Source organism: Hymenobacter cyanobacteriorum (assembly GCF_022631375.1).
GTDB lineage: Bacteria > Bacteroidota > Bacteroidia > Cytophagales > Hymenobacteraceae > Hymenobacter > Hymenobacter cyanobacteriorum.
Genome location: NZ_JALBGC010000003.1, coordinates 56444 through 114114 on the forward strand (window position 1 = coordinate 56444; position 57671 = coordinate 114114).

Genomic DNA, 57671 nt, shown 5'->3' on the forward strand with positions numbered 1-57671 from the left:
GGGGGATTTTTCGCGTAAGGAGCCCAAACGAAGCTTTATATAGTCAGGTATGCGGCATCATGCTATTCTTTTCCGGCTGGGAATCACAGCACTAGGCCTCACGGGCCTGAGCGCCCCCGTGCGGGCCCAGGTGCAGGAGCGGGTGTATCCGGCAGCCGCGCCCACGGCCCGCGACACCGCCACCAACGACGCCAACCTGCGCGACCAGCAGCAATTTGCCAACCCCTCGGTGCTGGGCATGGGCCCGAGCAAGGGCCTGATAGTGCGCTACGAGCGCATGCCGAAGTTCGGGGTCACGTCGGCGGCGCAGGTGCAGGGGCTGAGTGATTTCAGCACCGATGTGAATAAAAATGCGCGCCTGTCCATCAAGGGCTACATTCCGGCCTGGAACCACCCGCACCTCAAGGTCATCGTGGGGCTGAGCTACGAGCGCGAGGAATTCCAGTTTGCCAAGCTGCCCACCAACTACGAGCTCTACGACAACATCGAAAACAAGGGCCTGAAAAGCACGGCCGCCCAGATTGCCATCATCCGGCCCGTGGATGCCGTGCACTGGTACCTGGCCCGCGTGAAGGGCGAGCTCAGCGGCGACTACACCTCCAGCCAGCTCACGAAATCGGACTACAGCCGCTTTTCGGCCGAGGCGATTTATGGCTGGAAGCGCAGCCCGAATTTCTCGTGGGGCCTGGGCTTTCAGTACGGCTACACGTTTGGGCGGCTCAGCATCTACCCGGCGGTGGTGTACAACCGCACATTCAACGCCCGCTGGGGCGTGGAGGCACTGGCCCCGGCCCGCGTGACGCTGCGCTACAACGCCAACCAGAACTCGATTTTCTACGCCGGCTACACGGTGGATGGCTACAACTACATCGTGAACCTGAGCCGCGCGCCGCTCACGCGCCGCAACCCCGACGGCTCGCCCGACCTCAGCAAAGCCACCCTCAGCACTCTGGAGCTGCGCGAAACCGAAGTAAAATTCCGCCTCCGCTGGGAGCGCGAGCTGCTGAGCTTCCTGTGGCTGGGGGCCGAGGCCGGCTACCGCTACAACTACGCCTTCGACGCCTTCGACCGCACCAACGCCGACCGCGAAAAAATCATCGACTCGCAGTTCAACGGCGCGCCCTACGCGAGCCTGGAGCTATTCATCACGCCGCCGCGCAAGCTGCTGGAGAAGGCCGGCGTGCGGCGGTAATGGCCGGGATTGGGTTGGTGTGATGCCGGTGAGTGAGCATGCTCAGCGCGAATACGTGCTTGCTCAACATTGTGGGGTATCAACGCGCTGAAAAGGCATAGCGCGCCACGCTTTGGCGGCAATGTGGCGTTACTTCACTGCGGCAGCGACTGCCTTTTTCCCAGCCTCACTCCCATCGGCCAACACCTTCCGCTTCAACCAGGCCCGCACCGGCTCGTCGTAGAATTTTAGGCTGGCGTAGGCGATGGCTACGGCCGCCACAAACACCAGCGCCGCCACGGGCCAGCCATTGCGCAGGGGCACTTTGTTGGTCGCGACCCAGGCCGTGTAGGTATAGATGAGCGGATAGTGCGTGATGTAAATCGGGTACGAAATGTCGCCCAGAAAGCGGCACAGGCGCTGAGACCAGGCTGAGTGCACCGCGCCGCTGGCTGCCAGAAAGATGATGCCGGGAAATACGATGATGATGCTGAGCGCATCGTAGAGGCCGTTTTGCCACAGGTGCGCGGGGCTGCCGATGCGCGGCATGGCCAGCACCACTACCACCAACAAGCTGCACCACCCGAAAGCATTGGAAACGCTACCCAGCCGGGCCAGCCGAAACAACAGCAGCCCCGCAAAAAACGGGTACAGCATGCGGGCAAAGCCGACGTGCAACTGCCGGGGCTCCAGCGACCAGCCGCCGATGACGTCGCCCTCGGGGCTGGTGACGCCTAGGTGCAGCAGCAACCCCGCCGACAGCACTACCAGAATACCCAGGGCCACGTTGGAGAAGCGGCGCACCACCGTCGCATACAGCACGTTGGCCACGTACTCGAAAAACAGCGACCAGCCCGGCCCGTTGAGGGGGAAGGTTTCGTGCCAGCCGCGCACGTCGAGCGACAGCGGCACGGGTATCGTGAGGCAGCCAATGAGCATGACGAGCAGCACCTTCCACGGCGGCGTCTGGGCGATGGCGGGCCACAGGGCCGATTCCTGGAAGTAGTAGAATATTGCCCCAATCACCATGCCCAGCACCACCAGGGGCTGCAGCCGCACCAGCCGCCGCCGGAAGAAACCGCCCACCGTCATGCGGCTCCACCGGTCGTCGTAGGCATAGCCAACCACAAACCCGGACAGCAGAAAGAAGAAATCGACCGCCAGGTAGCCGTGGTTGATAAGCTGGTCGAGGTGGCTGGTGGCGTGGGCCTCGCACAGGTGAAAGGCCACGACCATGAGGGCGGCCACGCCGCGCAAGCCGTCGAGGATGGGGTAGTGGGGCTTGGTGGGTAGCGCGGTGGGCTGCATGCGGGCGGGTTTTAGGCCGGGAGAAGCGCAAACCTAAGCCGTGTTTCTTATTCACGCTGAACAATGTAGGGGCGGGGCTTGCCCCCGCCCGGGCACCTACTCCGGTTCAACGACTCCGTCCAACGTCCGGGCGGGGGCAAGCCCCGCCCCTACATCGCTCTAACCAATCTTCTTAGCCAGGCGTCGCTTCAGGCCCTTCAGCCACGCATAGGTTGCTTCCTGGGCTTGCAGGGGCTTCTCCCCTGCCGCTGCCGGAATGAAGGTATTGTCGAAATCGCGGGCTTTCACGTTGTCGTGGCGCTGGAAATTGAGGAGCTGGCGGATTTCGGCGCGCAGGGCTTCATCCAGGATGGGGAAGGCGACTTCGACGCGGCGGTCGAGGTTGCGGGTCATCCAGTCGGCGGAGGAGACGTAGACTTTTTCCTGGCCGCCGTGGGCGAAGACGTAGACGCGGCTGTGCTCGAGGAAGCGGTCGACGAGGCCGCGCTGCTGGATGTTTTCGCTAAAGCCGGGCTGGCCGGGCACGAGGCGGCCGATGCCACGCACGATGAGCTCGACGCGCACGCCGGCGTGGCTGGCTTCGTATAGCTTGGCAATCATGCCGTCGTCTTCCACGGCGTTTACTTTGAGGATGATGTAGGCCTCGTGGCCTTTTTTGGCCTGCTTGATTTCGTAGTCGATGAGGGCGTTGAGGCCGGGGCGCAGGCCGAAGGGCGCTACCAGCAGCTGGTGCAGCTCGGGCGTGGTGGTTTGGTCGCGCAGGTAGTCGAATACCTGGGCGGCTTCGGTGGTGAGGGCGGGGTTGGCGGTGAAGAGGCCGTGGTCGGTGTAGAGGTCGGCGGTGCTTTCGTTGAAGTTGCCGGTACTGAAGTAGGCGTACTGGCGGGTGGTTTCGTCGGGCTCGCGGCGGGTGATGAGCAGCAGCTTGCTGTGTACTTTGAGCTCGGGCGGGGTGAGCACGACGTGGGCCCCGGCGCGCTTCAGCTTATCGGCCCAGAAGAGGTTGGACTCCTCATCGAACCGAGCTTTGAGCTCGACGACGGCCGTGACCTGCTTGCCGTTTTTGGCAGCTTTGAGCAGGGCTTTCACCACTTCACTTTTGCTGGCTACGCGGTAGAGCGTGATGCTGATGGCCGACACGCGTGGGTCGGTGGCGGCTTCGCGGAGCAGGCGCGTCACGTAGTCAAACGACTGGTAGGGCGGGTGCAGCAGGTGGTCGCGCTGGCCGATGGCAGCGAGCAGGCTGCCGGTGCGCGGCAGCGTGGGGTGCGGCAGGGCCGGCCGGGGCGGGTAGTGAAAACTGGCCTCGCCGAAATCGGGGAAGCCGAAGAAGTCGCGGAAGTTGTGGTAGCGGCTGCCTTCGACTAGCGCCTCGTCGGTGATGCCGGTTTTTTGTTTGAGGGCGCGCAGGGCCTCGGCGGGCATGGTGGGGTCGTAGAGCAGGCGGGCGGGGTAGCCGGTGGCGCGCTTGGCGAGGCTGCTGCGGATTTTCTCCATCAGGTCGCCGGATACTTCTTCTTCGATGTCGAGCTCGGCATCGCGGGAGAGCTTGATGGCGTGCACGTCGATTTGCTGGTAGGCCGGGAACAGCTCGGCGGCACCCACGCGAATGACATCATCGAGGAAGAGGACGTAGCGCTCCTCGCCTTCGTCGGGCAGGCGCACGAAGCGGCCGCCGTGGCGCTTGGTGGGCAGCTCCATGATGAGCACGCGCTCGGCTTCGGCTTTTTTGGTTTTGGCGACGGGCTGGCGCAAGTAGAAGGTGAGGTAGACGGTTTGGTCTTTGAGGAAGAGGTGGTGCAGGTCGTCGTCGAGCACGACGGGCGAGAGCAGGTCGCGCACGTGCTCGCGGAAGTATTTGGCGGTCCACTCCCGCTGTTTATCGGTGAGTTCTTTTTCGCTGAGCAGGTGAATGTGCTCGGCGTTGAGGGCGGGCAGGAGCTGCTCGCGGAAGGTGTGGCCGAACTCCTCCTGCTGGCGGGCCACTTCGGTAAGCACTTCTTTGAGGACGCGCTTGGGGCTTTCGGCGAGGCGGGCGCGGGTTTTCTTTTTGAGCTTAGCGAGGCGGCGCAGGGTGGCCACGCGCACTTTGAAAAACTCGTCGAGATTGCTGCTGAAAATGGCCAGGAACTTGAGCCGCTCGAGTAGCGGCACGGTGGGGCTCTGGGCTTCTTGCAGCACGCGGGCGTTGAAACGGAGCCAGCTCAGGTCGCGGGACAGGGTCTTCAAATCGGGGGTTGGGTTGGGGTTCCGGCGTTTTACGCTGAATGCGGGGAGGGGGCTGAGGGTGGAGGTTATTTTTTGGTTAGGCGGTGGGCATAATTACAAACGCCTGTCATCCTGAGCGCAGCGAAGGACCTTATCACGCCTGAGAATCTTGCAGTAGATAAATTGATTGCTGCTAATTGTTCTAACGTGATAAGGTCCTTCGCTGCGCTCAGGATGACAGGCGCATTCCACCTGCCCCGCTCCTACTTCGTGGTAAACTTCACCTCGTAGTCTTTCAGCGGGTGGCCGTCGAGGGCGCGGAAGCCGCCGCCGTGCAGGATGAAATTGTAGGTGTGGTCGGGCTTGAGGGCCACCTTGTAGGTGTAGGAGAGCTTATCGGCGGACCAGCCGACGCGGCCGACGATGGGAAACTGGTCTTTGCCGCCGGAGCCGTAGTCGGTGTTGATGGGCGTATCCATGGGCGTGGAGAAGGTGACGCGCAGCTCGGTGGTGGCGGGGTCGACCAGGGTTGTGGAGGTGGGCACGGTGCCGGTGACGTAGGGCTGGTGCGCTTCGTAGGCGCGCAGGAGCTGGGCTTTGTCGAGCGGCTCGGGGTAGTAGCGGGTTTTGCGGAGGAAGGCTTCGACGGCGGTTTCGTTGGTGAAGTCGAGCTCAATCAACTCCTTCAGGGCCTGGGGCTTGTTTTTGGCCTGGCGGTAGTAGTGCTTGCAGATGGCATAGCCCATGTAATAGCCCAGGTCGGGCACGTGGTTGGGGTCGAGCGACTGCTGGTTGTAGAACCAATTGGCGTAGTACGGATAGAACATATCGGCCTTGAACCTGGCTTTGAGCTCGGGCTCGTGCTGCGGGCCGTAGGTCATGTAGGGGAAGGACGGTACCTGGCCGGTGACGAGTTCGGCCACGAAGTCGCACACGCCTTCGTAGAGAGCTTGAGCCAGTAGGGTTTCGCCGGAGCCTTTTTCCTGGGTGTGCACGTATTCGTGCACGTTGACGAGCACCAGGTGCTCGGCGGGCCGGTGGCTGTATAGGCGGTTGAGAAAGGCTTTTTCGGGGGGCGAAAACTCGGAAATGTCGGTTTCGGGACTGCCGGTGGCCAGCTCGGCCCCGATGAGCACGAGGCTGTCCTGGGTGGTGCCGGCGGAGCGCAGCGCCCCGATGGTGAAGTAGATGGCGGCCGGCCGCAGGGCGGGGTACAACTGCCGGAATTTCCGGAGGTAGGGCTCGAGGCCCTGCGCGCCGGTTTTGGCGAGTTGGGTGCGGGGCCGGATGGACTGCCAGAACCGCGGGTGCCGCCGGATGCTGCTCACCCACTCCCCCGCCGTGTAGCCCTTGGCCTGCACGAAGGCGCGGAGGCCGGCCGTGCCCTTGCCGAGGTAGAGGCGCTGGAGGTAGCCGAGTTGTCGCAGGCTGTCGGGGGTGGTGCGGATGCTGTCGTAGGCCACCCAGAAGTTGTCGATATCGGAAAAGTAAACGCGGGGTTTGGCGCTTTGCGCCCGGGCGGGGCCGAGGCTGCACAAGGCCGGCAGGAGCAGCAGGGCGCTTTTGGGGAGGGACATGGCAGGGAAAGGAAGGGCCAGGGGCGGCCGGGAATAAAGGTAGCGGCGCGGCGTAGCTCGGCTGGGCTGCCGGCGCATTAATCAAGCAAAAAGGGAACTGTGCGAGCCGCCGGCCGTAAGACAGGGACGTTTTACAATCACCTGTTTTTTAGAATAATGAATTCCTCTAACATTACCTCCCCCGTTGCCGACGAGGCCAACGCCCTGCTCGACCAGACTGCTGCTACCGCTACCGAAGAGACGAACGGCCTGCTGGCCCAGGTGCCCGACTCGGTGAAAGAAGCCAGCGACAAGGCGCTGGGCGCGTTCAAGAACCTGACCACGACCCAGAAAGTGGTGGGCGGCGCGCTGCTGGCGGCCGGCCTGGCCTACCTGGTAGCGCCCAAGAAAAAGGGCAAAGCCAAGCGCAAAGCGGCGGCGCTCGACGAGCTGCTGCTGTTCGTGAACGACCGCATTGAGGGCTACAAGCGCGCCGTGGACGAAACCAAGGACGGCGACCTGCGCGCCTACTACCAGCAGCTGGTGAGCCAGAGCCGGCAGTTTGCCGACGAGCTGAACCGCTACCTGACCCGCGAGGGCGGCGAGCGCGAAACCGGCACCACCTTCAAAGGCAAGCTCTACCGCAAGCTGATGGACGCCCAGGCCGTGGTGACGGCCCGCGACGAAAAGGCCATTTTGGCCGCCAACCTCTACGGCGAGAAGTGGGCCATTAAAGCCTACAAGAAGACGCTGCGCCGCAAGGCCCTGAAAGGCGACATCCGCGAGGCGGTGCGCAAGCAGTTTGCGCAGTCGAAGAAGACGTATAAGAAGCTGAAGCAGCTGGCAGCGCAGCAATAGTTGCCGTTGCTGCCGAGCGAGCCCCGCCGGGCCGAACCCTTTGGGGGACGGGCCGGCGGGGCTTTTGCGTAGGGGCGGCGGTGACTGCTTACCTTACGCCATGACAAACCAACTGTTTATCCAGGAAAGCTGTTTAGATAATGCTTCCCTAAGCAACTAGTTAAGCTCTTTAACAGCCAGCGACAATGAATACGCCCTTTATAATTGAGCAGGTGTATGAGGCTCCCATTGAAAAAGTGTGGCACGCCCTGACCAATAAGGATGCAATGAAGGCTTGGTATTTCCCGCAATTGCAGAAGTTCGAACCAGTGGCGGAGTTCAAATTTGAGTTTGCTAATGATGGCTCCCCTTACGGAAAAGAGTGGGTGGTTACGGACGTGGTACCCGGCCGCAAGTTGGCCCATACCTGGGCGTACAAGAACTATCCCGGCAGTTCGGAAGTGACCTTCGGATTAACTGCGCAAGGCGCTAAAACGAGGCTTACCCTGACGCATATCGGCCTGGAGAGCTTCCCGGCTGACCCTCACTTTGCCCGGCGGCGATTTGAGGATGGCTGGGCCCAGATTCTGGGCCGCAACCTGAAAGAATACTTGGAAATAACTAGCTGATTAGCGCGTTGAAAACGACGCCCGCTCTGCGCCAGCTACCCGCAGGCCCGCAAGGCCCTCAACTCCGGTGACGGCAGCGGCAAAGAGAAACCGGCCGCGGCGCAAGTTTCGGCAGGATTGGAAATAAAGCCGCCCGCTTCCGGTTGGGGAGCGGGCGGCTTTTTTAAGCATGATATTAACGTATTGTAAGCAGCGTACAGCTATTCCAATAATTTGTCGAATTCCGCTTTGCTACCATGAAATGCATTCAAATCAACGTGGGTTTTGATTCCCGCTAAACGGCCTCTATTCCCATATTGCCAAAATTGCCATTCTCTTTTGTCTGCAATAGTAGGCTCCTTATAAATGTCTCTAAACCATATGGGATTTTCCTTAAACTTACCCAATAGACATTGTTCGTAAAATTCTTGGGTTACATAGAGAATTGGCCTTTTACCATAATTCTCAAATAGGCGCTGCTGTAAAGTGTCTATTCTGCTAAGAAGTTCTTGGGTATTATTTGATGTATTACAGTTACTATCAAATTCTAAATCAATAACAGGAGGCAGTTGATTGGCTCCATTTGGAACACTGTTGATAAAATTATCTGCTTGCTTATTTCCGCTCTTGCAGAAACTAAAAAAATGATAAGCGCCAACAGGAATGCCATATTTCTTTGCCTCGCTCCAATTGTACTGGAATAACTCATCTTTGAAGCTTACTCCTTCAGTTGCTTTCACAAACACGAAACCAACTTCTCTGCGATTCACTTTGCTCCATACTACCTCTCCTTGATAATGTGAGATATCGATTCCTTGAACTGGAAAATCAGAATAGGAAGGATAGTTGAAACGTAGATACCCAGTGTACAAAGCCAACACTACGACTGCTGTCAATAGGGCCAAAGCAATAAATGCTATTAGGGTTTTCTTCATTTGATTAGTGTCAAATACTGTCAAATAACCACCTGTTAGCGTACCTACTTCGCCGGCTGCGCCCCCATCACAAACACCAGCGTCCCCCCTTTCGCCACGTCCTGCTGCGCCAGAAACGGCTGCGTCAGCTTTTGCCCGTTGAGGGTGACTTGCTGCACGTAGACGTTTTTGGCGCTTTGGTTTTTGACCTGGATGGTGAAGGACTGGCCGTTTTCGAGGTGCAGCACGGCGCCGTGCACGAGGGGGCTGCCGAGGGCGTACTGGCCCGAACCGGGGGCGACGGGGTAGAAGCCGAGGGCCGAGAAGAGGTACCAGGCGCTCATCTGGCCGCAGTCGTCGTTGCCGCCGAGGCCGTCGGGGGTGGGGTGGTACTGGCGGGCGAGGATGTTGCGGACCTGGGCCTGCGTTTTCCAGGGCTGGTCGGTGTAGTTGTAGAGGTAGGCGGCGTGGTGGGCGGGCTCGTTGCCGTGCACGTAGCCCCCGATGATGCCCTCGCGGGTGATGTCCTCGGTTTCGGCGAAGAACGAGTCGGGCAGGTGCATGGTGAAGAGCGAATCGAGGTGGGGCACGAAGCGGCGGTTGCCGCCCATGCGGGCAATGAGGCCGGCGGGGTCGTGGGGCACGGCCAGGGTGTAGTTCCAGGCGTTGCCCTCGATGAAGCCCTGGCCGTTGGTGCTCAGCACGTCGAACTTGGGGCGGAAGCTGCCGTCGGCCAGGCGCGGGCGCATGGCGTTGGCGCGCGGGTCGAACACGTTTTGCCAGTTGGTGGCGCGTTTGCTGAACTCCTGGTAAATGTCCTCTTTGCCGAGATGCTTGGCGAGCTGGGCGATGCACCAGTCGTCGTAGGCAAACTCCAGGGTGTTCGATACCGAAGTGCCACTGCGCTCGTTGGGAACGTAGCCGCGGTTGATGTACTCGCTCAGGCCGTCGTACCAGCGGTGGCGGGCGGTGGCTACGCAGGCCTCGAGGGCGCGCTCGGACTGGGCGGGCGGCACGGCCCCATTGATGACGGCATCTGCAATGACGGACACGCTGTGGTAGCCGCTCATGCACCAGTTTTCATTGGCGTGGTGGCTCCACACGGGCAGCATGTGCTCGGCGCTCTGGTCGTAGTGGGCCAGCATGGACTGCACCATGTCGGCGTTGCGCTTCGGCTGAATGAGGTTGAAAAGCGGGTGCAGGGCTCGGAAGGTGTCCCAGAGCGAAAAGGTGGTGTAGTTGACGTAGCCGTCTCCGGAAGGAGAATCAGAATAACTATAGCGGGTTCTTTGGTCAAGCCCTCGATACTGCCCACGATTAATAGCATCCTCGTAAATCGTGGGGCTGAGGCAGGCGTGGTAGAGGGCCGTGTAGAAGTTCTCCTTATCGGCCCGGTTGGGCGTCTGGATGGTGATGCGGCTTAGCTCCTGCTGCCAGAGCTGCTGGCCGGCGCGGCGGGTTTGCTCAAAGTCCCAGCCGGATAGCTCGGAGCGCATGTTACCCAGCGCCCCAAAAATATTCACGGGCGAAAGGGCAAACTTGACCTTGATTTTCTCGCCGGGCACCGTATTAAAATCGAAGTAGAGGCGCAGCTGGCGGCCGGCCTGCTCGGGCCAGTTCTTGGTTTGGTCGAAGCGGCCCCAGAAGCCGCGGTAGATTTCCTTGGGGTCGTATTTGCGGGCACCGTAGCTTTTGAAGGGCTTCGAGAACTGCATGGCGAAGTACTCGGTGCGGGTGCGGCCCCAGCCGGTGGTTTGGCGGTAGCCGGTCACAAGCGAGTCGTTTTCGATGCGCACGTAGCTCCACACGTTCTTATCAGGGTAGTTGTAGATGCCGGCCATCATATCGAGGATGATGTGTGCCGGCTCGGTGCCCGGAAACGTGTATTGATGGAAGCCCACGCGGGTGGTAGCCGTGAGCTCGGCCAGAATGTTATGGTCGTCGAGCTTCACCCGGTAGTAGGCCGGCTCGGCCACCTCGTTCTGGTGCGAGAAGGCGGAACGGTAGCCGCTTTGGGGCCGGTCGGCGGTGCCGGGGTTGAGCTGGAGCGGGCCGGTGGTGGGCATGAGCAGGAAGTCGCCCAAATCGGAGTGCCCCGTGCCGCTGAAGTGCGTGTGGCTGAAGCCGACGATGGTTTTGTCGTCGTAGTTATACCCCGCGCAGTACTTGTAGATGTCGGGGTTGTACTTGCCATTCAGCTCGTAGCTGATGGTGTCGGTATCGGGCGAGAGCTGCACCATGCCGAAGGGGGCGGTGGCGCCGGGGTAGGTGTGGCCCATCTTCTGCGTGCCCACCAACGGGTGCGCGTACTGCACGAGGTTTTCGGGCTGGGCAGTGGGCTTTTGGGCGGAGGCGGCAGCGGCTACGAGCAGCAGCAAAGGCATCAGAAGTTGCTTCATGCAGCAAAGTAGGCAGGCGGGGCAGGAAGGTTGGCGGCGCTGCTTACTTTTAATGGCTAATTTTTTGTTGCCTCCCTTTGGCCCTTTCTCCTTTCCCTTCCCATTATGGCCGTTTTTACCCTTCCGGCCCGCTTCTCCGGCGGCAGCTCTATCCCCAAACAAGCCTACGTCTCTCGTGCAAACCGGCCCCCGCGCGGGCTGCTGGCGTTGCTGTTGTTGCTGTTCGTCGTGGTTGTCCCGGCCGCCCGGGCGCAGATGCCAGCCTTCGACTACGCTATTGGCAACGGGGTAGTGGATGAAGCCAATAACCGCATTGCCGTCGATGCGCAGGGCAACACCTACGTGACGGGCTATTTCCACGAAAGCACCCATTTCGGAACCTTCACGCTGACAACTCCCGGACCATCGGTTATTAACCTGTACGTGGCCAAGTTCGACCCCGCCGGCCGGTGCCTGTGGGCCCAGCAGGCCGGCACCACCACGGGCTCCTCCGGCAGCGACGTTGCCGTAGATGCCGCCGGCCACGTGTACCTCACCGGCTACGTGGGCGGCGGGCCAGCCGATTTCGGCAGCCTCACCGTCACCGTGCCCAGTCTGGGCGCGCCCTTCGTGGCCAAGCTGGATGGCAATGGGCGCTGGCGCTGGGTGCGCCTGGGCAGCGGCGCGCACGTAGGCCCCGCGGCCATTGCCCTCGATGCCCAAGCGCAGGGGGTATTCATTACCGGAACTTTCGATGCTGCCAGCGCCACGTTCGGCAGCACGGTGCTGGCCAACTCAGCTGGACCGGCACAGGCTGTTCGCAACGTATTCGTGGCCCGGCTGGATAGCGCGGGCACCTGGCAATGGGCCAGTTCGGGTGGCCCGTTGGTAGCGGCCGTCGACGAAGTGGCCGAGGGTCGGGACGTGGCGGTCGATAACCGGGGCCATGTGTTCGTCACCGGCCTGTTTGCCCACACGGTGGCGTTTGGCACCACCACCCTCACCAGCGCGGGCAACATCGATATTCTGGTCGCTCAGCTCAACGCTGCTACCGGGGCCTGGCAGTGGGCACGCCGGGCCGGCGGCACCGATGAGGACGCCGGCCTCAGTCTGGCTGCCGACGCCACGGGCCACGCCTGCGTCACGGGCACTTTTTACAGCACTTCGGCGCAGTTTGGCAGCCAAACCATCAGCCTCAGCGCCGGCATGTCCGACGTCTTTGTGGCCCGGCTCGATGCGCAGGGCACCTTTCAGTGGGTGGCCACGGGCGGCGGGGCCGAAGAAGATTTTGGGGCCGCCGTGGTCATGGATGCCCACGGCAGCACCTACGTGGCCGGCGAATTCCGCGAGGTGCCCGCGCAGTTCGGCCCGTTTCTGCTGCCGCATCAGCCCCTTGGCCTCGGCGTCGTCGATATGTTCGTAGCGAAACTTGATTCTACTGGCAATTACCAATGGGCCGTGGGCGGCGTCAGCCGCGGCAACGACCACGTGGACGGCCTGGCCCTGGCCGGCGCCACCGACGACGTGGTGCTCAGCGGCTGGTTCGAGTGCGACTCGGCCCGCTTCGGGCTGAACACCTTGGCCGGCGACTCCAACCGCTGGAACCACTACATCGCCCGGCTGTCGGCCGGCCCTCTCCTGCTCCGCACCGTGACGCCGGCGCAGGGCGTAGCCGGGCAGGTGGTCACGGTGAGCGGCACGCATTTGGGCAACGTTTCGGCCGTGCTGTTCAATGGCGTGCCAGCTCCGGCGTTCCGGCTGCGCTCCACCACCTCGCTGCTGGCTACCGTGCCGGTGGGCGCGGCGTCGGGCAGCATCGCGGTGCGCACGGCGGCCGGTCTCAGCAGCCCGGGACCGGCGTTTCAGGTGCAGGGCCTGGCCAGCGCGCTGACTGCCGAAGCGGCAGGCTTGCAGCTGTGGCCCAATCCGGTGGCTGCGGGCACCGCCATTCAGCTCCAGCTCCCGGAAACTTCGTCGCTCAGCGGCCCGACGCAGGCCGAGCTGCGCAATTCGCTGGGGCAGTTGGTGCGGCGGCAGCAGTTCGGCGGGCATGAGGGCCGGCTGTCGGTGCAGGGCCTGGCGCCGGGCCTGTATCAGCTGGTGCTGTTGCCGGCCGGGCGGGTGGCAGTGCAGTGCCGCGTGGTGGTGGAATAACGTGAGCGGCCAGAGCTATGAATAAATGTTTGCACTGCGGCGCGGCCACGGCCAACGTGAAGTACTGCTCGCGCTCCTGCGCCAACCGGGTAAACGGCCACCTCTTTCCCAGCCGCCAGCGCATTATCCGTAACTGCAAGTACTGCGGAACCGCGCTGCAAGCCCGCCGCACCACCTGCGACAGCTGCAATCCCAGCTTCGTGGACTGGCAAACAGTGCCGCTCCAACAACTCAAAGCGAAAGCGCTGCAACAGTATGCCGCCCAGATTCGCAGCCTGGCACGCATGGCTTACCGCAAATCAAGTCGGCCTAAAGCTTGCGCCGTGTGCGGCTACGCTACCCATTATGAAGTGTGTCATATCAGGCCCATCAATGATTTTCAACCCACCGACTTTGTGGCCGACGTAAACGTCCTGACCAACCTCGTGGCGCTGTGCCCCAATCATCACTGGGAGTTTGACCACGGCAAGCTGTCCACAGCATTCATTTTGGCGGCAGCTGCACAACAGCATTCCGAACAATAAAAAAGGCCGTTTTCAAACTGAAAACGGCCTTTTTTATTGCAATAATTACTATGTAGCCGCGACGAGAATCGAACTCATATCAAGCGTTTAGGAAACGCCTATTCTATCCGTTGAACTACGCAGCCATGCTGCAAAGATAAGAACGGACGCCACCGACCTACGACTTATACAGCAGCGCAATGCCGAACGACAGCGCCGTGAGAATGATGCCCACCAGGAAAATGGTGTAGCTGGTGCGCAGCAGCCGGTACTTGCGCGTCAGCACCTCGCCAAGGTAGTAGATGTCCGTCACCATATTGGTATAAAGCAGGTCTTTCTGGCGCATCAGTTCCCGCATACCACTCTGAAAGTTGTCGAGCTTAAGCTTGGTGAACTGGCCGAAAAACAGCAGGTTGACGCGGCGGTTAGTGGCGATTTCGGGGCTTTTCTTGAGCCAGGCGAAGCTCGTCACATCGGGCTGGGCCGAGAGAATGGCCGTCGTCACCGAGCCCAGGGCCGTCACCAGCAGAATGCTCACCGGAATGGCCAGCACGGGGTTGTTGCCCATCAGCGGGCTCAGGGCGCCGGCCTTGCCCATTTTGGCGCCCAGGTAGGTAATGATAACCGAAATGAGCACGGCGTTGAGCTGAATCATCATGCTGGCCTTTTTATCGGCCATGTCGCTCAGCTTCATGTGGTTCGAGTACATGGTGCGAAACATCGTTTCGATGCCGCGCTTGGGCTCGGCGAAGGTGTCGCTCTTTTCCTTCGTCTTTTTCTTGTCCTTTTTCTCCTTCTTTTTGAGGTAGTCGCGCTGGTCCTCGATGTTCTTTTTCAACGCCTTCTTGTAGCGCTCCTTGCCGGCTTCCGACAGGTACTTGTGCGCCAGCATGAAGTTGAGCTGCAGCTCGGCCCACTCCTGGGTGTCATAGGTTTTGTCGAGCACCAGCTCCCATTCGGTGCGCAGCAGCTCGGCGCGCGAGCGGTAGTCGTCGCGGGCCAGGTTGCTCATGTCGGCATCCACGAGCAGCTTTTCGAGCTCGGTTTCGGGCTTCGAGTCGCGGTGGGTGGCTTTGATGAGGGTTTCGATGAGCTGCATGCGGGCGGCAGGCACGTTTTGCTGCTTCAGCCAGTCGGCGGCGTGCTCGGCGCTGCGGAATTCGTGGCCGTCGTACACGTCGAGGTAACCGGTGTCGTGAAACCACGCTGCAATGAGGAGCGCCTCGGTGTCGTCGGCACTCAGGTTGGCGGCGGGCGCCAGGGCGCGGCACTCTTTCACCACGGCTTCGGTGTGTGCCAGGGCGTGGTAGGTGAGCTTGGGCGAGATGCCGGTAAACTGCTCGGTGACGTAGGCCTGGGCCGCCTTCACCAGGTTCGACGCTTTGGCTTTGGCGGGCTTGTCGTCTTCGGCCAGGTCTTTCTTTTCCTGTTTATCCTTGTTTTCGGCCTCTGCTTCGGCAGCGGGCGGGCTGTCGGCCGCACTCGGCTGGTGGCCCGGGTGCACCGACAGCACCGGAGCCGCCGCGATTTCAGCGGTGGGCGGAGCGGGGCGCTCCGGAGCGGCGGGCGCGGGGGTAGTGGTGGGCTGCACCGGCGCAGAAGCCGCCGCAGCAGCGTCCGTTTCGGCAGATTCGGGCGTAATTTCTTCCATAGATAAGCGAAGCTACGGCAGTACGGGCGGCGGGCTTGCCGGCTTTCAACGCGAACGTGGCAATGGAAGTTAGAAAACCCGCCCTAACCGCACCGCCGTGCTTTGCGTAACGGGCGTGCCGGCCATGGCTGCCCGGGGCACAAACGCCCCCCTGCGCCTTCCCAAATGCCCGCCAATACCCCGTCCCGTACCTTCGATTACATGACCCGACTTCGCCACCTCACTTTTCTGCTTGCCTGCTGCCTGCCTTTTGCTGCTTTGGCCCAGCCTGCCAAACCCGCCGCGCCGCCCAAGCCCCCCAAGGAAACCCAGAAGGAGCTGCCCGAGCCCGGCGAATCGGACCAGAACCCGCACAACGCCCGCCCCAACTACCGCAAAGCCGGCGTGAACTGGGAGCGCAACCTGCCGCCCGACTCGGCCAACATCCGCTACCGCGTGTTTCTGATTGGCGACGTGGGCAACCCCATTCCGCCCGAGAAAGGCGGCGAGCCCAGCCTCAATTTCCTGCGCCAGCAGATTATGAAGGCCGGCAAAAACAGCACAACCATCTACCTCGGCGACAACATTTATAACTACGGCATGCCCGAGGAGGGCGCCTACGACCGCAAAATTGCCGAGAAGCGCCTCATCACCCAGCTCGACGTTTTTCGGGGCTACCCCGGCGAGAAGTACATGACGCCCGGCAACCACGACTGGATTCAGGGCCTGCCCGGCGGCCTGGCCCAGGTGAACCGCGAGCAGGCGTTTGTGGAGAAATACATGATGAAGGATTCGGCGGCGTTTTCCTACACCGGCGACTTTTTCCTGCCCCGCGACGGCTGCCCCGGCCCGTTCGAGGTGCGCGTGCAGGACGACGTGGTGCTCATTGCCCTGAACTCGCAATGGTTTCTGACGCCGCCGGCCAACCGCCCCATCGGCCGCAGCTGCGGGGCCGAAAACGAGGACGACGTGTACGCCGCCATCGAGGAAATTATCGAGCGCAACAAGAACAAGAACATCATGGTGTTTGCGCACCATCCGCTGTTCTCCGACGGCATTCACGGCGGCTACTTCACGCTGGCCGACCACATTTTCCCGCTCAGCATCGTTTTCAAATACGCGTTTCTGCCGCTGCCCATCATCGGGTCGATTTACCCGTTTGCGCGCAAGTACGGCGGCATCAACCAGGACATCCCCCACCCCGCTTACCAGGCCTACCGCAAAAACCTGCTGGAGCTGTTCAGCAAGTACCCGAACGTGATTTACGCGGCCGGGCACGAGCACAACCTGCAGTACTATAAGGAAGGCAGCACGCACTTCATCGTGAGCGGCTCGGGCTGCAAAACCCAGCACGTGAAGCCCGGCCAACGCGGGGGGGCTATTTTCTCGGACAAGGAGAAGGGCTGGGCCGAAGTGAACTACTACACCGACGGCCAGGTGTGGGCCGAATACTTTATTCCGCAGGGCGACGGCCGCACGGCCCGCCGCGTGTTCCGCACGCCGCTCTACACCAAAACCGTGGGCGCCGTGGCCACCAACTCGGCCCAGCCGGTTTCTGAAACCGCGCTGACGACCACCAACGGCCAGGCCGACGGCAAGAAGCTGCCCGAAACCACCGAGGCCATCAAGCAGGACAAGGACGACAAGGAGAAGAAAAAGGAGAAGAACGCCGCCGCGCTGGCCAAGGACCCCATGCCCACCAAGCGGCCCGACTTCCGCGACAGCACCGTGACGCGGGCCATTAACCCGGACTACGACAAGCACGGCAAATTCCACAACTGGCTGCTGGGCGAGCACTACCGCAAGGAGTGGGCGACGCCAGTGAAATTTAAGGTGCTCGACCTTTCGCGCGACGAAGGCGGCCTGACGCCCTACAAAACCGGCGGCGGCAAGCAAACCGCTTCGCTGAAGGTGCGCAACGAAGCCGGCTACAACTTCTCGCTGCGCGGCATCGACAAGGACCCCGCCGCTGTGCTGCCCGAACAGCTGCGCACCGGCCTGGCCAAGGCCGTGCTGCAGGACCAGATTTCGGCCCAGCACCCTTACGCCTCGTTTGTGCTGCCGCCGCTGGGCACGGCGGCCGGCATTCTGCACACCAACCCGGTGCCGGTGTTCATTCCGCGCGACCCGCTGCTGGGCCAGTACTACGCGCAGTTCCACGACCTGCCGGCCGCCCTGGAGGAAGATGCCAAGGACAGCCAGGCCAACGTGGCCAGCCTGGGCTACGCCACCAAGCTGGTGAGCACCGACAAAATGCTGGAGCGCCTGCTCGAAGACAACGACAACAAGGTGGACCAGGTGGCTTTTGCCCGTTCGCGCCTGTTCGATATGTGGATTGGCGACTGGGACCGGCACGAGGACCAGTGGCGCTGGAGCGAGCGCAAAAGCAAGGACGGCGACCGAACCTTCGTGGCCGTGCCCGAAGACCGCGACATTGCCTTCTTCAAGGGCGACGGGGTGCTGCCCTACCTGATTTCGCGCAAGTTTGCGGTGCGCAACTTCCAGAACTTCGGCTACGACTACGCCGATTTCCGGGGCCTGAATCAGACCGGCATGAGCAACGACCGGGTATTTATGAGCGCCGTGACCCGCGAGCAGTGGATTGCCCAGGGCACCTACATGAAGGAGCACCTCACCGATGAAGTCATCGAAAAGGCTTTCCGCGAGAAGTGGCCCAAGGAGATTTACGACCTGCACGCCAAGGAAATCATGGCCAAGCTGCGCAGCCGGCGCGACCTGCTGCCCAAGCTGGCCGGCGACTACGCCGATGTGCTGGCTGAAATCGTGGAAGTGCGCGGCTCGCAGAAAAACGAGAAATTCACCGTGGAGCGCCTCGACGGCCGCAAAACCCATGTGGTGATGCGCAAAATCAATAAGGATGGCAAGCTGACCAAGGTGCTCTACGACCGCACCTTCGACGATGCCGTGACCGATGAGGTGCGCCTCTACGGCATCAGCGGCAAGGACGTGTACGATGTGCGCGGCGATGTGAAGCGCGGCGTGAAGCTGCGCATCATTGCCGGCACGGGCCGCGACACCATCACCACCCGCGACCACGTGGGCGGCCTGCTCCACAAAACCCAGGTGTACGACGCCGACACCGGCAACGTCATCAACACCAGCGGCGAGGCCCGCCTGCGCCTGGAGCCCGGCATGGACGTGAGCCGCTACGACTACCCGCACCGCTTCGACCTGAAGGACTACCGCCTCGACTACTTCGGCCCGGCCGTGTACTTTGGCTATAACATCGACGACGGCGTGCTCATTGGCGGCGGCGCCACCTATCGGCACTACGGTTTCCGCCGCGAGCCCTACTCGTGGGAGCAAACCATTACGGCCAACTTTGCGCCGGCCCGCGAAGCCTACAACATCCGCTACACCGGCCAGTTTACCCGCATTTTCAAGAAGACCGACCTGCACATTGCGGCCCAGTACTACGGCCCGCAGCTGCTCTACAACTTCTTTGGCATTGGCAACAACACAACCAACTCGGCCACCGAAGATGCCAACCGCGGCCGCGTGACCAACCGCACCGTGAACAGCGCCTACCGGGTGCGCTTCGACCGTTTCACCCTGGCTCCTACCTTCGAGCGCAAGCTGTTCACCTTCGCCCGCTTTGGCATTGGGCCGCAGTACGACCAGTTCCGGGTCGAGCAGGACCCCATCGGCACGGTTATCAAGGACAGCCTCACCCGCGGTGGCATCACGACCTACGAAAACCGCCGGTTCGGCATCCGCTCGTCCGACTTCCAGACCAACCAGTACCTCGGCGGCCTGATGTACCTGAACATCGACGCCGTTTCTTCGGATAAAAACCCGCGCATTGGCCTGCGCTGGCACAATGAGTACCAGTACAACTGGCAGCTGAATAAAGAAAGCCTCAGTTTTGGTCGCCTCAGCACGGAATTATCGGCCTACCTCACGCCTAACTTCCCCTTCAAGCTCACCTACGCCGGCCGCATCGGCTACCAGCGCAACTACGGCGACTACCGCTTCTACCAGGCCAACACGCTGGGCGGCACCACCAACCTGCGCGGCTACCGGCGCACCCGCTTTGCCGGCCGCACGGCGCTCTACGCCAACTTCGAGCCGCGCCTGGAGCTGTTCAAGTTCAACGCCTACCTCTTCCCCGGCACGTTCGGCATAATGGGCCTGGCCGACGCCGGCCGCGTGTACTCCGACAACGACACCCGCACCGGCCTCGCGGCCTTCCACACTGGTTTCGGCGGCGGCATCTACGCCGACATTCTCAAGGCGGCCGTCATCAACGTGACGTACTCGGTGGGCGAGGAAAAGCTGATTTTTGTCGGCTTCGACTTCCTGTTTTAAGAGCTTATGTGGTAAGGCTGAAAGCACGGTCATGCTGAGCACAGCCGAAGCATCGCTGCCGCAATAGTAAGTGATTACTTCGGCGGTAGATATGCTTCGACGAGCTTAGCATAAGGTTTTGATGCACTGCCGATACATAACAAAAAAAGCACTACCTGCCGAAGCAAGTAGTGCTTTTTTTGTTGGCCTGACCAACAGAATATTGGCAATTCCATAATACTGAGTTGTTGTTTTTGTAAAATCCACTACATTGTCAGCTGAAATTCATTATTTCCTCATCCCACCATTTTTTGAAATGAACAAACTTTACTTATCCGCCCTTGCCGTTCTGGGTCTCTCTACCTCCGCCCTGGCGCAGGATGCCCGCATCTCCATTAGCCGCGCGCCCGAAGGCAGCGCCATCACCCGTCGCGCCTGCGGCTCGATGGAAGTGCTGGAAGCCCAACTCGCCGCCGACCCCGCCCAAGCTCAGCGCATGGCCGCCATCGAAGCGCACGCCCAGCGCGTGATGGCCAGCCCCAACCTGCAGCGCACCGCTGCCGGCACCGTGATTATTCCGGTAGTCGTGCACGTGCTCTACAACACGGCCGCCCAGAACATCTCCGATGCCCAGGTGCAGTCGCAGATTGACGTGCTGAACGAGGACTTCCGCAAGCTGAACGCCGACGTGAGCAAGACCCCCGCGCAGTTTGCCGGCCTCGCTGCCGATGCCAACGTGCAGTTTGTGCTGGCCAAGCGCACGCCCACGGGCGCGGCCACCAACGGCATCATCCACAAGCAAACCAAAACCGCGTCGTGGAGTACCAACGATGCCGTGAAGAACTCGAAGCGCGGCGGCGACGATGCCTGGGATGCCACCAAATACCTCAACCTATGGGCCTGCAACCTGGGCCAGGGCCTGCTGGGCTACGCGCAGTTCCCCGGCGGCTCGGCCAGCACCGACGGCGTGGTAATTCTGTACTCGGCCTTCGGTAGCCGCGCCAAATATTCGGCCGGCACCTACACCACCACCTACGACCTGGGCCGCACCGCCACCCACGAAGTGGGCCACTGGCTGAACCTGCGCCACATCTGGGGCGATGCCTCCTGCGGCAACGACCTGGTGAGCGACACGCCCACCCAGCAAACCAGCAACTACGGCTGCCCTGCCTTCCCGCACGTGACCTGCTCGAACTCGGGCGACATGAGCATGAACTACATGGATTACACCGACGACAAGTGCATGTACATGTTCTCGACCGGCCAGAGCGCCCGTATGAACGCGCTGTTTGCCACCGGCGGGGCCCGCGCGGGCCTGCTCACCTCGCTCGGCGGCACGGCCCCGCGCGCGGCCGCTACCACAACGCTCGCCACGGCTTACCCCAACCCCACCAGCGACGTGCTGAACCTGAGCCTGCCCGCCGGCGCTGACGCCGGCCGTGCCACGGTGCACGTGTTTGACCTGGCCGGCCACGAAATGAAGCAGATTAGCTACGATAGCCGCGGCCAGGTGCGCGTCGGCAGCCTGCCCCGCGGCCTGTATTATATCACGGTTGGCACCGGGGCTGACGTCACCCGTCAGCGCTTCGAGAAGGAATAAGCCGAGGCGGCTACTCCATTCTGCCTGAAACCAACGCCCTGCCCCTCACCGGGCGGGGCGTTGTGGTTTATGGTCGCGCCGCCAGCCACTGATGTCATTCATCCTAAGCAAGCTGCGCTTATTGAATTGCTCCGATTGCCAAAGTATTTATGAACAGGAAATGAATAATATTCAAAAATCACAAAACAAACCGGCCCATAGTACCATGTTAATGAAATATTTTAAACAAAGACATAATTCTGTTAAAATAATTGCAAATCAGTATCTAGTTTGGCGCCCTGAATTACATTTTTCACTTCACTCACTTACCTATTTTCATGAAACAAACTTTTTACGCTGCCGCGTTGGGCCTGCTGGGTCTTGCGCTCACTACCACTTCCGCGCAGGCTCAGAAACGCTCCTGCGCGACCGTTGACGTACTGCAACAGCAGCTCGCCGCCGACCCCGGCCTGGCCGCCCGCATGGCCGACATCAACAACCAGGCAGTAATGTACGCGGCCAAGCAGGCCGGCACCGCCCAGCGCGGCACTGCCGCCGTGAGCGTGACCATTCCGGTAGTGGTGCACGTGCTCTACAGCACGGCTTCGGAGAACATTTCGGATGCCCAGATTGCCTCGCAGATTGCCGTGCTGAACGAGGATTACCACAAGCTGAACTCGGACTACACCAAAACCCCCAGCGCCTTTGCCGGCCAGGTGGCCGACGTGGGCATTCAGTTCGTGCTGGCCAAGCGCACGCCGAGCGGCGTGGCTACCACCGGCATCGAGCGCAAGAGCAGCACCATCACCAGCTGGGGCACCGCCGATAAAATCAAGAAAGCCAGCACCGGCGGCCTCGACGCCTGGAACTCGAGCCAGTACCTGAACCTGTGGGTGGGCACCATCGGCGGCGGCATTCTGGGCTATGCCCAGTTTCCCGGCGGCGCGGCCGCTACCGACGGCGTGGTGATTTCGCCCGTGTACTTCGGCCGCACCGGCACCGTGACCGCGCCCTACAACCTGGGCCGCACCGCCAGCCACGAAGTGGGCCACTGGCTCAACCTGAACCACATCTGGGGCGATGACTCGGGGGCCTGCACCGGCACCGACAACGTGAGCGACACGCCCAACCAGGGCGCCGAAAACTACGGCAAGCCCACCTTCCCGCACGTGTCGTGCTCGAACGGCCCGAACGGCGACATGTTCATGAACTACATGGACTACGTGGACGATGCCGCCATGTTCATGTTCTCGACCGGCCAGAGCACCCGCATGAATGCCCTGTTTGCCAGCGGCGGGGCCCGCATGGGCCTGCTCACCTCGCAGGGCGGCGTGGCTCCCGGCGGCGGCACCACGCCTCCTCCTACCGTTACCTACTGCGCCAGCAAAGGCAGCAGCGTAGCCTACGAGTACGTAGACCTCGTGCAGCTTGGCAGCATCAACCGCACTTCGGGCGCCAATGCCGGCTACTACGACGGCACGGCCCTGAGCACCACCGTAGCCGCCGGCTCTTCGCAGACCATCAGCCTGTCGGCCGGTTTCACGGGCACGGCTTATTCGGAGTACTTCAAAGTGTACATCGACTACAACCAGAACGGCGTGTTCACCGATGCCGGCGAACTGGTGGTGAATGCGGCCGCCAGCTCGGTAGCCACTACCCGCTCGTTCTCCTTCACGGTACCCACCTCGGCCAAGAGCGGCAACACCCGCCTGCGCGTGGTGATGAGCGACAACTCGGCCACGACGAGCTGCGGCAGCTACAGCTACGGCGAAACCGAGGACTACACCCTCACCATCTCGGGCGGCACCCGCACCGATGGCAGCACGGCCCGCACCAGCAACCCCAACGCCCTGGCCGACCAGTACACGCTGTACCCTAACCCGGCTACGCAGGTGCTGAACATTGCCCGCCCGGCCAACGCCGACCCCGAGGCTACGTTCTCGGTGCGCGTGTACGACCTGCGCGGCGCTGAAATCCGCGGCCTGTCGCTCACCGACGGTCAGGTAGACGTATCGGCCCTGCGCGCCGGCACCTACCTGCTGAACGTGACCGACGGCACCGGCACCTCGCACCAGCGTTTTGTGAAAGAATAGCTTTCCGGGCTCCTGAAAACAAACAAAGCCCCGGCCGCCAGGTCGGGGCTTTTTTGTGGATGGGCGGGCGGCCAGAAATGCTTTTTAGAACGTCATGCTGAGCGCAGCCGAAGCATCTCTACCGCAGCAGTAAACCATGAGATTGGATTACTACTGCGGTAGAGATGCTTCGGCTGCGCTCAGCATGACGTTCTTTTTTTACTGTGCACACATTTCTATATTCCACCCGGCGGGCCAGTTGAAGCCATTTCCGGTTGCTATCTTTCAGCATGCCGCACCAGGAAATCATTCCCCCTTTAGCGCTACGCGACCGCATCAAATGCTTTTGGTACGACAGCAAAGAGCCGGGCGAGCAGCCTGCGGATTTTGAGGTGGTGCCGGATGGCTACGCGGAAATCATTTTCTACTTCGGGGGCCCGTGTAGCCTGGTCACCGAAGGCGGCCAGCAGCTGCTGCCCTCGCCGTTTATGGTTGGGCTGCTCCATCGGCCAGTTCGGTTCTACGCCGAGCACCGGCTGGAAATCATTGGCATCCGCTGCTTTCCCTGGACGGTGTTCGACCTGCTTGGGCTAACGCCCGGGCCGGCGGGCGTGCGCCGCATGGAGCACCCGATTGCCCGGCTGCAGGCCCCGCTGGCCGAATGCCTGCGGGCCGGCCGCCCAGCAGAAGCGCTGGCGCTGGCCGAACAGTATTTCCTGTCGGCCCCGGTGCCAGCTAGCCTCGACCGCCTGCTGGGCAAAGCGGGCAAGGCCATGCAGGCCGCCCACGGCACGCTGCCGGTGCGCCAGGTAGCCGCGGCGGCCCACGCCACGGTGCGCACCCTGGAGCGGAAGTTTAAGCAGTCGGCGGGCCACACGGTGAAAAACGTATCGGGGCTGATGCGCTTTGAGCAGGTACGCAACTATTTGTGGCAGCACCCCGATGCCAACCTGGCCGGCCTGGCGCAGGAACTGGGCTACACCGACCAGGCCCACCTGAGCCGGGAGTTCAAGCGCTACAGCGGCACTACGCCCGCCGCCTTCGCCCGCAACGTGCGCAATGGCACCGGCAACCGGCTCTAACACCCGCTTTTGTCGCGTTTGTACAAGCCCGGGGCAGGAGCCCGCCGGAATTTTGTGCAGTAATCAACCCCATGCCGATGGAAACTACTGCAAACCACCCGCCCCTCTCCCCCAACCCACCGATTTACGATGTCATCATTGCCGGAGCCGGCCCGGTCGGGCTTTTCCTGGCCGGCGAGCTGGCGCTGGCTCATTGCTCGGTGCTGCTGCTCGAAAAAGCCGCGAGCCCGCACTCGCTCCTCAAGCAGGTGCCCTTTGGCGTTCGGGGGCTGTCGGCCCCGACCATCGAGGCCCTCGACCGCCGCGGGCTGCTGCAGGAGCTGACGCTGCACCAGCGCCTGAAAAACCCCCACCAGCACGCCGGCCAGGGTGCCCAGCGGCAGGTGGGGCACTTCGCCGGCCTGCCGTTTCACGCCGGCGCCGTGGACGCCACGCAATGGCCCTACCGCCTGCCCAGTTCGCCCCCCACCAGCCTGATGGCGGAACTGGAGGAACTGGAAACCGTGCTGGCTCACCGCGCCGAAACCCTGGGCGTGGTCATTCGGCGCGGAGTAGCCATTACCAGCTTGCAGCAAACCGAGCACGGCGTAACGGTGCAGGGCAGCGGCGAAACCTTTGCCGCACACTGGCTGGTGGGGTGCGACGGCGGCCGCAGCGTCGTCCGTAAAGTGGGTGGCTTCGACTTCGTCGGCACCGAGCCCGAATTTACGGGCTACACCGTGCAGGCCGACCTGGCCGACCCGGAGAAGCTGCTGCCCGGCCGCAACCTCACGACCGCCGGCATGTACCTGCAATCGCAGCCCGGCTACCTGGTGCTACAGGATTTCGACGGCGGGGCCGCGCACCAGCCCGGCCAGCCCATCACGCGCGAACAGGTGCAGCAGGTGCTGCGCCGCATCTCCAGCACCGACGTAACCATTCGCGCCCTGCACGCCGCTACTACCTGGACCGACCGGGCCCGCCAGGCCTCTACCTATCGCCACGGCCGGGTGCTGCTGGCCGGCGATGCCGCCCACGTTCACGCGCCGCTGGGCGGCCAGGGGCTGAACCTGGGCATCGGCGATGCCCTGAACCTGGGCTGGAAGCTCGCCGCTACCGTTCACGGCCAAGGCCCGGCCAATTTGCTCGACAGCTACACCACCGAGCGGCACCCCATCGGCGCGCAGGTGCTGGATTGGTCGCGCGCCCAGGTGGCCCTCATGCGCCCCGAACCGGCGGCCCGCGCGCTGCAGGCCGTTTTCCGCGACCTATTGGCCACGCGCGATGGCGCCACTTATGTAGCGGGCCGGGTGTGGGGCATCCACCTGCAGTACCCGCTCGCGGGCGAAAACCCGCTCACCGGCCACAGCGTGCCCAACTTCGCGTTCGATGACGGCAGCACCGTCGACGAGCTGCTACGCGACGGCCGGGGCCTGCTGCTCGACTTCGACGGTGATGTCTCGCTCCAGGCCCTGGCGCAAGCCACGGGCCCGCAAGTGCACTACGTAGCGCGCCGACCGCAAAACGCCCTGGGCCTGCGCGCCGCCCTCGTCCGCCCCGATGGCATCGTGGCTTGGGCCACCGGCCACGCTCATACGGCTAGCGAGGCACAAGCCGCCGTGGCCCGTTGGTTTACGAAGTAGAGACGCGGTATTTTGCGTCTCTACTTCGTAAACCAACGGCTTCCCCCAAACGCAAAGAATCCCCGACCACGAGGCCGGGGATTCTTTGCAACACGACGGGCGCCTGCCTCTTACAGCGCCGCCTTGCGCGCCACTACGGCCGTTTTGAAAGCGGTGGTTTCGGTAATCTGGGCCTGCACCTGCGCTAGGTTGAGTTCGCGGGTGAGCAGGGCCACGGGGCCGCGCGAGTCCTGCTTGTCATTGAGGATGGCCTGGCGGTTGGTGGCGCGGCGCAGGCTGATTTCGTTGGTTTTGCGGGCCTTGGTGCCGGCCGCTAGCGTGGGAATAATCGTGTTCAGCGCGTCGATTTCGGCGGTGAGGCTGGCCATTTCGGCCTGCACCTCAGTGGCGCTTTCGGTGCTGTTTTCGCGCACGTAATCGAGGTTGTCTTCGCGGTGCTGCAGGTCGCGCAGCTCCGAATCGGCCACGGCGATGGCGGCATCGCAGTCGGCGGCGGCGGTCAACAAATTCACTGAGTAATCCATAGTAGGTTACATGGTTAAGTGAAAAATTGGAAGCAAGCGTTTCGTCTGCAGAACGATATTCGCACAACGGCCCACGCATTTTCACATTGTGCTACTGCCGCGTTTTATTTTTCCGCTGCTATTTCAGCGGGCTATTGGGAATACCAGAATAAAAAAGGCCGTCATACAGAGCGTAGCGAAGCATCTCGCGTGCACAACGCAATCCAATCAGCAGGATTAGCTAAAGCACGCGAGATGCTTCGCTGCGCTCTGCATGACGGTCTCAGTCCAGCGCTCATTCCCTACCCGCCCGCCAGCGCTTGCTCCAGCGCCTCGGCTTCGGCCAGCAGGCCGCGCAGACGTGCCTCGCCCAGCGCCCGCACCGTATTACTCTCCGGCGCGGCCGGCGCTTCGGCGGCCAGCGAAGCCAGCCAGCGGCGGCAGTGCTCCGTTTCGGCATCGGCGGGCGCGGCGGGCGCGGGCAGCAGTGCCGCGCGCAATTGCGCCAGGCCGCGCTGCCGCTGCGCCCGCGCCTGGGTGCGGGCGGCGTGGTTTTCCAGCTCGTAGCGCAGCTGCGCGGCCTCGTGCCGGCACTGGCGCAGGCGCTTGCGCAGGGCAGCCGCAGCAGGCGCTTCGGCCGGCGCTTCGGCCGGCGCTTCGGCCGGCGCTTCGGGCGCGGCCGGGGGCGGCGCGGGGCTTTCGGCCAGCAGCACGCCGGGCAGCAGCAGCGCCAACGGGCGCAGCCGCCGCTCGGGCCCCGGCAAAAACGAGCGCTTGCCCGCTTCCACGAAAGCCACCTGTTCGCGCGCCACGCCCAGGTAGCGCCCCAGCTCCGCCTGCGTCAGGCCGAAATGCGCCCGCACGGCCGCCGAAAGAGAGTCAGAAGGGAGCCCGCGGGGCATAGTTGTTACACGGCCGGAAAAAATTCGGCGCGATGTAACAACGGCAGTTACATGGGTTTTATTTTTTGGGAGGGATGTAACAAGAGTTGCTGAAGGAGCACGAAGAAGCCCCGGCTGCTGGGGCGGCTGGGGCTCGTTTACTCATTAAGAAATCAAGCTTTCAGCATATTCATTTTTCTTAAGTATCGCTCGAATATAGGTTTGAGTCCAATTGTAGTTTGGGATTTTAACCAAAGCACAATATCGACTCCTTGTTCTTTCAAAGAGATGGGGAATACTCTAGCAATTTTCAGTGCTACACTTCTAGTTATGCCTTTCGATATTAATTGAATTACCAGGGCATCTGCAGAACCTAATTCCAACATAATTGGCAATGCCAAAGAAAATTTATATAAATCCTTCTCTTTGTCGGTCATAATAAAATCTAAATGGTCATTCAATAACTTAAGATATTTAACCAGTATAAAAGACACAATTGTAGAGCTAATATTGACAACCTGTTTAATTCTTTCATTGACTTGGTCAATATTATTTATATCTATGCGTCGCGATGGGTTTATATGCCTAGCATGAAATCTAATATCTTCTTCAATAAGCTCTTTTAGGCTCTTGCCATCTAACCATTTGACTCCATATAAGCACATCTGATTAGTAGACATAGGAATTCCTTGCTTGAAAAGGGCTTCAAGCCTAAGACCAAATAACTCATTCAGCTTATCTATTATAAAAACCAATTGCCAATAAAAACTTAATTCATCTCGTTTGAAATCAGGGACTGATTCTTTGGAAATAGACTTTTTAAAATTTGGGTTTAGAATAACAACCCATGCACCAACACCTTCTTCCTGAATAGCCAAGTACAACTTATTTTGCAATATTGGGTCAATTGATGGATTTAATCTCAAGATTTCAGCAGGCACAATTATGCCTTCTACATCTACTTGTATTAATGCCATCATACTTGATATCGAAGCTTGATTAACATTTTTCATTCGCAAATATTCGTTAAACTCTTTCTCATCTCGTATTAATTTATGTCTTAAAAATATAATTGTATTCTTATCGCCATCATTATCTAAGCTTGAAAATGGCAAGCTTAATTTATCAATAAACTCTTGAGAAGGAAAAAGAGATTTTTCTGATACAGTAACTATATCTTTTTCATATGTTTTGCTATAATAGGATTCAGCCCATTCTGCTTCCTTTCTTTCGATACAATAAATGGCACCATATAGAGAGTCGCTTATGCGTCCAGCGCGTCCAATAAGATTGCCAAATTCAAAGCCAGACAAATCATTAGTCCTTTTTTTGGGTATAACAACAAATAGATTATTTGCAGGCATATTCACACCTTCCATTAGAGTGGAGGTACAAAATAGGTTAGAGATTTTTCCGGAAAGAAACAAGTCTTCTATCTCTTTTCTCGCAACGTCCGGCAGTTTACTGTGATGAAATGCAATTCCTTTCTGCAAACAATCTATTAAGAAATAGTCTTCGTGTATCTCTTCCCTAAGAAAATCTATTAGTTCCGACAGCTCACTGTTTATATCCACCAAAGGATTTTTTGTTTCAGCAAACTTTAATGCCCAATCTTCTGCATAGTCAGTTCTTGGAGAATATATCAAGTTTTGGTTATCTCCACCAAGATAGCGAATTACATCAGGCAGACCTGTTCCGATGTTTTTCTCAAATTTCTTCTTTATATCAGAGTCAGTATTTATTTTGATTGTATAATCCACTCCGTCCCCTGCCTTAATTATTACTTGCAAATCATTATTACCAGGCTTCACGATTGTTTTAATTTGAAAAACCGGTGAAATCGATGTCTTGATTTCAACACCTTCCTTCCCAAATATTCCATAAAAAGCCAGCCCAGCATTACCAATGTTAGGCCCAGCCGAAATTATCTGCGCCTTTTCATTTAATAGTAACAACTCTCTTAAGACATACTCAAGTATTGTCCCTCTCCCACCTTCATCCTCGGCATTTTGTATTTCATCCACAAAAATTAAATCCAATACAAATTGCTTTAACCAACTATACTGCAATAACTTGAGACATCTTTCAGCTGTAAGCACAAACACTTGTTTTGGTGCAACATTTCTCAACTGGTCATCTGTAATAAAAGCTGTTCGGATATCAACTTCACTTATATTAAGGTCCCTCCTCAATTCTTCGCTCACTTGATTTATTAACGCTCGTGATGGGACTATGTAAAGAATTACCGCTTTTTCGAGTTCATTAAATCTTTTTTCAATATATTTCTTAATAATAAATGATTTACCTGATGAAGTAGGTGCTGAAATTGCTATGTTTTGCCTAGCATTCAGTTTTTCCCATAAATTCCTTTGAAACCTAGTAGTCAGAAAATAATTCTTAGATATTTCAATCGTGCTGCTTTCTCGCTCTGATTCAAGCTCATAATTCAATGAACTCCCAAAGTCTAGCTTGAAGTTCGTCGCTATATCATTAGCGTCAAATAGTATCGCGAGAAATTTTGTCGCAATAAGATTCCCTGCCCTTGACATAACAACATATGCAGCTCTTGCAATATCTATGTCATCTTTATAATTCAAATAGACAAGTGCTGCAAAAGTCTGCGCTTTCCTTCTATGGTCCTCATGAGCACTATTCGCTAGTATAGATGCAAGCCAGACACACTTTCTTATGTCCTGTATATGCACAGCAATTTTCTGATTTTGAACTACAGCTGCGCCGCTAGCTATGCGTGTATTAATGAAAGTATTCAGTATCAAATTATCAGTTACAGAATTGAGCAATGAATGCTCATAAGCTGCTTGGTAAGCAGAAACAGGCGAATTATTCTTGGTAGTGGACTCCATGGATATGATAATACAATGCGTTTCTGAACTCTTTTACGTCTTTGAATGGAATTATGAAAAAATCTAAATACACCTTTTGTATTCTTGGATATTTAGAAAACATATTTTTTATACTCTGTGTGTAATACCCCTTTTTCTTTTCAATTTCAGCTTTTATAGCTTTTTCTAAAGATTCATTAGTCTTAGCAGCATTTTCCAATTTCTCAACTTGAATCCAATCATGCATAATCAAAATCGGATGTACAAGCACTTGCTTTTTGAACAAATCTGACGTTGGTGTTAACCTATCATATAACTCGTCAAGGTCTATGGCATTATCTAATAACAGATTATCTTTTGCCACTATCAATTCTGTGTTAAAAAATTCACTTGACTTACTGGGCTCATGAAACCTATCTATTGATTTACAGGCATCTTCTAAGGCTGCATTATATCTACCCATTATTTTAGATTCTCCTATGAGATATGCGGCGTATTCTTCACCTTCGATTGTATAGTGACCCAAAAATATTCCGTCCCCGCCTTTAACTTGGTCTTTATAGTTCGACAATGAGCGAAGTTTATGCGCGACCATCTTACACCCAAGTACAGCCTCCACAAGTGCAAACAGAAGCAATTCTCCAAATTTGCCATCAGTATTAGTATCTTTTTCACCAAAATACTTAATGGCGCTTAATACCGCCCTAGTCTCCCCTAAATTTTGTGTTCTCATTTCACCATGCACATAGTGTGCTATCATGTTTGCGAGAACTTCAGCTATTGCAAAAGGCGTTGTTACTGTCCCCGAAGCTTTGAGAGTGTATGCTCTTACAATTACTTTTCCATCAAAAGATAAAAAATGGTTCGCTAGCTGTCCGGTCACCCATGTTCTATCTATTCTGATGAGCTTTTTCCAATCAAACTGTTCCGCCGAAATCATAATATTTGATGTTATCAGGAAATTTATTAAAACAAACGGATTTTATATCTTAATACAATATCACACAACATTCTATTTGCTAAAGAACTTGTAAAGGAATATGCATCAAGGCCAAGGCATTACCGACTTATTTTGTAAAGAAACCATCTTTTTTTTATAAAGCAAATCTGATTTACTCAAGCAAACATATTACTCTTCTTCGGTAAGAAGTGATTATCGCTAATACCCCGCCTGTGCCGCTAGGTTTCCCCGCCCCGGCCACCACTCCGGCCGGTGGGGCAGCCGCAGCGCCTGCCCCTCGAAGCGACGCACGCCGTAGTCGCCGCCGCTGAGCTCGCCGAAATCTTCGGCCAGGCGCACGCGGTAGTCGGCATCAATCCAGAACAGGTGGCGGTCGAAGGCGCGGTGCAGGTTGGGGCACAGCGCGAGGCCGTTGGGCAGGGTGTCGTCGTGGCTCACGGCCCAGGGCACGATGTGGCAGGCATCGAGCAGCGGCACGGGGCTGCTGCGGGTGCTGAGCAGCTTCAGGCCCGACACGGCGCAGGTGTAGTCGTAGGCTTCGAGCACCACGCGCTTGAACACGCCGCTGCGCACCGTCAGGTCGAGCTCGTCGGCGGGCGCCACGTGGCGGCGGTAGAGGGCGGCGGGCTCCTCCAGCATCTGGCGGCGAATGTCGGCCAGGGCTTGCTCGCCGGCGCGGGCGCGGTAGCGGCCCTGCGTTTGGGGGAAGTAGCGCGCCAGCAGCGCCTGCGTGAGAGCGGCCCGGTGGGCGGGCGTTTGCAGCAGCAGCCACAGGTCGGCATCGAGTGCGGCGTAGGTCACCACGTCGCGCAGGTGGCGGAAGCTGCGGATGGAGCCCGAGCGGGTGAGTAGGATGTCGAGGCCGGGCCAGGTGTGCAGGTGCCAGAAGCCGTCGGCCCGCAGGTGGTAGAAGGGCAGCGCGAAGTTGGCCGCCGTGAACAGCGCCGAGGTACCTAAATCGGTGCAGATGGCTTTGAAGGCCGCGATGAGCTCGGGCGTGATGGCGATGCGGTTATCCCGAATGGAGCCGTCGGCAATGCCTTCGAGCACGGCCAGCAGCAGGGCGGGCTTATAGGGCGCTTCGCCGTGCTGGCGGCTGCGGGCCACGCGCAGGTGCTGGAAGCGGCGGAGGTAGGTGGGGAGCATGGCCGCCGAAGATAGCGGCAGTGGGCGCTTACGTAGCCTGGACCGCTGGCGCAGGCGGGCCGGACAACGAGCAACAGAACCCGACCAAAACCACAATCGCCGACAAGTCAGGCTACGCCACCAGGCGCGAGGCCTCCAGCGCGGCCAACGCCGGCGGCCGGATGGGTGACGCCGACAACCCGTCGTAGTCTTCTTAACGCCTCTGCCGAACCGATAGCCAGCTAGCGCACCACTTCCACGTGGCCCTTGAACTGCTGGCCGGAAGCAGGATTCGCGAGCCGGAAAAAGTAGGTACCATCCGCCAGCCCCGCCGCATCCCAGCGGTTGTCGTAGCCGTCTTGGTGGTACACGAGCCGGCCCCAGCGGTTGAATACGTCCAGGTTCCAGGTGCCGGCGCGCAGGCCCTGCGGATGGAAAGTGTCGTTTTGCCCGTCGTTGTTGGGCGTGATGACGTTCGGCACCTTGCACGCCACGGCCACGGCGGTGTCGGTGCTGACGCAGCCCTGGTAGTTGTGCACTTCCACCCAGTATTTGCCCGGTTTATCCACCTGAATGTTGACGCCGCTGGAGCCATCGGACCACCGCACAGTGCTGCCCAAGGGGGGCGTCGGGATGGATAGCAACGTGGTGCCTGCGCACAGGGCCACGGTGTTGGTGGAAAGCGTGACGGTCGGAAGCGGGGAAATGACGACGGTGCGCGGAAAGCGGTAGTACTGGCCCCGGCTGGTGGTCGAGAGCGTAACGTCAAAGGTGCCCGCCGTGGGGTAGGCGCGGCGCACGGTGGTGGCTTGCACCGAGTCGGTCTGCCCCGTGCGCGGGTCGTGGAAGGTCCAGGTGAGGGCGCCCGTACCGGTGGGCACTTCGTAGGGCGTGAACTCGATGACCGACCCCGCGCAGGCGGTTTCAACCATGTAATCCAGCGCCGGCGGCTGCGGGCGCACCAAATTTTGCAGGGCAATGCAGCCATTGGTGTTGAGGTGCGGCACCCCGACGGCCCGGTAGCCGGCGGCGGTGCCGCGGCGGTTGGGCCGGTCGATGACGCCGAGGTGGGGAGCGGCGGAAGTGTAAATCCGCCCATCGGGGCCCAGGTAAATGGAAACGGTAGCGGGGGGCTCCGCAACGAACAGCTTCGAACTACGAATGGCTGCCGTAGAGCCAGCCCGTAAATCGTATTGATTCAAAAATAACTCAAAGGTGGATGACGTCTTTATCAGGGATTCCTGGACGTAGAGCTTGTTGCCATCGGGCGAAAATTCCACGTTGTTTACGATTAAGTCACTGTTGGCCGGGGCCAGAGTCTGCCCGTTGGAGATGATGCCAGTAGCGCCGTCGAAATCAAATAATTCAACGTCGGAACCCCAGCCGCCGCACCGGGCCAGCTGGCGGCCGGAGGGCGAAAATTTCATAAAGCTGAGGCGGTTGTTGGGGCTGCCGCTGCGGCTGACGACGGGCGCGGAGCTGATGCCGGCCGACGTAACCAGAAAGCTGTAAAAACTGTCGTTGCGGCCGTGCACCACCACCCAGGCGTCGCGCCGGTTGACGTGCTGCATGCCCACTACCCCTTCCGTAATGGGGCCGTTGCTGTTGGCGACGGGCGTGGGGAGGCGCACGTTTTGCACATCGGTGATACCGCCGAGGCCGCCGCGCAACGTCATGTCGACCTCGGTGTAGGTAAGGCCGCCACGGTAAAGGTTTTCCTGGCAGTCGGTGACGAAGATGTAATAGTGAGTGGTACTGCCCGGCCGCTGCACAATTAGGGCCCCTTGGGCCGAGGAAGTGTTGCCCGCCAGCACGGCCGCAGCTCCGTCGCAGGTGGCGCACGCGTTGGTCATGCGTTGGCCCATTCGGTCCCAAACCTTCACCCCGTCGGTGTAAAACAGTTCTTGGCCATTCGCATCGGAAATAGTGGAGCTGCTTTCCGACGGCACGGGCATGGCACTGGGGCGGAAAACCGGCCCCGAAGGCAAGAATTGGAGGCCTAGGTTCGTGCTAAAGTTCCAGTTGTTGTTTTCGCCCTGGGCAAACGCCGGCCCGGCAGCCAGCAAGAGCAGCACAAGTAGGAGGTGCTTCATGTTGAAAACAAAGGATACAGTAGAAGGCCGCGCGCTACGCGCAAGAATGATGCTAGCTTACGGCGGCACGTTCATAACCTTTTCCTAACCCCATCGGTAACTCAAACGCCGTTAGCTTCGCCCTTATGAAAACCCTGTACCTCTTCCGCCACGCCAAATCCAGCTGGAGCTTCGATGATTTGAGCGACCAGGAGCGCCCCCTCAACGACCGCGGCCGCGACGATGCCCCCGCCATGGGCCAGGCCCTGGGCAAGCGCCGCATCTGCCCCGACCTCATCGTGAGCTCGCCGGCCGTGCGCGCCATGAGCACGGCCGTGCTGGTAGCCCGCGAGCTGCAATACCCGGCCAACAAAATCAGCGTCGATGCCGGCATCTACGGGGCCGACATGGACGATTTGCTCGCCATCATCCGCGCCCTGCCCGATTCGGCGGCCTCGGCCCTGCTGGTGGGCCACAACCCCACCATCACCGAAACGGCCAACGCGCTGTCGCCCTCGGCCGTGAACGAGATGCCCACCGCCGCCGTGGTGTGCCTGCGCTTCGAGTGCGACAAGTGGGAGGAAGTGGGCAAGGCCAACGCTGAGTTTTATTTCTACGACTACCCGCGCAACGAGGGCTAAAGCCGGTTCGGAACCCTCGTAGGGGCGGGGCCTGCCCCCGCCCGCCGTTGAACGATGCCAGTATGGGACGTTCGACGACGGGCGGGGGCAGGCCCCGCCCCTACTGCATTTAACGGAAGCATTAGGAAGCGTCGGCACTAAAAACCCGGCGATTTCCGAGCAATGGCCCTCGTTAGGCAGGTCATTATGCTGAAAAACAGCCTGCGTTTCGCAAAAGCCCCTTCGCTAGCAAGGCAATTTCTAAAAAAATCGTGGGCACAAATACTTGGAAAAATCAATTTCCAACCAGGGGCTACATCTACTAATTTTTCAATTGGCTCGAAATATGTTTTACTCCTACCGAAACATATTTCATTATGCAACGCACCTAAATCAATCATTTCAACCGGTGCAGCTGGTTGCCGGGCGGTTATTTTGCGGCGTTCATCCAATTATTACCCAATCCAGCATCATTATTTATTCCAAATTCCTACCTTGCTCCGTGTAACCGCGGCGATTTTATTTCGTCCGGTGTGCTTTTCTATTCTTCTTACACCCTCCCACCCGTGTCGATTGAACTAGAACTGGCTGCCCGGCAGGCTTTTGCCCCCGGCACCCTCCCCGCAACTCCTCCCGCCCGCACCAGCTACGACCACGTGGTTTTGCCCGGCGATTTCCCCGACCCGACGGTCGTCAAAATCGGCGACACGTACTGGGCCAGCGCCACCTCGGCCGAATGGGGCGCGATTTTTCCGATTTTCTCGTCTAAAAATCTGCTCGACTGGGAGTTGGTGGGCCACGTGTTTCCGGAGAAAGCGCCTGATTGGGCCGGCTCCAACTTCTGGGCCCCGGAGTTTTACCAGGAAAACGGCCGGACGTACGTGTACTACACTGCCCGCCGCAAGGGCGGCATGCTATGCGTGGCCGTGGCCAGCGCCGACCACCCCGCCGGCCCGTACGTCGACCACGGCCCGCTGGTGGGCCAGGAGGCGGGCTCCATCGACGGCTTCGCGATGCCCGACGAGCACGGGGACCTCTACCTCATCTGGAAGGAAGACGGCAACTCCTGCCACCAGGACACGCCCATCTGGGCGCAGCGCCTGAACGACGAGCGCACCGCCCTCATCGGCGAAGCCACCGAGCTGTTTGGCAACGACGCCAAATGGGAAGGCCCGCTGGTGGAAGGCTCGGCCTTGGTGCGCCACGACGGCTGGTTCTACATGTTTTATGCCGGCAACTCGTGCTGTGGCAAGGGCTGCAACTACGCCACCGGCGTGGCCCGCTCGCGCAACCTGCTCGGCCCCTGGGAAAAACACGAGCAAAACCCCATCCTCGACCGCAACGCCACCTGGAAATGCCCCGGCCACGGGACCGTGTGCGAGCTCGACGGCCGTTGGTTCCTGCTGCACCACGCCTACGCGGCCGAAAGCCACGAGTTTGTGGGCCGCCAGGGTTTGCTGAGCGAGTTCACCTGGAACGCCGAGGGCTGGCCCGAGTTTGTGAACCGCAGCCCCCAGGCCCCGGCCCTCACCGACATGAGCCGCTTCAACATCGCCGACGAGTTTGAAGGCGAGCAGCTGGGGCTGGCCTGGCAGTGGCCGCTGGGCCAGGTGCCCGCTGCCACCGTGCGCCACGGCCAGCTGCACCTCGCCGCCGATAATTCGCGCCTCGGCGCCGTGGTGGCCCGCCGCACCCACGCCGCCACCTACAAAGCCGCCACCACCATCGACTTCGCCAGCCTGCCCGTGGATACCTACGCCGGCCTCGCGGCCGTGGGCGACCCCTACAACGCGCTGGCTTTGATGGCCGGCAACGGCCAGCTGCACATCTGGCACCTGCGCAGCGGCAAGCACCAGTCGCTGGTGCAGGTGTTCATCGAGCCCTGCGACACGCTGAGCCTGCGCCTCGAAGTGTGGGGCGGGCAGCGCTACCGCTTCGCCTACAGCACCGACGGCACCACTTGGCAACCTCTGCCCACCGAAAACTTCAGCCTGAACGGCACCTACCTCCCCCCCTGGGACCGCGGCGTGCGCGTGGCGCTGGTGGCGCAAGGCGAAACGGGTGGCGTGGCCACGTTCAACAATTTTGTGGTGCGCAACCAGCGGTAGCAGTTGGAAAACAGGCAGACTTAATTGAACGTCATGCAGAGCGCAGCGAAGCATCTTTACCGCAGTCACTATTCTTTTTGATTGCGTTGCGCGGTAAAGATGCTTCGCTGCGCTCTGCATGACGTTATCATTATACCAACTACAAACAAAAACGCCCGACACAACAGTGTCGGGCGTTTTCGTTGATTCTTGAAGAGGCGGCTTAGCGGCGATGCTTCTTGCTTTTCGATTTCGAAGCCGTCGCCTTCTTGGTGGTTTTGTGCGCGGCGGTCTTCTTTTTCACGCTCACCTTTTTGGCGCTGTGGCTGGCTTTGGCTTTGCTGGCTTTCGACTTCGATTTGTTTTTGCTGCTGTGCGCGGCCGACTTGGTCTTGCTTTTCGACTTAGTCGATTTGCTTTTGCTGCTGTGGGTAGCGGCTTTGTGCGATTTCGACTTGCTGGATTTGGATTTGCTGCTGTGGCGGGCGGCGTAGCGGGCGGCGCGGCGGGCTTCGGCGCGGGCCTCGGCCCGGGCTTCTAGGCGGGCTTCTTCGCGGCGGGCGGCGGCGCGGCGCGAAGCCAGGGCTTCGGCGTGGCGGGCCTCGTAGCTGCGGGCGGTGCGGGCCGAAACGGCGGCTTCGTCGGTAGCTTCAGAATAGTGGGCGGTGGCGTCGGTTTCGGGAGCAGCGGTGTTGTCTTCGGTGGCGGCTTTGGGGGCTTCGGTTACAATCTTTTTCCGGCGCACCGGCATCAGGAAGTCTCGTTCGGCGCGCTCGCGCAGGCTGAGGTTTTCTTCGCCGGGCAGCTTGGTAACGGGTACGGCTTTCTCATTTTGGGCCTGTACACTGCCGGCCCACAGGAGCAGCGAAAAGAGGACAACTAGATGCTTCATAGAGGTATAAAGTAAAATCAACAGAAAACAAAGCTACACCCGCCCCCGGTTAAATGCAAGCCGAACCCGCATTTAAACCACAGTTTGGCCGTTTCCGCCCTCCAACGGCCGTTTTTATCCTACTCCACCAAAATCGGGCTACGGATTCACGCGCAACCGCGTGCCGGCCGACTGGGTTCCAAATTCGGGAGCATACAGGCACTGCGCCTGGCTGAGGCCGCCCGAAAAATCGCCGGCCTGGCTGGCCCGCAGCCGGTATTCGAACACGTGGGTACCGCGCGGCACTTCGCTTAGAAAGAAGTTGGTGGCGGCATCGCGCGGGCTTTCGTAGTAGCCCAGGCCATTCTGGTAACGGTAGCCGCTGGTTTGGGCAATGGGCTCCAGGCCGGCGGCGCGCTGGTCTTTCAGGTGCACGTATTCGAGGGCGCGGTCGGTACGCAGCACGAGGCGCACCACCAGCGCGTCGCCGATTTTCAGGGGCGTGGTGGGCGTGAGCTTTTCGAGCACGGGGCCGCCGGCGGTGCGCACTTCGCGGTAGAGCTGGCGCTCGAGGCTAAGCGCAGTTGCGGCGGCCGTCACCTTGTCGAGGTCTTCGAAATACTGCCAGTAGAGCGCGCCCCAGGCCACGCCCGCGTCGAGTTTGCTCACAGTGACTTTTCCCTGCGCGGGCTTGATTTCGGCGGCGGGCCAGCTGGTTTTGAAATAGCCGGTGCCGGCCTGCGTGGCTTCGGGCTTGATGTTCTGGCCGCCGACGGTGACTTGCAGCGGCTGGGTGGGCGCGAGCCAGTCGGAGCCGCGCAGCAGCAGGGCGTAGCAGGCGTCGGCGGTGGCGCGGGTGCTTTCCCAGCTGTGGGTCTGCTTCTGCTTCAGCAGCCAGAGCTTCATCTCGTCAACGGCTTTCTGGTCGCGCTGCACCTCATCGAAGGCTTCGATGAGCGTGGCCTGGGTTTCGGTGGGCGCCTCGCGCCAGTAGTAGCCGCCGCGCACTTCCTTCCAGTACATGCCCTGCTCGGAGGAGTGCAGGGCATTTTCGGTGAGCGCCCGCAGGATTTCGGCCGCAGCCGGGGCTTTAGCGTCGGTGCGGTGCAGAGCCAGCGCGATTTGCGCCTGCAGGTAGCGGGTTTGGGCGGGCCAGAATTTGACGGCCTGCGTGCGGTAGTAGGCGAAGGCCGTTTTGGCGGCGGCAGCTTCGGACTGTTGCAGCCAGAAGCTGCGGGCGTAGAGGGCCTGAATATGTTCGTCGCCGAGGTGGTTGTCGGCCAGCTTCACGTTTTTCTCGCGGCGCAGGCGGGCGTAGTCGTCGGCCAGCTCGGCATCGAGGTAGCGCAGGGCTGGCTGCAAAATGGCCTGGGCAGTGGCATCCTGGCTGGCATCGAAGGCCCCCAGCTTCTTCAATTTGCCGAAGCCGGCCACGATGAGCTGGGTGATGTAGCGGTCGGCGGGCATGTGGTCGAACCACGGGAACGCGCCGCTGGGCAGCTGCATGCGCTGGAGCTTGAGCAGCGCCCGCTGGGTTTCGGCCCGCAGGCGGGGCTCGTCGAACAGCTCGGTGAGGCGGGCCAGGCGGGCGGTTTCGCCCTGCGCATCGCGCACCCACGGCGTTTCCTGGAGCAGCAGGTTTTTCAGCTCCTGGTTCTGAGCCAGCTTGCTTTCGAGCTGGTTGCGCTGGGCGGCAGTGCCGCTCTGGGCCTGGCGCGTCCACTCGGCCAGCACGGTTTTGAAGCGCGGGTTGGCTTTCAGAATTTGCGCGGCGAGCAGGTTGGCGTAGAGACGGCTGAAGGTCTGCTCCGAGCACTCGTAGGGGTACTCCATCAGGTAGGGCAGGCTCTGCACGGCGTACCAGGCGGGGTTGGCCGTCATTTCCAAGGTGAGCGAGTAGTTGCGCCGCGTGGGGCTGCTGGTGCTCGTCAGCTTCGTCAGCTCGAACGCGCGGGTGCCGGGCCCTACGATGGGCAGCGGCAGGCTCTCGGTGATGAGAATGCGGTTGGGCAGTACGGGCAGGGTGTTTTCCTCACCGTCGGAGTAGGTAGTTGTCAGTTGTTGGTTATCAGTTGTCAGGCGCTTTTTCTTCTTGTCTTTCTTTTTCGTATCGCCTTGCTTAACAACTGACAACGAAGAACTAACAACTACTTTATACGTCACGGCTACCGGGGCGAAATCGGCGGGGATGCTCAACTCCCAACCCAGCGCGGCGCTCTGGTGGGCAGCGGCCGACACGGCTTGCTGCGCCTGGCCCTTTAGCAGCTGCGGGGTGATATCCTGGCCGGTGGCGGCGTCGAGCAGGAAGAGCTGCGCGGTGCCGCGGGTGGCGTGGTCGGTTAAGTTCGAGAATTTGGCGGGGAAGGTGAACGTGTCGCCCGGCCGCAGGAAACGCGGGGCGTTGGGCGTAATCTGGACTTCCTTCTGCGTTACGAGCTGCCGGGCCAGCTGGCCGCTGTGCAGGGCTTGGTCGTGGGCCAGGGCCAGCAGTTGCCAGCGCGTCACGGCCTCGGGCATCTGGAATTCTAGCACTACATCACCGTTTTTATCGGTGCGCAGGGCCGGCTGCCAGAAGGCCGTTTCGCGGAAATCGGAACGGGCGGCAATAGTGGAGAGATTGGGGGCGGTGGGTTTTGCACCCGGCTTGCCTGCTACGGTGTCAGCCATTGATTCGTGCAGCACCAATTCCTCATCCTTTTTGATGACGGGCGGCGTGAACTTCATTCTCGCGGCCATCGGTGCGGGAGCTGCCATTGACATGTTGGCGTTGCCTTGCACGCTCATTCGGCTCACCACCACTTTATCCCTTAGCTCCTCTTGGTCAGGCACCTCTTGCAAATAGCTTTCCCAGGTTTTCAATTCAGGATATTCTATTTCGTCAATTCCTCGACTTTCCTCCCCAAATAGCATCTGTGAAATCACCTCCTCAAACCGTCCTTCCCACCCAAACCGGGCTGGGTAATACCCCTGTCCAAACTCCAGCCCCATAAAGCTGTGCGGCCGGAAAATGTCTAGGCTCTGGTCGTAGAGGGTGGCTAGCAGCTCGGCTTCGGCAGCCCGGCCATTGGCCTGATGGATGGTGACGCGCCAGGTTTCCTTCTGGCCGGGCTGGAGCTTGTCGCGGAACGTAGCGATGGACACGCGCAGCGGCTGCGGCTTCTCCGCTACCTGCACGGTGGCATCGTGGCGGTAGAGGCGGCCGTCGCGCACCTGCGTGGTGTGAATATAGAGCGGACCCAGAGCCGTAGCCGCGCCGCTTTCAATAGTGAGCCGCCGCTGCTCGTTGGCATTCAGCGTCAGCCACTCCTGGCGCAGCAGCTGGCCGCCGCGCTCTACTTCGAGCAGGATGCGTGCGCCGGCTTCGCTGCTGCCCAGTAAGATGCTGGCTGGCTGGCCGGGGGCCACGGTATCGGCCAGCGCCACAAACCAATCGGGCGTGGCGAAGGGCACGGTGGCGGCCTGCGAATCGTAGAGCGTGAAATCGAGCTGCGCCCGGGCCGAGTCGCGGCCGGCGGCTACAGCTTCGAGACGGTAGCGGCCAGTGGGCACGTCGGCCAGCAGAGTGGCCACGGCCAGCTGCGCGCTGGCTTTGGTGTCGAAGGGCAGGGTTTTGACGGGCGTTAGCGCGGCTTCGTTGTCGGTGGTTTCGGGCGCTGGGCCGGGCACGCCGGGCGGGTTGGGACGGTAGCGGCGGGCCAGCAAGCGCAGCGTGCCGGTGGCGGGCAGCGGCTCGCCGGTGGCGTTGGTGCCGAGCAGCGTAATGGCGGGCAAATGCTGCTTGTCGATTTCTGTCGGCCCCACCAGCCGCAGGCTGAGCGGGTTGCGGCCGATGGACACGCTGCGGGTGCCGGTGCGGGTTTCGCCGGCCGCGTCGGTCACGTCGGCGGTTATTTCGAACAGGTAGCCCGGCTCCCATCGGCGGCCGGTGAGCCGGGGCACCAGCGGCGGCGTGAAGCTGAGCGTGAAGCGGCCCTCGGCATCGGTGGTGGTGGTGCCGTGGGCAATTTCCTGGCTGGCCTGCCCCCGGCCCGGCGCATAAATGCCGCGCCCGCCAAAGCCGTAATCGAACAGCGGAAACAGCTCGCGGCGCGTCACGCGGTAGCGCACCGCAGCCCCATCGGTAGCCTGCCCCGCATAAGCCCGCGCCCGCCCGCTGATGCTGAGCGGCTGGCCCAGTTGCGGCCGGCCCGGCACCGAGTCGAGGCTGACCAGAAACGTGGGCCGCTTGTAGTCTTCCACCGCGAAGCTGATGCTGCCATAGTCCGTTTGCAGGCTCATTTCGCCGTTCAGCAGGCCCGTGGGCAGCACAATGGAGCTGTGGAAACTGCCGAAATCGGAGGTGGTGAAGGGCAGCGTCTGCACGGTCTGGCCGTTCACGTCCACCAGCCGCACGCTCACCATTTGGCTGGTCACGAGGCTGCTTTTCGCGCCCAGCGTTTCAGTCAGAATGCCTTTGAAGTAGAGCGTCTGCCCCGGCCGGTAAATCGCGCGGTCGGTGAAGAGGAAGGCGCGGCGCTGTGCTTGTTCCGGCTGGTCGCGGCCGGGGTAATAGTAACTATTGAGGGGCAGCAGCAGCGTATCGCGGCCTTTCCAGAGTCGCACATTAGTCAGCTGTTCGCGACCGAGGGCATCGTTGGCCCCATTCGGGGCGGGTATTTCGACGATTCCCAGCGGGTTGGTTTGCAGCACGGCTCCCACCCGGCGCTCGTCATGCTGCTTGGCGCGGTTATACACGCTGAACATGGCTTGACTATTCACGCCGGCCAACGGCGCGCCGCTCTGGCGCGCCAGTAGCAACAACGATGTCGTGCCCGTACTCTGGGTAGTCCGGCGCACCGCGCTCAACTCGCTGGCACCGATAAATCCGTAGCTCGTCACCGCCCCGGCCCGTTGCTCCGTCGGCTTCGCAGCCTGGTTGCTAATGATAACCAGATAGTAGCCAATCGGCAGCGCTGCCCCCGCCGCGCCAAACTTCAGCTCCTTGTAATCCTGCGGATGCGCGGGCACCGGCACGGTCCAGCTAGCAGCCGGCGCAGCACGTAGCGCCCGGGCGTAGCGCTGCGCAACAGTGCGGTTCTTCTCGTCATACTGCCCCGATTTCTCCCATTCTTTAAGCGAAATGCGGTAGGCCCAGGCGTGCAGTTCGCTCACATTGCGGGCCGTCGCATCCAACCGCCAGGGCTGGCCGGGCACCACCATGTCTGAAGCCGAAAACGCCAGTTCCGGCTGCTCAATCTGCATCCGCAGTTGCCGGGCTCGCGCCGCGCCGCGCGACTTCGGAAACCGGGCTTCGGCCTCACGGGCCAGGCGCACGGCGGCCACGCGGTTGGTTGCGCCTTCGGCTTCGGCGCGGCGAGCCATAAACTCTGTGCTGATGGGCAAGGTCTTATATGTCTCGGCCATGCGCTCCAAAGCCGGTTCGTATTGGCTGATAAGGTCGGGGTTCTGGGCAATGCCGCGCAGGTAGTCCACGCGGCTCAGGTCCACGTCGGCCAGCGCGGCGCGGTTTTGCGGCGCCAGCTGCTGGCGCGAGGCGGTAAGGCGCTGCAGCAGGTGCAGCGCGTGCAGCTGGCCGTTTAGCGAGTCGGCTTCGGGCGCGAGCAGGCGCAGGGCGGCAAACTCGGCGGCGGTTCCAAACAGCTTGGGCTCCGTCAGCTGAAACTGCTGCTCGGGCTTGGTCACGTATAATTCCTGGTTCTTCAGGCCCTCGATGGCGCGCTGGGCCAGCAGGTCATACAGCGTAGGGCGCAGGGCGCGGCCTTCGGCATCGCCGCCCACGGCCAGGTCGCCGAGGTCGGCCAGCGTGGTTTTCAGCTGGCGCTGCGGCTCGTCTTCCACCGACTGGTAGTAGTGCCGCACAATGGCCGCGCCCAGCCGGCCCATGTCCCAGGTGGCCAGGCCGGTGCCGCCGTCAGCAGCGGCGTCGCCGTCGGCGGGGCGGCCATCGGCGGTCGGGGCCGCCCCGCGCGTGCGCTGGTACAGGGCGTAGCGGTGCTGGTTGAGGTAGTCGGTATAAAGCCCCGCCAGCAGCGAGTGCAGAATAGGTCGGGCGGGAAAAGTGGCCGTCTTCACTTCCGTTTCGAGCAGGGCAATGGCCTTTTCGTCGGCATCGTTCTGCTTGGCGTTCAGCAGTCGTATTTTATAAAGTAGGGCCCGCACATAAGCAGGGGTATCGCCCGCTTTTTTGGCTTGCTGATAGATAGCCTCCACCAGTGGCGCGGCCGTGGCGGTCTGGTCTTTTTGCAGCAGGGCATCAATTTTTTTCCAGCGGGCGGCGTAGGCGCCGGGCGGCACGGGCGCGGCCGAGTCGGCACTAAACAGCATGGTCAGAAACAGGCAGGCAAACAGAAACAAACGCATAGGCCAGGCGAGAAGCAACGAATGGTTACGGCCATAAAGATGCCAGAACCACTTTTATTACATACCGCCCGGGCCAGCCGCGCATGGCTGCTTCATTTCGTGTCTGATGAACGCCGGATGAAGTACTGGTATATATTTGTGATTAACGCCACTACCTGGAAAATCTGCCCCGGCTTTCATCCATCTCCCCCATTTTTCCTTTCCATGAAGACTCTTTTTTCTGCACTCGGCCTCACGGCTGGCCTAGCGCTGGCAGCTACTCCGGCCCGGGCGCAAGCCAGCATTAGCTTCGGCCCCCGGTTGGGGGGCAACCTGGCAACGGCCACCTTCAACTCGCTTGAAAGCCTCTCGGCCAGCGGCTTTACCCTCGACTACCACAAGTCGCCGATTGTGGCCCCGCAGGTTGGCATGGTCGTCAATATGCAGTGGGGCAACTGGGCCTTTCAGCCCGCACTGCTGTTTTCGCAAAAGGGCGTGAAGCAAACCGTAACCGTTGAGTTCTCCGGCTCAGGCTATAGCATGCACGAGGATATCAGCATTGTCAGCCGCATCAACTACCTCGAATTGCCGCTCAACGTCGTGTATACGTCCGGCGGCGACCACGGCTTTCAGCTATTTGCCGGGCCCTACCTGGCAGTGGGCGTGGGCGGCAAGGCCACCTACACCGACCACAACACGACTACCTTCAACGGGGTTAGCGAAAATTATTCGGAAAATGGTGCGGTAGGCTACACTTTCGCCAATAAATTTGACGACCCCAACTCGCCGAACAGCAATAGCAACAGCATATTTGCCACCGCCCGGCGCTTCGATGCCGGCATTGCGGGAGGCGTGGGCTACCGCCTGGGGCCAGTGCAGGCGCAATTGGGCTACAGCCTTGGCCTCGTCAATGCTCAGCCCGATTACCCCGACAGCTACCAAATGCCAAACGAAACCGGCTACCACCGCTCGCTTCAGCTCACGGCAACCTATTTCCTCGCCCACAAATAATAAAGCTGCTTCCCGGGGTTCGGCGCGGCCTTGCGAGGCCGAACTCCGGGAGTTGCTTTTGCCAAAGCCCCAAACAGCTGGCGACTCGATGCTTTTTTGCCTAGGCCGAAGCTGTTGAAGCCGCCGTGCGCGCGCTGATGCCCGCCAGAACGGCCTCGGCCTGCGCCACGTGCCGCTGAATATGCACCACCAGAAACTCCAGCTGGTCGGTGAGGCGCAGCAAAACCAACGGGAATAAAGGATTGGGGATGCGCACGGCGTTGGCATTCACCTGCCGGGCCAGCAGCACCAGCCGCAGCAACTCATCAATCTGCCGGCTGAACACTTCGGCCACGGTGCGCGGCAGGCGCGTGCCCGTGGGAGCGTAGCGCCGGGGCGAAACCAGCGCTTTTTCGCCGGCCGGCCGCCGCATGGCCTCGATAAATTTGCGCCCGATAAACCCCTGCTTGGCTTGGTCTGCCGGCTTCGAGCCGCGCGCCTGCGCCCGCTTGATGCGGGCCGCAATGGTAGGCAGGTAGTGCCCGCCCACAATGTTGAGGTGCTCAAGGCATTGGCCGGCGCTCCAGCGGCCCGAGCCGGGCCGGCGGTTCAGTTCCTCGGCGCTCAGCGGACGGAAACGCTGCTGGGCCACCACGCGCAGCTTCAGCAGGTCGAAGGTGAGCTGGTCGAAGAAATCGGAGGTGGCACGAACGGCGGCGGGCATATAAGCAGAAGGCTAACGAATGATAAACATACGCCGGAGCGGCCAATTTCGCACACGCTCAGGCTATCGCAACGGCATAATTGCGCCGGGCTCGGTAACTTGCCGGCATGGTGAAACACAGTTTTTGGTTTTGTAGTGCCGCGCTGGCGGTGCTGGCGGCCGCGCCGGCCCACGCGCAAGCCGTGCCCAACCCCGGCGAGCGGGTAGAGAGCCTGATAACCTTCGGAGCGCAGTCGGACAAGCAGTGGGGCGACGACGACTTCACGCAAACCTTCTTCTTCCTCATCCCCGAGCGGCAGCGTACCCCCGTCTACATCCGCGTGTGGGACCCCGACTGCGGCGGCAAAAACGACGACCTGAAGGGCGCTGCCAACACCACCACGTCGTTCAGCCTCTACGGCGGGGCCGGCACTTTCAGCGGCCCGCAGGCCCGCGACCCGCGCCCTACCAACGCCGTGCCCAGCGGCCGCCTGCTCAAAAGCCAGACCTTCGGCAACGAGCCGAAGTACGACGGCAAGTGGTACACCTTCGGCCCGCTGAACCCGCTCGAGGGCGAACCGGTCGACGAGTTCAAGGGCCGCGTGTTCAAGCTGGTAGCCAAAGGCCTGACGGGCAACGACGGCAACCTCTATCGCTACTTTTTCAGCACCAGCCCCACCGAAAACGTATCGGTTGAGGGCGGCAACGCCTTCACCTACGAGTACTGCTTCCGGCTGCCGGCCACGGCCAGCAAAACCACGGTGCACCTCTACCCTTTCGTGAACGACAAAGTGGTGAGCATCAAGCAAAGCAATTTTGACGTGGACAACGCCGCCACGCTCAACGTGTTCAGCATCGCCAAAAACGGCCAGCCGGGTGCCATGAGCGGCGACGGCGAGTGGACCAGCAGCGTGTTTCCCATTGCCAACAAAGAGCACGGCCTCAGCCTCGATTTTCGCCTCACCTCCACCAAGCCCGCACCCAACGACTTGGTGTTTTACGTGACGGACCAGTACGATACGGCGCTGCCGTTTTTCGCCATTCCGCTCGGCGGCCGCCCCCGCTACCAGTACGATATCGGAGTAAAAATTCACCGGTAATTTCCGGCTACTGAAATAATAAAGGACGTTCTGCTGAGCTTGTCGAAGCATCTCTACCGCAAGTAAATAACTACTTGCGCGGTAAAGATGCTTCGACAAGCTCAGCAGGACGTTCTCGTTTTTACCAAAACCTGACTGCTACTCGCGTCCCTCGTTGCGCCGGGGGGCGCCGTGGTCGGCTTCGTTCTCTTCTCCCGACGCCCGGTTTTCTTCCCGGGCAGCGGTGCCGTAATTAGCATCCCGGTCTTCGCGGCGCTGGTCGCCGGCGGCCGGCGAGCCGGCGTTGCTGCCGGGCTTGCTGTCGTCGTAAGCATCATTGTACGACCCGCCACGCGAGCCGACGCCCTGGCCGGCATCGCCGTTGTTGGCCTGCGGCTGGGTGTAGCCGTTGCGCTCGCCGCCGGTCTGGAAATCCGGTGCCGCATTGGGTTCGTTCCGGCCCCGGTCGCCGTAGCCTTCGCTGCCGGCGGGCTGGGTGCCGCGGGCATCGGCTGCGGTTGCCGGCGCGGTGGCGCGGCCCTGGCTGTCGGTGTCGCTGGGGGTGGGCAGGTAATCTTCGGTCTGGTTGCGATGCTCGGCTACGGGTTGGGCCGAGGCCGGGCCGGTGCCCGCGCCGGGCAGCGAGGTGTGGCCGTAATCGGCCGCGAAGCCGCTGTCGGGGCCTTGGCGCGAGCCATTGTCAACCTGGTGTGCGCTGGCGGCATCGGCGCGGTCGGGCTGGTTGCGGTTGTCGCCGGCGGGGCTGCCAAGGTCGCCGCGCTGGGCGGTGGGTGCTGTTGCAGGCTCGCCACCAGTAGCAGCGGGCGCGGTGCCGCGCTCGAAGCCGTATTCGGTGCGGGCGTCGGGGCGGGCATCCTGGCCGTCGTAGGCACGGTAGGCGTTGGCCTGCACGCCGGGCGCGCCGGGGCCGCCGTAGTATTGGTCTTCGGCCGAGTTGCGGGGCTCGTAATCGGCCACGCGGTTCTGGTTGCCAAAGCCGCCGTGGGTGGTACCCTGCTGGCTTTCCACGCCAAATTCGCCACGGTTGGCGTCGCTGTCCTGGTTTTCGCGGCGGCGCTGGTCGTGGTAGCTGTCCTGGGTGCCGTTGCCGAAATTACCGCCGTAGGTAGCCCCAGCCGCCGGATTGGCCGGGTTCACCGCGGCGGGGGCGGCTTCTTTGTTCTCCTGCGGCTTTCCCTCCGGGCCGACTGCCCCCTGGCCCGGGCTGGTTTCCGAAGCCGCCAGCGACTCGCTCGAAACCGGCGTGGTGGCCTGGCCGGCGCTGCCGGGCTGGTTGGGCACGCCGCCGGGCTGCCCCACGCCCGCGCCGGGCGCGGTGTGCTGGGTGGCGGTGTTGCCCTCCGGCCCGTCGATGCGGTTGCCGGCGATGTCGTTGGGTTCGGTGTTCAGGTTTTCGGGCTCGTGCGACATGGCGAAGGGTGGGGCGATAAGTGAGAGGTGAAGTGGCGTGCCAGCTGGCTTCCGGCTATACGCGCCCCTGCCCGGCTGGTTGGCCACGCGGCTGCCCCAGCCACCTGATGCCGCTGGTTCGCCGCCCGGATTTTACCTTTGCTGCGCCGCAACTCATTATGCCCGCGTCCGGTAGCCCTGCCGGGCTGCCCCGGGTGGTTGCGGCGGCGCTTTATTACCAACACCCCTCCCCCATTATGCTCACCGGCACCGTCAAGTTTTACAACGATTCCAAAGGCTTCGGCTTCATCATCGCCGACGACAACCAGGAAGAAATTTTCGTCCACCAAACCGGCCTCATTCACGAAATCCAGGAAGGCGACCGGGTTGAGTTCGACATCAAAGCTGGCAAAAAGGGCCCCAACGCCGTTAAAGTAACCCGCATTCAGTAGTGGGTAGAAGGTATTGAGCTTCACCGCATCATCCGACTGCTTCGACAAGCAACAGGCCGGTTTCGCTTAGCGCGGAACCGGCCTGTTGCTTGTCTCTCAAATGGTAGCAGGAAAAGCAATCCAGCTACTTCATACCCAATACTACTTGCCACCCGCAACGTGCTTGGCCACGCGCACGCCCACCGCCATCAGGCCGGGCAGTTGGTCCTGGCGCATGTACTGCTCCAGCGTCAGGGTGTAGTTGCCGGGCTTGGCGAAGCGCTGGTTGGGCATGGCCAGGGCCTGCAGGTCGTAGATGTCGCCGGTGCCTTTGCCCTTGGGCTCGCCGGTTTTAGGGTCGAGCAGCAGCAACTGGTGCAACATGGGCCGCCCCACCGGACCGGCCGGGCCATTCAGCGAAGCCTGCAGGTACAGGTTGTAGTAGCCGTAGGCCGAGGCGTAGCGCACGTTGAAGTAGACGTCGTAGCGGGCCGTGGTATCGGTAATGGCGAAAGTGAACGCCGGCTTTTGCTGCACGTCCCAGGAATACTTGGGGAAGTCGGTATTCTGCTCGAATACCCGGTTGGGGTCGCAGGCCGTGAGCAGGCCCACGAACCCCAGCCCGACAGCCAGCCGAAAGGCAAAGCGCTGATTCATGCGGTGATGCTGAATAATAGGCGACAATTATAAATTAAATGGCTTTACGCGCCCGTCGGCGCGGGCCCACCTTCGGAGGTGCCGCCCTCGCCGGCCGGGCCGCGGCCGCCGCGGCGGTTGCGGCCGCCACGGCCTTCGCCGCGCCCTTCGCGCGGGGCGCCGCTCTCGGGCCGACGCTCGCCGCCCTCGCGGCGCGGCCGGGCTTCTCCTCCTTCGGCCGCCGGGCGGGGCGGCGCACCGGCCGCATCGCCCCGGCGCGGCGCGTCGCCCCGGCGGTTACGGCCGCTTTCGGGCCGGGCCTCGCCGCTGCCTTCCGGCGCGGAAGCCGCGCCATCGCGCGGCGCATCGCTGCGGCCACGGCCACCGCGGCGGTTGAGGGGGCGGGCGGCGGCCCCGCGACGGCCCCGCTGCTCGGGCACATCGCCGAGAGCGGGCACCGGATTGTCCCCATCGCCGGGGCCAGGGCTGGTCATTTGCTCGGGCGGACGCGGGCCGCCGGGCGCGGCACCGGCCGGGCGACGGCCATCGCGCGGGGCGCGGGGCTCGCGGGCCGGGCGGCCTTCGCGGCCCTCTCGCGGCGCACGCGGCTCGGCGGGGGCGGCACCGGGCTCCCGGGCGGCGCGGGGCTCGCGGCTTTCCCGTCCTTCGCGCGGGGCGCGGGCTTCGGCGGGGGCGGCATCGCCTTCGCCGCGGCCCTTTTTGCGCTTGCTGCGCTTGCCGCTCGACTTAATTTTATCGTCCAAGCGGTCGAGCGAACCTTCCACGATGGCCGATACTTCGGGCTCGGGAGCTTCCTCACGCGGGGGCAGCAGGCTTTCGATGACTTCGCCGCGCTTGTTCATTTCCAGCAGCTCGCGCACGCGGGCCGTGTCCAGCATCACCCAGTTGTTATCGCCCTTGAAGGCAAACCACATGCGGCGACGGAAGATGTCGGTTTTCTGCAAAAAAGCCTCGCCCTTGCTGGTTTTGAGGGGGCGCTGCACCTGCGGAATGTCCTTCAGGGCATCGAGGTAGGCGTCGAGCTCGTAGTTGAGGCAGCACTTGAGGCGGCCGCATTGGCCGGCCAGCTTCTGGGGGTTCAGGCTCAGGTTCTGGTAGCGGGCGGCGGTGGTGCTCACAGTTTTGAAGTCCGTCAGCCACGTCGAGCAGCACAGCTCGCGGCCGCAGATGCCGAGGCCGCCGATGCGGCCGGCTTCCTGGCGCAGCGAAATCTGGCGCATTTCCACACGCACCCGAAACTCGTCGGCCAGCCGGCGAATGAGCTCGCGAAAATCGACCCGGTCGTCGGCCGAATAGTAGAACAGCGCGCGGGTGCGGTCGGCCTGGTATTCCACGTCGCTCAGCTTCATGCGCAGGCGCAGCTCGCTCACCATGGCTCGGGCCCGGAACATGGTGCCGGTTTCGAGGTCGCGCACGGCCTGCCACCGCTCCTCATCGTCGGGCGTGGCCACGCGCAGGATGTTGCGGATTTCCTTCGAGTCGGTCGGGATTTTCTTTTTGCGCATCTGCAGGCGCACCAGTTCGCCCTTCAGGCTCACGTGGCCCAGGTGCCAGCCGCTGCCGGCAGCATCGACCACCACGGCGTCGCCGGTCACGAGCGGCAGGCGCAAGTCGTTGCGCATGAATTCCTTGCGGCCGCCTTTGAAGCGCACTTCCACAAGGTCGAAGCCGGCAAACGAGTCGGGTATCTCCACATCCTGGAGCCAATCGAAAACATTCATGCGGTTGCAGCCGCCGGTGCTACAGCCGCCGTTGGATTTGCAGCCGCCCGGCTTGGTGCCGCAGCCGCCGCCGGAAGAACAGGTTGAACAAGCCACTGGTCAGATACTTATATAGTTGAGCGAAAAGCAGGTTTTCGCGAAAATTCGGTTCCTAGCAAAGATACACAATTAGGCCAGCGGGGGGGCACCGGCCGCAGCCCGGGCTGCCACGGCTGGTTGAACCCTTCTCCGCCCGAGCAGCCATCAGCCAGATAAGGGCCGCGGGTGAAGCAACCTCGACTCTAATCCAAAGTTCTGGTTTTGCTTATTTCATTATTCTAATAGTTTATTAGACTGTCGTTTACAAAATTTTGGCATTAATGATAATTATTCAGGTCAAAAAATGCCGTTTTATACGCCAAATGGCCGGTTTTTTAGACTATTTGCAAAATATTGGTCATTTCGCACTACTTGCTCGCAATTTTTCGCCCTCTATATTCGCCCATCATTCACCAAACACTCACACTAAAAAGTTCTATGAAAAAATTCAAACTTCTCCCACTATTCGCCCTGCTCGGCGGTGCCCTGACGATTTCGTCGTGCAGCAAGAAAGAGGAAGCCGCTGCTGCTCCTGCCTCTACCACGGTTTCGGCCGATGCCATGGCCCAAATCAAAGCACTGGGCTTTAGCACCCAGAACGTGAAAGTAGTGGAAGGCGGCTACGTAGTGGAAGGCGACATGCTGCTGACCCCCGAGCTGTTGGCCAGCGCTCCCGGCTACTCCACGCTCCGCGTAGGCCAGGATGAGCAATACCGCACGACCAATCTGGTAGGCAGCCTGCCCCGGGTAATTACCGTGAGCATCAGCAGCTCGTTTCCTTCGGCTTACGTGTCGGCCATCGACGAAGCCATTCGCCGCTACAACGCGGAAGGCCTGCGCATCAGCTTCCGCCGCGTGTCGTCGGGCGCCGAAATGCCGGTGAAATACTCGTCGAACCTCGGCCCCGGCGTGCTGGGCCAGTCGGGTGGCTTCCCCAGCGGTGGCAACCCTGCCCCAGGCTTCACGCTGGTGCCCAACGTAATTAACAGCTCGAACATCAACTACATCGCCACCATCATGGCCCACGAGATGGGCCACTGCGTTGGCATGCGCCACACCGACTACTACAACCGCGCTTATAGCTGCGGTGGCAGTGCCTCGAACGAAGGCGCCAGCACGGTGGGTGCCATCCTCATCCCCGGCACGCCTTCGACGGCCGAGCCGAACTCGTGGATGCTGGCCTGCGTGGGCAACGGCGTAAACCGCCCCTTCACCACCAACGACCGCACGGCGCTGAACTACATCTACTAGCCTCGGCTGGTAGTTGAAACAGAAAAAGCCCCGGCTCACGCGAGCCGGGGCTTTTTGTTTGCGCTTTAGCTGCGTTGCAGCCTATCCGTCCCTCTGTCATCCTGAGTTGGCGAAGGCCCTTGTCCCGATTGAACAACGGCAGCACAACCGGGACAAAGGCCTTCGCCAGCCCAGAATGGCGAGATAGTGCACGATGAACACGCGGTGATTTGACCCAAACCAAGCCGGCTCTTTACTGCACCACTACCCGAATTATCTGTTGGGCCTGCCCTGCTACCTGCACGCGCAGCAGGTACAAGCCGGGCCGCAGTTCACTGGTGTCAAGCTGGTTAATTTGGCCGTTTACCGTGGTTTCCCGTTGGAAGCGGCCCAGCATGTCGTAGAGCTGCACACTGACCACGTCGGAGGTGTTCACCACCAATTGCAACGGCTGCCCGGCCGTTACCGGATTGGGATAGGCCTGGGCCAGGCCGGCTCGCAGCAGGAAAGCTTCTTCGAGACTGCTGTAGAACTGCTGGCCGGCCACATTGTCGAGCCGCACGCGGTAGAGGTAGCGCCCGGCAGCCGGCGGCTGGTCGGTGAAGGTGAACGTGGGGCTGGTAACCGGGCTGATGGTTTGCACGGCCTCAAAGCTGCCATCGGGCCGCTGGCGCTCTAGCGTGGCTGCTTTCAGGCGGTACACCGTACCGAGCACCACATCAAACCGAATAACAGCGTCAATCAACTGCCGGGGCAGGAAGGAACGGAAATAGCACGCCGTGCCCGAAGCAGTGTAATTGATGGTGGTCCCGGCCTGGCCCACGCGCCCGCCCACAATGGGCGCCACGGCATAATACAGCACCGGCAGCTGCGCACGGCTGAGTACCAGCGCCGTATCGGCCGTTTGCGCCAGCGGCTCCAGGTACGTCGCGCCGAGCTGATACACCTGGTAGCGGGTTACGCCGGGGATGCGCGCCCATTGCAACAATGCTTCCTCGGGGCAAGCGTAGCCGACCTGCAGCACCTGCGCACGCACAATGGTGAACGTATCGGACACGAATTCGCTGCCGCCGCTCACCAGCCGCAGCTGGGCCAGCGTGGCGGTATCGGGCACGGCCCAGGTGGCGCGGGTGGCGGCCAGCGGCACGGCGGCATTCAGCACGCGCCAGCCGGTGCGGCCCACGGGGCGGTAGTCGAGGCGGGCGGTAGCGGCGGCCGGGCCGCTCCACTGCCAGCGCAGCGTGGCGGTGGTGCTGGGGCGCAGGCTTTCGGGGCGCGTGGGATAGGTCCAGATGAGACCGGGCGGGTTGATTTCGTAAGCTAGGCTGAATGCTTGCGGGCCCTGCGGCACGGCAAAGCCGCGCACGTGCAGCTCGTAGGTGCCGGCGGCGGGCAGCGCCAGGGTAATCTGCTCGGCGTTGTTGAGGTGGTCGGCGCGGCGGCGGGCGGGGCGGGCCAGCGAGTCGGCGTGTGGGTAGGGGCTCAGGGCCCAGGGCAGCCAGCGCTGGCCCCCATTCACGGCCACCAGTTCCAGGTCGAGGTCGTTGACGAGGGCCGTGGCGGCATTGGCGGCGGCGGCCGGGTCGCTCCAGACGAGCGTGACTTTCAGCTGCTGCTGGCCGGCGGGCACCGTGATGGTGAAGACCTTATCGGTTCCAGTTGTGGCATTGCCTCCAAAGAAGCGGCCGGCGCGCATGGTGCTCACGGCCCCAAGCGCATCGGCCTGGCCAAAGCCACTCAGGTAGTCGACTTCAGCCGTGCCCAGGTCGTCGGCGCTGTTCAGGAGCACGGCTTTGACCAGGGCGGCGGGCGGCAGGGCGCCGGCATGCTGGTCGCGGTACTGCTGCTGCAGTAGGATGCTGATGCCCGACACCAGCGCGGCTGACTCCGACGAGCCGCCCTCGCCGTAGGCCACCAGTTCGGGCTTGAGGCGCCCATCGTAGGCCGGGCCGCGCGAGCTGAGGGCGGCTACCTGCCCGCTGGGGTCGGTGGCGCCCACGGCCAGCGTGTTCTTCGACATTTTGAACTGCCCGGTGATGTTGGCAAACTTCGCAATGCCTTTGTAGGGGCCATCGGCGCTGGCCGCCGTGCCCACGTTGCCGGCCGAAAACACGTGCAGCAGCTGCGGAAACTGCTGGGTGTGCTGGTCGTAGGCCTGGGCTTCAAGCCCGTAGTAGTTCTCAATATTGCCCACGCCGTACGAGTGGTTTTGTACCGACACCCCGGCCTGAGTGAGCTGGGTGCCGTCGTCGGGCAGGAAATTGGCGAAGCTGGACGTGGCCAGCCGCACGGCGCGCGCCGCGCCCCGGCCCAGCGGGTCGGAGTTGCCGGCCCCGCCCAGCAGCGTGGCCATGGCCGTGGCGTGGTCGGAATACGGTTTAGCGAAAGCTCCCGGGTTCACCACCCGGCCTTTCAAATCAATATCATCGGGGTCGAAGGGCAACTCTTTCACCGAGGCCGTCAGGCCCTGGCCGGTGAGGTCGGGGAAGCGGGCGTGGACGGTCGAAATAGCATTCACCGCCAAGTCGGAATTGCCCAAGCGGCGCTCTTCATAGGCGCGGCGGGCGGCCACGTCCACAAACTCCACGCCCGGCACGGCCGCCAGCTGCGCCGCCGTGAGGCCGGCCACGGTGAGCGTGCGGCCATCGGGGCCGGGCTGGGCGAGCCGGGCGGCAGGCTGTTGTCGCGCCCACTGCCGGAAAGCAGCCGGGTCGGCCACGCGGATGCGGAGCGGTCGGGCCGTGCCCTGCGCATCGGCCGCCCGCAGGGCCGGGGCCAGCCGCGCTGGGGCCGGGCGCGGCGCGGGCTGGGCCAGCAGCAACTGGGGCAGTAGCAGCAGCGCCAGCAGCAACCTGGGTTGTCGGCGCATCAGGAAGTTGCTTGAGACTGGCCGCATGGGTATGAAGTGAATTGAGCAGGATGGGCTTGCCAAAGATAAAGCCGGGCCCTCGCTACGACGGCTGTTGGGCTGGCCCTATCGGGTTGGGCCTAATTATCATCGGGCGCACTTATCCTTTTCTGAGCATCGTTACCACAAGCAGTGGGGCGCATTGCCGCCGTAATAAGCTTCGCGGGGGTCAAATGCGGGCTTGCACAACACGCGCCACTAGTTGATGCGCCGAATAGTCGTGCCATCGGTAACGAAGAGCCTCCCTTCCGCATCTACGGCAATACCGAAAGGGCCCACAAACCGGGCTTGGGGACCGGGTCCGTCGGTGTGGCCGATTTTCAGGGTCATGCCGGCCAAGGTCGATACCTCACCCGACGCGGAAATTTTGCGAATGGTGCAGTTCAGATGGTCGGCCACGTACACGTTGCCGATGCCATCGATGGCCACGCCCGTGGGAAACAGGAAACGGGCCGCACTGCCCGGGCCGTCGGTGCCGCCGTGGTGGCGGGCCTGTCCGGCCAGGGTAGTCACCGTGCCGTCGGGCGCTACTTTGCGAATGGCATGGTTGCCATTGTCGGCCACGTACACGTTGCCCGCGGCGTCGACGGCAACCCCGACCGGGTGGTAAAATCGTGCTGCTGGTCCGGCACCGTCGGCACTGCCTTTTTGCCGGGCCATGCCAGCCAGCGTTGTAACGCTTCCGGCCGGCGTGATTTTGCGGATGGTGTGGTTCTCAGTATCGGCCACGTACACCGTGCCGGCAGCATCGACGGCCACGCCGTGGGGCAGGTTGAAACGGGCCGCAGCGGCCGGGCCATCGGCACTGCCCTTGGCCCCGGCCACGCCGGCCAGGGTGGTTACGGTTCCGGTCGAGGATATTTTCCGCAGGGTGAAATTGTCGGCATCGGTTACGTATAGCGTACCGCTGGCATCGATGGCCACGCCCACGGGATGATAGAATCGAGCGGCTGCTCCAAGGCCATCGGCACTGCCTCGGCTACCGGCTACCCCTGCCACGGTCGTGACCACGCCAGTGGGCATGATTTTGCGCACCGTCATATTCTCATCATCAACCACGTAGAGCGTCCCATCGGCGGCAAGGGCCAGCCCCATGGGATAAGCAAACAGGGCCTCGGAACCGGGCCCGTCGGCGTTGCCTTTGCGGTTATCGGCAGCCCCGGCCAGCGTGGTTACGGTAGCAGCCGACTCGTACGGCGTAGGCTTGGCCGGAACGAATAAAATACGCTGGGCCTGCGCCGAAATAGCAAACAACCCCAATAAAGCAGTCTGGCACAGGAAACGGCAACGCATGAAGAAATTTTCGGGTAAGGCGGATATCGAAGGTAGTCTCGACCAACGCAAAACGCCCCGACCAAACCGGCCGGGGCGTATGTATTAGCGACTTGAAGCCACTAAAACTTCATCTGTTTCTCGTGGTCGCACCAATGCCTATTCGCCGGGCTTCAGCACCACTTTCACGCAGCCGTCCTTTTTGTGGCGGAAGATGTCGTAGCCGTGCGGGGCCTGCGAGAGCGGCAGGCGATGGGTGATGATATCATCCAGCTTCACGTCGCCGTTCGACACGTGTTGCATCAGCTTGTCGATGTGCTTGTGGGCGGGGGCCTGACCGGCCTGCATGATGATGCCCTTGTCGAAGAACTGGTGGATGGGGAAGTTGTCGAAGGGCGAGGAGTACACGCCCAGCACCGACACAAAGCCGCCGCGGCGCACGGCGCTCATGCAGGCCAGCAGCACCTTGTCGGAACCTTTTTCGAGGTTGATGACGGCCTTGGCGCGGTCGCCCAGGCTGCGGTCGGGCTCGAAGCCCACGGCCTCCACGCACACGTCGGCTCCGTAGCCGTTGCTCATGCTGCGGATTTCATCAACCACCTGCTTGTTGCTTTCCCAGAGAATGCCTTCGGCTTTGGCGGCTTTTTTGGCCATGTCGAGGCGGTACTGCTGGGTGTCGACGATGATAACGCGGCTGGCGCCGCGCAGCCAGGCCGACTTAGCAGCCATGATTCCCACTGGGCCGGCCCCAAAAATGGCCACGATTTCGCCGCCCTTCACCCCGGCCCAGTCGATGCCGGAATAGCCAGTCGGGAAGATGTCGGTGAGGAAGAGCACCTGCTCGTCGGTCAGGTTATCGGGCACTTTGCGGGGGCCGTTGTTGGCGTAGGGCACGCGCACGTACTCGGCCTGGCCGCCGTCGTAGCCGCCATACAGGCTGGTATAGCCGAACAGGGCCCC

Annotated in this window: 38 protein-coding genes and 1 tRNA gene (1 of these 39 cut by a window edge); 17 read left to right on the forward strand and 22 right to left on the reverse strand. The window is 61.3% G+C overall.

All coding sequences use genetic code 11. From position 1 onward, the window contains the following. Window positions 1-49 precede the first annotated feature (49 nt). Window positions 50-1192 carry a DUF6268 family outer membrane beta-barrel protein gene (locus MON38_RS10080; RefSeq protein WP_241936043.1) on the forward strand — a complete coding sequence of 381 codons (1143 nt, stop codon included), beginning with the start codon at window positions 50-52 and terminating at the stop codon, window positions 1190-1192. A gap of 129 nt (window positions 1193-1321) precedes the next feature. Here MON38_RS10080 and MON38_RS10085 read toward each other — a convergent pair whose 3' ends face one another. The 3 genes from MON38_RS10085 to MON38_RS10095 form a co-directional block, all read right to left on the reverse strand. Continuing rightward, complete coding sequence (locus MON38_RS10085; protein WP_241936044.1) at window positions 1322-2479, reverse strand: acyltransferase family protein; 1158 nt, start codon at window positions 2477-2479, stop codon at window positions 1322-1324. Between the two features lie 159 nt (window positions 2480-2638). Next, window positions 2639-4708, reverse strand: coding sequence for a polyphosphate kinase 1 (ppk1, locus tag MON38_RS10090; RefSeq protein WP_241936045.1), 2070 nt, complete (start codon window positions 4706-4708; stop codon window positions 2639-2641). A gap of 242 nt (window positions 4709-4950) precedes the next feature. Beyond that, window positions 4951-6264 carry an Ig-like domain-containing protein gene (locus MON38_RS10095; RefSeq protein ID WP_241936046.1) on the reverse strand — a complete coding sequence of 438 codons (1314 nt, stop codon included), beginning with the start codon at window positions 6262-6264 and terminating at the stop codon, window positions 4951-4953. 156 nt (window positions 6265-6420) lie between these two features. On the opposite strand from MON38_RS10095, the gene MON38_RS10100 reads away from it, so the two are divergent. Together MON38_RS10100 and MON38_RS10105 are read left to right on the forward strand one after the other, a co-directional pair. Beyond that, entirely contained in the window at window positions 6421-7101 is a 681-nt protein-coding gene (locus tag MON38_RS10100) for a PA2169 family four-helix-bundle protein (protein ID WP_241936047.1), read from the forward strand. 185 nt (window positions 7102-7286) lie between these two features. Next, window positions 7287-7709, forward strand: a complete 423-nt coding sequence (locus MON38_RS10105) for an SRPBCC family protein (protein WP_241936048.1) — start codon at window positions 7287-7289, stop codon at window positions 7707-7709. A 200-nt stretch (window positions 7710-7909) separates the two neighbouring features. On the opposite strand, the gene MON38_RS10110 is transcribed toward MON38_RS10105, so the two are convergent. Further along, window positions 7910-8623 (reverse strand): GH25 family lysozyme, encoded by a 714-nt coding sequence (locus MON38_RS10110; protein WP_241936049.1) that lies wholly within the window; start codon window positions 8621-8623, stop codon window positions 7910-7912. 44 nt (window positions 8624-8667) lie between these two features. Next, complete coding sequence (locus MON38_RS10115; RefSeq protein ID WP_241936050.1) at window positions 8668-11001, reverse strand: GH92 family glycosyl hydrolase; 2334 nt, start codon at window positions 10999-11001, stop codon at window positions 8668-8670. Window positions 11002-11106: 105 nt separating this feature from the next. On the opposite strand from MON38_RS10115, the gene MON38_RS10120 reads away from it, so the two are divergent. Together MON38_RS10120 and MON38_RS22865 are read left to right on the forward strand one after the other, a co-directional pair. Next, a complete protein-coding gene (locus MON38_RS10120) occupies window positions 11107-13134 on the forward strand; it encodes an IPT/TIG domain-containing protein (protein WP_241936051.1) in 2028 nt (675 codons plus the stop codon). Window positions 13135-13190: 56 nt separating this feature from the next. Next, a complete protein-coding gene (locus tag MON38_RS22865) occupies window positions 13191-13658 on the forward strand; it encodes an HNH endonuclease (RefSeq protein ID WP_241936052.1) in 468 nt (155 codons plus the stop codon). A 53-nt stretch (window positions 13659-13711) separates the two neighbouring features. Here the strand turns inward: MON38_RS22865 and MON38_RS10130 are convergent. Further along, window positions 13712-13783, reverse strand: a tRNA-Arg gene (locus MON38_RS10130). A gap of 32 nt (window positions 13784-13815) precedes the next feature. After that, window positions 13816-15288: a Pycsar system effector family protein gene (locus MON38_RS10135; protein WP_241936053.1), complete on the reverse strand. Its 1473-nt coding sequence runs from the start codon at window positions 15286-15288 to the stop codon at window positions 13816-13818. A gap of 201 nt (window positions 15289-15489) precedes the next feature. Between MON38_RS10135 and MON38_RS10140 the strand changes: the two genes are divergently transcribed. The 5 genes from MON38_RS10140 (at window position 15490) to MON38_RS10160 (ending at window position 25930) form a co-directional block, all read left to right on the forward strand. Then, window positions 15490-19596 carry a metallophosphoesterase gene (locus MON38_RS10140; RefSeq protein ID WP_241936054.1) on the forward strand — a complete coding sequence of 1369 codons (4107 nt, stop codon included), beginning with the start codon at window positions 15490-15492 and terminating at the stop codon, window positions 19594-19596. Window positions 19597-19891: 295 nt separating this feature from the next. After that, the gene (locus tag MON38_RS10145) at window positions 19892-21175 is read left to right on the forward strand and encodes a M43 family zinc metalloprotease (RefSeq protein WP_241936055.1); all 1284 of its coding nucleotides are present in this window, start codon (window positions 19892-19894) and stop codon (window positions 21173-21175) included. A gap of 317 nt (window positions 21176-21492) precedes the next feature. Beyond that, window positions 21493-23247 (forward strand): GEVED domain-containing protein, encoded by a 1755-nt coding sequence (locus MON38_RS10150; protein ID WP_241936056.1) that lies wholly within the window; start codon window positions 21493-21495, stop codon window positions 23245-23247. A gap of 269 nt (window positions 23248-23516) precedes the next feature. Beyond that, a complete protein-coding gene (locus tag MON38_RS10155) occupies window positions 23517-24308 on the forward strand; it encodes a helix-turn-helix domain-containing protein (protein WP_241936057.1) in 792 nt (263 codons plus the stop codon). Between the two features lie 77 nt (window positions 24309-24385). Next, a complete protein-coding gene (locus MON38_RS10160) occupies window positions 24386-25930 on the forward strand; it encodes an FAD-dependent monooxygenase (RefSeq protein WP_241936058.1) in 1545 nt (514 codons plus the stop codon). 110 nt (window positions 25931-26040) lie between these two features. On the opposite strand, the gene MON38_RS10165 is transcribed toward MON38_RS10160, so the two are convergent. The 5 genes from MON38_RS10165 to MON38_RS10185 form a co-directional block, all read right to left on the reverse strand. Continuing rightward, the gene (locus MON38_RS10165) at window positions 26041-26442 is read right to left on the reverse strand and encodes a hypothetical protein (RefSeq protein WP_241936059.1); all 402 of its coding nucleotides are present in this window, start codon (window positions 26440-26442) and stop codon (window positions 26041-26043) included. Between the two features lie 293 nt (window positions 26443-26735). After that, window positions 26736-27335 carry a hypothetical protein gene (locus MON38_RS10170; protein WP_241936060.1) on the reverse strand — a complete coding sequence of 200 codons (600 nt, stop codon included), beginning with the start codon at window positions 27333-27335 and terminating at the stop codon, window positions 26736-26738. Between the two features lie 152 nt (window positions 27336-27487). Next, on the reverse strand, window positions 27488-30178 hold the full coding sequence (locus MON38_RS10175) for a DEAD/DEAH box helicase (RefSeq protein ID WP_241936061.1): 2691 nt from the start codon (window positions 30176-30178) through the stop codon (window positions 27488-27490). Next, window positions 30156-31097 (reverse strand): HamA C-terminal domain-containing protein, encoded by a 942-nt coding sequence (locus MON38_RS10180; RefSeq protein ID WP_241936062.1) that lies wholly within the window; start codon window positions 31095-31097, stop codon window positions 30156-30158. Before MON38_RS10180 ends, MON38_RS10175 begins: the two co-directional genes overlap by 23 nt. A gap of 219 nt (window positions 31098-31316) precedes the next feature. After that, the gene (locus MON38_RS10185) at window positions 31317-32264 is read right to left on the reverse strand and encodes an HNH endonuclease (RefSeq protein WP_241936063.1); all 948 of its coding nucleotides are present in this window, start codon (window positions 32262-32264) and stop codon (window positions 31317-31319) included. Window positions 32265-32284: 20 nt separating this feature from the next. On the opposite strand from MON38_RS10185, the gene MON38_RS10190 reads away from it, so the two are divergent. Next, the gene (locus MON38_RS10190) at window positions 32285-32452 is read left to right on the forward strand and encodes a hypothetical protein (protein ID WP_241936064.1); all 168 of its coding nucleotides are present in this window, start codon (window positions 32285-32287) and stop codon (window positions 32450-32452) included. A gap of 33 nt (window positions 32453-32485) precedes the next feature. Here the strand turns inward: MON38_RS10190 and MON38_RS10195 are convergent, their stop codons facing one another. Continuing rightward, window positions 32486-34336, reverse strand: coding sequence for a gliding motility-associated C-terminal domain-containing protein (locus MON38_RS10195; protein WP_241936065.1), 1851 nt, complete (start codon window positions 34334-34336; stop codon window positions 32486-32488). Between the two features lie 125 nt (window positions 34337-34461). On the opposite strand from MON38_RS10195, the gene MON38_RS10200 reads away from it, so the two are divergent. Next, the gene (locus tag MON38_RS10200) at window positions 34462-34956 is read left to right on the forward strand and encodes a SixA phosphatase family protein (RefSeq protein ID WP_241936066.1); all 495 of its coding nucleotides are present in this window, start codon (window positions 34462-34464) and stop codon (window positions 34954-34956) included. A gap of 545 nt (window positions 34957-35501) precedes the next feature. Beyond that, a complete protein-coding gene (locus MON38_RS10205) occupies window positions 35502-37043 on the forward strand; it encodes a family 43 glycosylhydrolase (protein WP_241936067.1) in 1542 nt (513 codons plus the stop codon). A 202-nt stretch (window positions 37044-37245) separates the two neighbouring features. On the opposite strand, the gene MON38_RS10210 is transcribed toward MON38_RS10205, so the two are convergent. Continuing rightward, on the reverse strand, window positions 37246-37914 hold the full coding sequence (locus tag MON38_RS10210; protein ID WP_241936068.1) for a hypothetical protein: 669 nt from the start codon (window positions 37912-37914) through the stop codon (window positions 37246-37248). A 138-nt stretch (window positions 37915-38052) separates the two neighbouring features. Further along, complete coding sequence (locus MON38_RS10215) at window positions 38053-44253, reverse strand: alpha-2-macroglobulin family protein (protein WP_241936069.1); 6201 nt, start codon at window positions 44251-44253, stop codon at window positions 38053-38055. Between the two features lie 204 nt (window positions 44254-44457). Here MON38_RS10215 and MON38_RS10220 point away from each other — a divergent pair, with 204 nt between their 5' ends. After that, a complete protein-coding gene (locus MON38_RS10220) occupies window positions 44458-45243 on the forward strand; it encodes a porin family protein (protein ID WP_241936070.1) in 786 nt (261 codons plus the stop codon). A 100-nt stretch (window positions 45244-45343) separates the two neighbouring features. On the opposite strand, the gene MON38_RS10225 is transcribed toward MON38_RS10220, so the two are convergent. Further along, a complete protein-coding gene (locus tag MON38_RS10225; protein WP_241936071.1) occupies window positions 45344-45946 on the reverse strand; it encodes a DinB family protein in 603 nt (200 codons plus the stop codon). A 110-nt stretch (window positions 45947-46056) separates the two neighbouring features. Here MON38_RS10225 and MON38_RS10230 point away from each other — a divergent pair, with 110 nt between their 5' ends. Further along, window positions 46057-47025 (forward strand): hypothetical protein, encoded by a 969-nt coding sequence (locus MON38_RS10230; RefSeq protein WP_241936072.1) that lies wholly within the window; start codon window positions 46057-46059, stop codon window positions 47023-47025. Between the two features lie 138 nt (window positions 47026-47163). Here the strand turns inward: MON38_RS10230 and MON38_RS10235 are convergent, their stop codons facing one another. Further along, window positions 47164-48435 carry a hypothetical protein gene (locus MON38_RS10235; protein WP_241936073.1) on the reverse strand — a complete coding sequence of 424 codons (1272 nt, stop codon included), beginning with the start codon at window positions 48433-48435 and terminating at the stop codon, window positions 47164-47166. 236 nt (window positions 48436-48671) lie between these two features. Here MON38_RS10235 and MON38_RS10240 point away from each other — a divergent pair, with 236 nt between their 5' ends. Further along, window positions 48672-48866 carry a cold-shock protein gene (locus tag MON38_RS10240; RefSeq protein WP_241936074.1) on the forward strand — a complete coding sequence of 65 codons (195 nt, stop codon included), beginning with the start codon at window positions 48672-48674 and terminating at the stop codon, window positions 48864-48866. Between the two features lie 141 nt (window positions 48867-49007). Here MON38_RS10240 and MON38_RS10245 read toward each other — a convergent pair whose 3' ends face one another. After that, entirely contained in the window at window positions 49008-49502 is a 495-nt protein-coding gene (locus tag MON38_RS10245; protein WP_241936075.1) for a gliding motility lipoprotein GldH, read from the reverse strand. Window positions 49503-49546: 44 nt separating this feature from the next. Next, window positions 49547-51223, reverse strand: a complete 1677-nt coding sequence (locus tag MON38_RS10250; protein ID WP_241936076.1) for a PSP1 domain-containing protein — start codon at window positions 51221-51223, stop codon at window positions 49547-49549. Window positions 51224-51739: 516 nt separating this feature from the next. Between MON38_RS10250 and MON38_RS10255 the strand changes: the two genes are divergently transcribed. Then, entirely contained in the window at window positions 51740-52552 is an 813-nt protein-coding gene (locus tag MON38_RS10255) for a M57 family metalloprotease (RefSeq protein ID WP_241936077.1), read from the forward strand. Between the two features lie 232 nt (window positions 52553-52784). On the opposite strand, the gene MON38_RS10260 is transcribed toward MON38_RS10255, so the two are convergent. The 3 genes from MON38_RS10260 to MON38_RS10270 form a co-directional block, all read right to left on the reverse strand. Continuing rightward, on the reverse strand, window positions 52785-55427 hold the full coding sequence (locus tag MON38_RS10260) for a S8 family serine peptidase (protein ID WP_241936078.1): 2643 nt from the start codon (window positions 55425-55427) through the stop codon (window positions 52785-52787). Between the two features lie 210 nt (window positions 55428-55637). Then, a complete protein-coding gene (locus tag MON38_RS10265; protein WP_241936079.1) occupies window positions 55638-56732 on the reverse strand; it encodes an NHL repeat-containing protein in 1095 nt (364 codons plus the stop codon). A gap of 138 nt (window positions 56733-56870) precedes the next feature. After that, window positions 56871-57671, reverse strand: partial view of a zinc-dependent alcohol dehydrogenase gene (locus MON38_RS10270; protein WP_241936080.1) — the 3' portion only. The gene runs 366 nt beyond the window's last position; the window shows 801 of its 1167 coding nt (coding positions 367-1167); its start codon lies off the right edge, out of view — the gene reads right to left on this strand; its stop codon occupies window positions 56871-56873.

What these genes read in the sequence shown, in the direction of transcription:
- MON38_RS10160 (WP_241936058.1), top strand. Translation starts at nt 24,386, where the DNA reads ATGGAAACTACTGCAAACCACCCGCCCCTCTCCCCCAACCCACCGATT.
- MON38_RS10265 (WP_241936079.1), bottom strand. Translation starts at nt 56,732, where the DNA reads ATGCGTTGCCGTTTCCTGTGCCAGACTGCTTTATTGGGGTTGTTTGCT.
- MON38_RS10170 (WP_241936060.1), bottom strand. Translation starts at nt 27,335, where the DNA reads ATGCCCCGCGGGCTCCCTTCTGACTCTCTTTCGGCGGCCGTGCGGGCG.
- MON38_RS10115 (WP_241936050.1), bottom strand. Translation starts at nt 11,001, where the DNA reads ATGAAGCAACTTCTGATGCCTTTGCTGCTGCTCGTAGCCGCTGCCGCC.
- MON38_RS10140 (WP_241936054.1), top strand. Translation starts at nt 15,490, where the DNA reads ATGACCCGACTTCGCCACCTCACTTTTCTGCTTGCCTGCTGCCTGCCT.
- MON38_RS10245 (WP_241936075.1), bottom strand. Translation starts at nt 49,502, where the DNA reads ATGAATCAGCGCTTTGCCTTTCGGCTGGCTGTCGGGCTGGGGTTCGTG.
- MON38_RS10175 (WP_241936061.1), bottom strand. Translation starts at nt 30,178, where the DNA reads ATGGAGTCCACTACCAAGAATAATTCGCCTGTTTCTGCTTACCAAGCA.
- MON38_RS10120 (WP_241936051.1), top strand. Translation starts at nt 11,107, where the DNA reads ATGGCCGTTTTTACCCTTCCGGCCCGCTTCTCCGGCGGCAGCTCTATC.
- MON38_RS10225 (WP_241936071.1), bottom strand. Translation starts at nt 45,946, where the DNA reads ATGCCCGCCGCCGTTCGTGCCACCTCCGATTTCTTCGACCAGCTCACC.
- MON38_RS10200 (WP_241936066.1), top strand. Translation starts at nt 34,462, where the DNA reads ATGAAAACCCTGTACCTCTTCCGCCACGCCAAATCCAGCTGGAGCTTC.
- MON38_RS10155 (WP_241936057.1), top strand. Translation starts at nt 23,517, where the DNA reads ATGCCGCACCAGGAAATCATTCCCCCTTTAGCGCTACGCGACCGCATC.
- MON38_RS10105 (WP_241936048.1), top strand. Translation starts at nt 7,287, where the DNA reads ATGAATACGCCCTTTATAATTGAGCAGGTGTATGAGGCTCCCATTGAA.
- MON38_RS10095 (WP_241936046.1), bottom strand. Translation starts at nt 6,264, where the DNA reads ATGTCCCTCCCCAAAAGCGCCCTGCTGCTCCTGCCGGCCTTGTGCAGC.
- MON38_RS10100 (WP_241936047.1), top strand. Translation starts at nt 6,421, where the DNA reads ATGAATTCCTCTAACATTACCTCCCCCGTTGCCGACGAGGCCAACGCC.
- MON38_RS10195 (WP_241936065.1), bottom strand. Translation starts at nt 34,336, where the DNA reads ATGAAGCACCTCCTACTTGTGCTGCTCTTGCTGGCTGCCGGGCCGGCG.
- MON38_RS10235 (WP_241936073.1), bottom strand. Translation starts at nt 48,435, where the DNA reads ATGTCGCACGAGCCCGAAAACCTGAACACCGAACCCAACGACATCGCC.
- MON38_RS10250 (WP_241936076.1), bottom strand. Translation starts at nt 51,223, where the DNA reads ATGAATGTTTTCGATTGGCTCCAGGATGTGGAGATACCCGACTCGTTT.
- MON38_RS10150 (WP_241936056.1), top strand. Translation starts at nt 21,493, where the DNA reads ATGAAACAAACTTTTTACGCTGCCGCGTTGGGCCTGCTGGGTCTTGCG.
- MON38_RS10080 (WP_241936043.1), top strand. Translation starts at nt 50, where the DNA reads ATGCGGCATCATGCTATTCTTTTCCGGCTGGGAATCACAGCACTAGGC.
- MON38_RS10220 (WP_241936070.1), top strand. Translation starts at nt 44,458, where the DNA reads ATGAAGACTCTTTTTTCTGCACTCGGCCTCACGGCTGGCCTAGCGCTG.
- MON38_RS10110 (WP_241936049.1), bottom strand. Translation starts at nt 8,623, where the DNA reads ATGAAGAAAACCCTAATAGCATTTATTGCTTTGGCCCTATTGACAGCA.
- MON38_RS10185 (WP_241936063.1), bottom strand. Translation starts at nt 32,264, where the DNA reads ATGCTCCCCACCTACCTCCGCCGCTTCCAGCACCTGCGCGTGGCCCGC.
- MON38_RS10145 (WP_241936055.1), top strand. Translation starts at nt 19,892, where the DNA reads ATGAACAAACTTTACTTATCCGCCCTTGCCGTTCTGGGTCTCTCTACC.
- MON38_RS10180 (WP_241936062.1), bottom strand. Translation starts at nt 31,097, where the DNA reads ATGATTTCGGCGGAACAGTTTGATTGGAAAAAGCTCATCAGAATAGAT.
- MON38_RS10260 (WP_241936078.1), bottom strand. Translation starts at nt 55,427, where the DNA reads ATGCGGCCAGTCTCAAGCAACTTCCTGATGCGCCGACAACCCAGGTTG.
- MON38_RS10210 (WP_241936068.1), bottom strand. Translation starts at nt 37,914, where the DNA reads ATGAAGCATCTAGTTGTCCTCTTTTCGCTGCTCCTGTGGGCCGGCAGT.
- MON38_RS10215 (WP_241936069.1), bottom strand. Translation starts at nt 44,253, where the DNA reads ATGCGTTTGTTTCTGTTTGCCTGCCTGTTTCTGACCATGCTGTTTAGT.
- MON38_RS10255 (WP_241936077.1), top strand. Translation starts at nt 51,740, where the DNA reads ATGAAAAAATTCAAACTTCTCCCACTATTCGCCCTGCTCGGCGGTGCC.
- MON38_RS10085 (WP_241936044.1), bottom strand. Translation starts at nt 2,479, where the DNA reads ATGCAGCCCACCGCGCTACCCACCAAGCCCCACTACCCCATCCTCGAC.
- MON38_RS10135 (WP_241936053.1), bottom strand. Translation starts at nt 15,288, where the DNA reads ATGGAAGAAATTACGCCCGAATCTGCCGAAACGGACGCTGCTGCGGCG.
- MON38_RS10240 (WP_241936074.1), top strand. Translation starts at nt 48,672, where the DNA reads ATGCTCACCGGCACCGTCAAGTTTTACAACGATTCCAAAGGCTTCGGC.